55 protein-coding genes, 1 tRNA gene and 1 pseudogene (2 of these 57 running past the window's edge) are annotated in these 56225 nt (G+C 70.0%); 39 read left to right on the top strand and 18 right to left on the bottom strand.

The genetic code is table 11. The annotated features are described in order from the left end of the window. The 6 genes and pseudogenes from ABD355_RS06630 to ABD355_RS06605 form a co-directional block, all read right to left on the bottom strand. Positions 1 to 419, bottom strand: the 5' end (the start) of a protein-coding gene (locus ABD355_RS06630; protein ID WP_344399141.1) for a penicillin-binding transpeptidase domain-containing protein. The gene continues 1057 nt to the left of window position 1, outside the view; only the first 419 of its 1476 coding nucleotides appear in the window; it begins with the start codon at positions 417 to 419; its stop codon lies beyond the left edge, outside the window. Then, entirely contained in the window at positions 419 to 1798 is a 1380-nt protein-coding gene (locus ABD355_RS06625; RefSeq protein ID WP_344399140.1) for an FtsW/RodA/SpoVE family cell cycle protein, read from the bottom strand. The genes ABD355_RS06630 and ABD355_RS06625 overlap by 1 nt, the downstream gene beginning before the upstream one ends. A gap of 43 nt (positions 1799 to 1841) precedes the next feature. Beyond that, positions 1842 to 2240 (bottom strand): SH3 domain-containing protein, encoded by a 399-nt coding sequence (locus tag ABD355_RS06620; RefSeq protein ID WP_344399139.1) that lies wholly within the window; start codon positions 2238 to 2240, stop codon positions 1842 to 1844. Between the two features lie 221 nt (positions 2241 to 2461). Continuing rightward, positions 2462 to 3709, bottom strand: coding sequence for an ATP-binding protein (locus ABD355_RS06615; RefSeq protein WP_344399138.1), 1248 nt, complete (start codon positions 3707 to 3709; stop codon positions 2462 to 2464). Then, positions 3706 to 4431: a hypothetical protein gene (locus ABD355_RS06610; protein ID WP_344399137.1), complete on the bottom strand. Its 726-nt coding sequence runs from the start codon at positions 4429 to 4431 to the stop codon at positions 3706 to 3708. Before ABD355_RS06610 ends, ABD355_RS06615 begins: the two co-directional genes overlap by 4 nt. A gap of 152 nt (positions 4432 to 4583) precedes the next feature. Beyond that, positions 4584 to 5089, bottom strand: a pseudogene (locus ABD355_RS06605) (protein-tyrosine phosphatase family protein). A 110-nt stretch (positions 5090 to 5199) separates the two neighbouring features. On the opposite strand from ABD355_RS06605, the gene ABD355_RS06600 reads away from it, so the two are divergent. Further along, positions 5200 to 6003: a nuclease-related domain-containing protein gene (locus tag ABD355_RS06600; RefSeq protein ID WP_344399136.1), complete on the top strand. Its 804-nt coding sequence runs from the start codon at positions 5200 to 5202 to the stop codon at positions 6001 to 6003. A 124-nt stretch (positions 6004 to 6127) separates the two neighbouring features. On the opposite strand, the gene ligD is transcribed toward ABD355_RS06600, so the two are convergent. Further along, positions 6128 to 7009 carry a non-homologous end-joining DNA ligase gene (gene ligD, locus ABD355_RS06595; RefSeq protein WP_344399135.1) on the bottom strand — a complete coding sequence of 294 codons (882 nt, stop codon included), beginning with the start codon at positions 7007 to 7009 and terminating at the stop codon, positions 6128 to 6130. Between the two features lie 81 nt (positions 7010 to 7090). On the opposite strand from ligD, the gene ku reads away from it, so the two are divergent. After that, positions 7091 to 8101 carry a non-homologous end joining protein Ku gene (gene ku, locus ABD355_RS06590; protein ID WP_486388672.1) on the top strand — a complete coding sequence of 337 codons (1011 nt, stop codon included), beginning with the start codon at positions 7091 to 7093 and terminating at the stop codon, positions 8099 to 8101. 109 nt (positions 8102 to 8210) lie between these two features. On the opposite strand, the gene ABD355_RS06585 is transcribed toward ku, so the two are convergent. Then, a tRNA-Arg gene (locus ABD355_RS06585) sits at positions 8211 to 8282 on the bottom strand. 96 nt (positions 8283 to 8378) lie between these two features. Here ABD355_RS06585 and ABD355_RS06580 point away from each other — a divergent pair. The 26 genes from ABD355_RS06580 (at position 8379) to ABD355_RS06455 (ending at position 36377) form a co-directional block, all read left to right on the top strand. Beyond that, entirely contained in the window at positions 8379 to 8930 is a 552-nt protein-coding gene (locus tag ABD355_RS06580; protein ID WP_344399133.1) for a response regulator, read from the top strand. Positions 8931 to 9073: 143 nt separating this feature from the next. Next, positions 9074 to 10045 (top strand): ArgS-related anticodon-binding protein NrtL, encoded by a 972-nt coding sequence (gene nrtL, locus ABD355_RS06575; RefSeq protein WP_344399132.1) that lies wholly within the window; start codon positions 9074 to 9076, stop codon positions 10043 to 10045. A gap of 16 nt (positions 10046 to 10061) precedes the next feature. Next, the gene (gene lysA / locus ABD355_RS06570) at positions 10062 to 11453 is read left to right on the top strand and encodes a diaminopimelate decarboxylase (protein ID WP_344399131.1); all 1392 of its coding nucleotides are present in this window, start codon (positions 10062 to 10064) and stop codon (positions 11451 to 11453) included. Between the two features lie 161 nt (positions 11454 to 11614). Continuing rightward, complete coding sequence (locus tag ABD355_RS06565) at positions 11615 to 12913, top strand: homoserine dehydrogenase (protein WP_344399169.1); 1299 nt, start codon at positions 11615 to 11617, stop codon at positions 12911 to 12913. Between the two features lie 6 nt (positions 12914 to 12919). Next, positions 12920 to 13978, top strand: a complete 1059-nt coding sequence (gene thrC, locus ABD355_RS06560) for a threonine synthase (RefSeq protein ID WP_344399130.1) — start codon at positions 12920 to 12922, stop codon at positions 13976 to 13978. A gap of 260 nt (positions 13979 to 14238) precedes the next feature. Beyond that, positions 14239 to 15156 (top strand): homoserine kinase, encoded by a 918-nt coding sequence (gene thrB, locus ABD355_RS06555; protein ID WP_344399129.1) that lies wholly within the window; start codon positions 14239 to 14241, stop codon positions 15154 to 15156. A 407-nt stretch (positions 15157 to 15563) separates the two neighbouring features. Then, positions 15564 to 17567, top strand: a complete 2004-nt coding sequence (gene rho / locus ABD355_RS06550; RefSeq protein WP_344399128.1) for a transcription termination factor Rho — start codon at positions 15564 to 15566, stop codon at positions 17565 to 17567. Between the two features lie 124 nt (positions 17568 to 17691). After that, positions 17692 to 19539, top strand: coding sequence for a trypsin-like serine protease (locus tag ABD355_RS06545; protein ID WP_344399127.1), 1848 nt, complete (start codon positions 17692 to 17694; stop codon positions 19537 to 19539). 210 nt (positions 19540 to 19749) lie between these two features. After that, on the top strand, positions 19750 to 20889 hold the full coding sequence (locus ABD355_RS06540; protein WP_344399126.1) for an LCP family protein: 1140 nt from the start codon (positions 19750 to 19752) through the stop codon (positions 20887 to 20889). Positions 20890 to 21085: 196 nt separating this feature from the next. Beyond that, entirely contained in the window at positions 21086 to 21310 is a 225-nt protein-coding gene (gene rpmE, locus ABD355_RS06535; protein WP_019753312.1) for a 50S ribosomal protein L31, read from the top strand. A 106-nt stretch (positions 21311 to 21416) separates the two neighbouring features. Next, positions 21417 to 22493, top strand: a complete 1077-nt coding sequence (gene prfA, locus ABD355_RS06530) for a peptide chain release factor 1 (RefSeq protein WP_344399125.1) — start codon at positions 21417 to 21419, stop codon at positions 22491 to 22493. Positions 22494 to 22532: 39 nt separating this feature from the next. Next, positions 22533 to 23378, top strand: a complete 846-nt coding sequence (prmC, locus tag ABD355_RS06525; protein ID WP_030928668.1) for a peptide chain release factor N(5)-glutamine methyltransferase — start codon at positions 22533 to 22535, stop codon at positions 23376 to 23378. A gap of 52 nt (positions 23379 to 23430) precedes the next feature. Next, positions 23431 to 24078 (top strand): L-threonylcarbamoyladenylate synthase, encoded by a 648-nt coding sequence (locus ABD355_RS06520; protein ID WP_344399123.1) that lies wholly within the window; start codon positions 23431 to 23433, stop codon positions 24076 to 24078. Beyond that, positions 24075 to 24752: an arsenate reductase/protein-tyrosine-phosphatase family protein gene (locus ABD355_RS06515; protein ID WP_344399122.1), complete on the top strand. Its 678-nt coding sequence runs from the start codon at positions 24075 to 24077 to the stop codon at positions 24750 to 24752. The genes ABD355_RS06520 and ABD355_RS06515 overlap by 4 nt, the downstream gene beginning before the upstream one ends. Before the next feature lie 218 nt (positions 24753 to 24970). Beyond that, positions 24971 to 26209 (top strand): serine hydroxymethyltransferase, encoded by a 1239-nt coding sequence (locus ABD355_RS06510; protein WP_344399121.1) that lies wholly within the window; start codon positions 24971 to 24973, stop codon positions 26207 to 26209. Positions 26210 to 26359: 150 nt separating this feature from the next. Then, the gene (locus ABD355_RS06505) at positions 26360 to 27682 is read left to right on the top strand and encodes an MraY family glycosyltransferase (RefSeq protein WP_344399120.1); all 1323 of its coding nucleotides are present in this window, start codon (positions 26360 to 26362) and stop codon (positions 27680 to 27682) included. 300 nt (positions 27683 to 27982) lie between these two features. Then, a complete protein-coding gene (locus tag ABD355_RS06500) occupies positions 27983 to 28420 on the top strand; it encodes a Cg1360 family ATP-synthase-associated protein (RefSeq protein ID WP_344399119.1) in 438 nt (145 codons plus the stop codon). 225 nt (positions 28421 to 28645) lie between these two features. Beyond that, the gene (gene atpB / locus ABD355_RS06495; RefSeq protein WP_486388671.1) at positions 28646 to 29464 is read left to right on the top strand and encodes a F0F1 ATP synthase subunit A; all 819 of its coding nucleotides are present in this window, start codon (positions 28646 to 28648) and stop codon (positions 29462 to 29464) included. 81 nt (positions 29465 to 29545) lie between these two features. Continuing rightward, a complete protein-coding gene (locus ABD355_RS06490) occupies positions 29546 to 29791 on the top strand; it encodes an ATP synthase subunit c family protein (protein ID WP_115905876.1) in 246 nt (81 codons plus the stop codon). Positions 29792 to 29830: 39 nt separating this feature from the next. Next, positions 29831 to 30379, top strand: coding sequence for a F0F1 ATP synthase subunit B (locus ABD355_RS06485; protein WP_344399118.1), 549 nt, complete (start codon positions 29831 to 29833; stop codon positions 30377 to 30379). After that, a complete protein-coding gene (locus tag ABD355_RS06480; protein ID WP_344399117.1) occupies positions 30376 to 31191 on the top strand; it encodes a F0F1 ATP synthase subunit delta in 816 nt (271 codons plus the stop codon). The genes ABD355_RS06485 and ABD355_RS06480 overlap by 4 nt, the downstream gene beginning before the upstream one ends. A 146-nt stretch (positions 31192 to 31337) precedes the next feature. Beyond that, positions 31338 to 32927 carry a F0F1 ATP synthase subunit alpha gene (atpA, locus tag ABD355_RS06475; protein ID WP_344399116.1) on the top strand — a complete coding sequence of 530 codons (1590 nt, stop codon included), beginning with the start codon at positions 31338 to 31340 and terminating at the stop codon, positions 32925 to 32927. Positions 32928 to 32948: 21 nt separating this feature from the next. Beyond that, positions 32949 to 33866: a F0F1 ATP synthase subunit gamma gene (locus ABD355_RS06470; protein WP_344399115.1), complete on the top strand. Its 918-nt coding sequence runs from the start codon at positions 32949 to 32951 to the stop codon at positions 33864 to 33866. After that, positions 33866 to 35302 carry a F0F1 ATP synthase subunit beta gene (gene atpD, locus ABD355_RS06465; RefSeq protein WP_344399114.1) on the top strand — a complete coding sequence of 479 codons (1437 nt, stop codon included), beginning with the start codon at positions 33866 to 33868 and terminating at the stop codon, positions 35300 to 35302. The genes ABD355_RS06470 and atpD overlap by 1 nt, the downstream gene beginning before the upstream one ends. Positions 35303 to 35413: 111 nt before the next feature. Beyond that, positions 35414 to 35788, top strand: a complete 375-nt coding sequence (locus ABD355_RS06460) for a F0F1 ATP synthase subunit epsilon (RefSeq protein WP_115905870.1) — start codon at positions 35414 to 35416, stop codon at positions 35786 to 35788. A gap of 142 nt (positions 35789 to 35930) precedes the next feature. Continuing rightward, entirely contained in the window at positions 35931 to 36377 is a 447-nt protein-coding gene (locus ABD355_RS06455; protein WP_344399113.1) for a DUF2550 domain-containing protein, read from the top strand. 62 nt (positions 36378 to 36439) lie between these two features. Here the strand turns inward: ABD355_RS06455 and ABD355_RS06450 are convergent, their stop codons facing one another. From ABD355_RS06450 to ABD355_RS06440, 3 genes are all read right to left on the bottom strand, one after another. Beyond that, positions 36440 to 38260, bottom strand: coding sequence for a glycosyl hydrolase family 18 protein (locus tag ABD355_RS06450; RefSeq protein ID WP_344399112.1), 1821 nt, complete (start codon positions 38258 to 38260; stop codon positions 36440 to 36442). 119 nt (positions 38261 to 38379) lie between these two features. Continuing rightward, positions 38380 to 39030 (bottom strand): response regulator, encoded by a 651-nt coding sequence (locus ABD355_RS06445; RefSeq protein ID WP_344399111.1) that lies wholly within the window; start codon positions 39028 to 39030, stop codon positions 38380 to 38382. Next, entirely contained in the window at positions 39027 to 40199 is a 1173-nt protein-coding gene (locus ABD355_RS06440; RefSeq protein ID WP_344399110.1) for a sensor histidine kinase, read from the bottom strand. The genes ABD355_RS06445 and ABD355_RS06440 overlap by 4 nt, the downstream gene beginning before the upstream one ends. Positions 40200 to 40350: 151 nt before the next feature. Here ABD355_RS06440 and ABD355_RS06435 point away from each other — a divergent pair, with 151 nt between their 5' ends. The 5 genes from ABD355_RS06435 (at position 40351) to ABD355_RS06415 (ending at position 43806) form a co-directional block, all read left to right on the top strand. Further along, on the top strand, positions 40351 to 40914 hold the full coding sequence (locus tag ABD355_RS06435) for a hypothetical protein (protein WP_344399109.1): 564 nt from the start codon (positions 40351 to 40353) through the stop codon (positions 40912 to 40914). Between the two features lie 69 nt (positions 40915 to 40983). Continuing rightward, on the top strand, positions 40984 to 41679 hold the full coding sequence (locus tag ABD355_RS06430; RefSeq protein ID WP_344399108.1) for a response regulator transcription factor: 696 nt from the start codon (positions 40984 to 40986) through the stop codon (positions 41677 to 41679). Continuing rightward, positions 41676 to 43139 (top strand): sensor histidine kinase, encoded by a 1464-nt coding sequence (locus ABD355_RS06425; RefSeq protein ID WP_344399107.1) that lies wholly within the window; start codon positions 41676 to 41678, stop codon positions 43137 to 43139. Before ABD355_RS06430 ends, ABD355_RS06425 begins: the two co-directional genes overlap by 4 nt. Positions 43140 to 43192: 53 nt before the next feature. After that, entirely contained in the window at positions 43193 to 43600 is a 408-nt protein-coding gene (locus ABD355_RS06420) for a hypothetical protein (RefSeq protein ID WP_344399106.1), read from the top strand. Further along, positions 43600 to 43806 (top strand): hypothetical protein, encoded by a 207-nt coding sequence (locus ABD355_RS06415; RefSeq protein ID WP_344399105.1) that lies wholly within the window; start codon positions 43600 to 43602, stop codon positions 43804 to 43806. The genes ABD355_RS06420 and ABD355_RS06415 overlap by 1 nt, the downstream gene beginning before the upstream one ends. Before the next feature lie 31 nt (positions 43807 to 43837). Here ABD355_RS06415 and ABD355_RS06410 read toward each other — a convergent pair whose 3' ends face one another. The 3 genes from ABD355_RS06410 to ABD355_RS06400 are packed head-to-tail and all read right to left on the bottom strand — an operon-like array spanning position 43838 to position 45963. Then, positions 43838 to 44410 (bottom strand): cob(I)yrinic acid a,c-diamide adenosyltransferase, encoded by a 573-nt coding sequence (locus ABD355_RS06410; protein WP_344399104.1) that lies wholly within the window; start codon positions 44408 to 44410, stop codon positions 43838 to 43840. Positions 44411 to 44423: 13 nt separating this feature from the next. Continuing rightward, positions 44424 to 45173 (bottom strand): ABC transporter permease, encoded by a 750-nt coding sequence (locus ABD355_RS06405; protein WP_344399103.1) that lies wholly within the window; start codon positions 45171 to 45173, stop codon positions 44424 to 44426. A gap of 7 nt (positions 45174 to 45180) precedes the next feature. Further along, complete coding sequence (locus ABD355_RS06400; protein ID WP_344399102.1) at positions 45181 to 45963, bottom strand: ABC transporter ATP-binding protein; 783 nt, start codon at positions 45961 to 45963, stop codon at positions 45181 to 45183. 81 nt (positions 45964 to 46044) lie between these two features. Here ABD355_RS06400 and ABD355_RS06395 point away from each other — a divergent pair, with 81 nt between their 5' ends. The 4 genes from ABD355_RS06395 to ABD355_RS06380 all read left to right on the top strand — a co-directional run bounded on the left by ABD355_RS06395 (position 46045) and on the right by ABD355_RS06380 (position 50886). Beyond that, complete coding sequence (locus ABD355_RS06395; protein ID WP_344399101.1) at positions 46045 to 46686, top strand: TetR/AcrR family transcriptional regulator; 642 nt, start codon at positions 46045 to 46047, stop codon at positions 46684 to 46686. Between the two features lie 138 nt (positions 46687 to 46824). Continuing rightward, positions 46825 to 47673 (top strand): 3-hydroxyacyl-CoA dehydrogenase family protein, encoded by an 849-nt coding sequence (locus ABD355_RS06390; RefSeq protein WP_344399100.1) that lies wholly within the window; start codon positions 46825 to 46827, stop codon positions 47671 to 47673. Between the two features lie 169 nt (positions 47674 to 47842). Continuing rightward, complete coding sequence (locus tag ABD355_RS06385) at positions 47843 to 48166, top strand: STAS domain-containing protein (protein ID WP_016438220.1); 324 nt, start codon at positions 47843 to 47845, stop codon at positions 48164 to 48166. A gap of 206 nt (positions 48167 to 48372) precedes the next feature. Beyond that, a complete protein-coding gene (locus ABD355_RS06380; protein ID WP_344399099.1) occupies positions 48373 to 50886 on the top strand; it encodes an ATP-binding protein in 2514 nt (837 codons plus the stop codon). 238 nt (positions 50887 to 51124) lie between these two features. Here the strand turns inward: ABD355_RS06380 and nucS are convergent, their stop codons facing one another. Then, positions 51125 to 51796 (bottom strand): endonuclease NucS, encoded by a 672-nt coding sequence (nucS, locus tag ABD355_RS06375; RefSeq protein ID WP_344399098.1) that lies wholly within the window; start codon positions 51794 to 51796, stop codon positions 51125 to 51127. 311 nt (positions 51797 to 52107) lie between these two features. On the opposite strand from nucS, the gene ABD355_RS06370 reads away from it, so the two are divergent. Further along, positions 52108 to 52500, top strand: coding sequence for an SCO5389 family protein (locus tag ABD355_RS06370; RefSeq protein ID WP_030928593.1), 393 nt, complete (start codon positions 52108 to 52110; stop codon positions 52498 to 52500). A 77-nt stretch (positions 52501 to 52577) separates the two neighbouring features. Here ABD355_RS06370 and ABD355_RS06365 read toward each other — a convergent pair whose 3' ends face one another. Beyond that, positions 52578 to 53606 carry an LLM class flavin-dependent oxidoreductase gene (locus tag ABD355_RS06365; protein ID WP_344399097.1) on the bottom strand — a complete coding sequence of 343 codons (1029 nt, stop codon included), beginning with the start codon at positions 53604 to 53606 and terminating at the stop codon, positions 52578 to 52580. Positions 53607 to 53826: 220 nt separating this feature from the next. Between ABD355_RS06365 and ABD355_RS06360 the strand changes: the two genes are divergently transcribed. Further along, on the top strand, positions 53827 to 54168 hold the full coding sequence (locus tag ABD355_RS06360; RefSeq protein ID WP_115905851.1) for an ATP/GTP-binding protein: 342 nt from the start codon (positions 53827 to 53829) through the stop codon (positions 54166 to 54168). A 7-nt stretch (positions 54169 to 54175) separates the two neighbouring features. Here ABD355_RS06360 and ABD355_RS06355 read toward each other — a convergent pair whose 3' ends face one another. Both ABD355_RS06355 and ABD355_RS06350 read right to left on the bottom strand, forming a co-directional pair. Beyond that, positions 54176 to 55051 (bottom strand): ABC transporter permease, encoded by an 876-nt coding sequence (locus tag ABD355_RS06355; RefSeq protein WP_344399096.1) that lies wholly within the window; start codon positions 55049 to 55051, stop codon positions 54176 to 54178. Beyond that, a protein-coding gene (locus ABD355_RS06350) for an ABC transporter ATP-binding protein (RefSeq protein ID WP_344399095.1) crosses the window boundary here: on the bottom strand, positions 55048 to 56225 show its 3' portion. The gene runs 37 nt beyond the window's last position; only the last 1178 of its 1215 coding nucleotides appear in the window; the start codon falls outside the window, past its right edge; its stop codon occupies positions 55048 to 55050. The genes ABD355_RS06355 and ABD355_RS06350 overlap by 4 nt, the downstream gene beginning before the upstream one ends.

Genomic DNA, 56225 nt, shown 5'->3' with positions numbered 1-56225 from the left:
GGGTTGAGTGTCGTCACGACGTTGCCACCCCGGCCCAGGGCCCGCGTGAGGTCACCCACCAGGGGGAACGGCGAGAGCATCGGGTCGGTGCCGGACAGCACGGAGTCCCCGGTGTGCTCCAGCAGCGTGGTGCCGTACACCTGCGAGGCGAAGCCGGTGACAGGGGCGTACAACGGGCCGTCCGTGTACGTCCGTTCGTAGCGGAGCTGCTCGCCGGAGTCCCGGGAGCCGGTGACGCTCCGCCCGCCGACCAGGATGTTGCCGCGCGGCCGCTCGTAACGGGCGATGGTGGCACGGCGGTTGGCGGGATTGGCGTCGAAGGACTCGGCGCTGAAGACCTGGATGCGCACGGCGTTGACGAGGAGCGCGACGAGCAGGAGGGCACAGAAGAAGGCGGCGTGCCGGATGTGCCCCGCCATCAGGGCGCCACCTCCCCGTTGTACTGCCGCCGCGCCGAATGGCTCACCCGGATCAGCAGCGCCACGATCGCCCAGTTGGTGACCAGCGACGAGCCGCCCTGCGCGAGGAACGGCATCGCCATGCCGGTCAGCGGGATCAGCCCGGTCACCCCGCCCGCGATCACGAACACCTGCAGCGCCACGATCGAGGCGAGCCCCACCGCCAGCAGCCGGCCGAAGGGGTCGCGCAGGGCCAGGCCGGCCCGGTAACCGCGCTCCACGAGGAGGCCGTAGAGGAGGAAGAGCGCGGACAGGCCCGCGAGGCCCAGTTCCTCCCCGGCGGTCGCGAGGATGAAGTCGGATTTCGTGGCGAAGCCGATGAGGATCGCATGGCCGAGGCCCAGGCCGGTGCCGAGGACGCCGCCCGCCGCGAAGGCGAACAGGGACTGCGCGATCTGGTTGGGGCCCTGCCCCGCCTCGATCGTCGCGAAGGGGTGGAGCCAGTCCTGGACCCGGCTGTTCACATGCGGTTCCAGCCAGCCGACGGCCACCGCGCCCGCGGCGGCCAGCAGCAGCCCCACGGCGATCCAGCCGATGCGCCCGGTGGCCACGTACAACAGGACCACGAACAGCCCGAAGAACAGCAGCGAGGTGCCGAGATCGCGCTCCAGCACCAGCACACCCACACTCGCCAGCCAGATGGCGAGAATCGGACCGAGCACCCGGCCCGTGGGCAGCTGGACCCTCCTGAACCGCCAGACCTGACGCCCGGTGTACGCGAGCGCACTGCGGTTGGCCGCCAGATACGCGGCGAAGAACACCGCGAGCAGCACCTTCGCGAACTCGCCCGGCTGGATGGAGAATCCGGCGATCCGCACCCAGATCCGGGCGCCGTTCACGGCCGGGAAGAGGATCGGCAGCGCCAGCAGGAAGAGCGCGGCGACGACGAAGACGTACGCGTACCGCTGGAGCACCCGGTAGTCCCGGACCATCAGCACGAGCAGGATGAACAGGGTCACGCCCAGCGTGGACCACACGAGTTGGGTGGGGGCGGCCTGGTCGTGGGGAGTCTCCAGGTCGAGCCGGTGGATGAGCACCAGACCGATGCCGTTGAGCAGCACCCCGATGGGCAGCAGCAGCGGGTCGGCGTACGGCGCCCGCATCCGCACCGCCCAGTGGGCGAGCAGCGCGAGCACGCCGAGCCCGGCGCCGTAACCGGCGGCGCCGGGCGGGACGGTGCCGTTCCTGGCGAGGCCCACGGCGCAGTAGCCGTACACACACAGCAGTACGGCGACGACGATGAGGGCGAGTTCGATGCCACGCCGCCGGGGCAGGCGGGGCACGGGGGCCGGGGTGGCCGGAGTGTCCGCCTGTGCCACGGTGGGTCCGGCGTTGGTCATGTCCGGAACCTACCCAAATAGTCGGTCTTGTGATCTCAGCGTCTCAGCACCAGCGCGGTTGTTCGTGGCCGGTGACCTCGATGAAGCGGGCCGCGCCCCACGCCCAGGTGCCGTCCGGGAGCAGGTACCAGATGTTGTCGCCGTCGACGCTCTGGCCCGGGGTCTTGCAGAAGATCGACACCCGCTCACCCCGGTGGGCCACCCGGATCACCTGGCTGCCGCGGTTCGGCGCACTGCGCAGAAACAGGGTCTCCGCGGTGACGACACCCCGCGCGAGCCGGTCGTGGTCGTGGTCGTGCTCGCCCCCCTGGCCGAAGCCGGGGTCCCCGTCACCGCCGCCCCACTCGTCGTCCGCAAGGGCGGGCGAGACGGCCACGGAACTGACGAGAGCACAGGCGGCGCCGGCGGTGGCCAGGCGTATGAGGGTGGAGCGCAGGGACATGGGGGATACCTCCATGAACGGGGGCGAAGCTGACTATTCGCCACATACCCGCCACATTAGGAGGAGGGGGCGAGGGCCGCCCGTCGTGCTGGTCCATAGGAGCGGGGCCGATGGGAGCGCCCCTCAAAGGGCGCGGGCTGTATCGATTTGCGGCTCCGCCGCGTGGGCGCGATCAACCCCCACGGTCTCGCGCCCGACGAACAACCTGAAGTCCCGAGCCCTCAGTCCCCCAGACCCAGGGTCAAAATCGCAACCGCCCCACCGTCCACCGCATTGGCAAACTCAAGCCGAGCCCCCAACACTTCGGCCTGCCCGACCGCAATGGTCAACCCCAGCCCGTGCCCCTTGGCACCGCCTTCCGTGCGGAACCGCTGCGGCCCATGCTCAAGCAGATAGCCCGGGTACCCGTCCCCGTGATCCCGCACGGTCACGACCGCCCCGTCCACTGTCAGAGACACCGGCGCCCGCCCGTGCTTGTGCGCATTGGCGACCAGATTCCCCAGCACCCGTTCCAGCCGCCGCCGGTCCGTCTCCACGCGGGCGTCCCGCAGGACGACGACCTCCGTGTCGGTCCCGGACGCCCGCACCACCCGCGCCGCCAGCGCGCCCAGTTCCTCCGCGTCCAGCTCCAGCTGCTCCCGCCCGGTGTCCAGCCGGGAGATCTCCAGCAGGTCCTCGGTGAGCGTGCGCAGCGCGGCCACCCGGTCCCGCACCAGCTCTGTCGGCCGGCTCGGCGGCAGCAGTTCGGCCGCCGCGTGCAGCCCGGTCAGCGGGGTGCGCAGCTCGTGCGCCACATCCGCCGTGAACCGCTGCTCGCTCAGCAGCTTGCTCTGCAGCGAGGCCGCCATCGTGTCCAGCGCGGCGGCCACGGCGGCCACCTCGTCCTGGGGGTGCGTCGGATCCTTCGTACGGGGGTCGCCGACGCGGGCGTCCAGATCGCCGGCGCTGATCCGCCGGGCCACCTGCGCCGTGGCGTGCAGGCGCCGTGTCACCCGGGTCACAGCGAACGCGCCCACCAGCAGCGTCACCGTGATCGCCAGGCCCGAGGACCACAGGATCGACTGGTCCAGCGCGGCGATCGTATGGGACTGCTGCGAGTAGTCGACCTCGACGGCAAGCGCCCTGTTCCGGTCCGCGGGGCCCGCCGCCCACATCGTGGGATGCCCGTGGTGCTCGGAGACCATCGTGCCGCGGTCCCCGTCCGCCGCCAGCTCCCGCAGCGCGCTCGGCAGCCCCGGGGGATCGACACCGGCGCCCGGCAACAGCGAGTCCCCGGCCTCGTACGCCCTTGTCGCGTCCGTCAGGCGCGACAGCGCGAGGTTGCGGGCCTGGCCGACGGTCTGGTTCGTCACCGACACATGCACGAGCACGCCGAGCAGCGCGGCGAGCGCGCAGCACATCACCGTGATGAAGACGGCGGCCTTCAGGGCGAGCGTGCCGGTCCACCGGGGGAGCGCGAGCCTCGTCATGGGGTCGCCGAGGGGGAGGTGGAGGGCGATGCGGAGGGGTGCGACACGCGCTCGCGCTTGCCGATGTGCAGCATCTCGTCGTGGGTGAGCAGCATCACGCGCTGGTTGGGGTCCCAGGTCCACTGGAAGCGGTACTCGTAGTCGGCGAGATCGGACGGCGCGTGGATGATCACGGAACGCCCGGCCAGCTCGACACCGCTCACCGCGTCGTTGTTCGACATGACCTGGACCACCCGGCCCGCCTCGACGGTGTAGACCCGCACGGCCGTCTGGTTGCCGGGCAGCAGCCGGAAGCCCAGCGTCAGATCGGCGCGCCCGTCACCGGTGACGTCCCGGTAGTACGCCTTGAGCAGCGGACACTTCGGGTTCGCCGGCTCCTTGCCGCAGTAGGCCATACGGCGGGCCGTCTCGCGGTACGGTGCCTTGGAGCCGGAGTAGTCGGCCGGGTGCTGGGACATCTCGGCCTTGACCACGGCCACCGGGTCCACCTGGCGGATGTCGTCGTCCGGAGCCGTGATGCCCTTCATGACCTCGGCCTCACCGTTGTCGTAGTCCCAGGCGGGACTCGCCGCCGGGCTCAGGCTCGGCCACAGCTTGTCCGGGCTGGTGGCGGTCGGGGTCGACCCGGCGCCCTGCAGCCCGCCCGCGTCACCGCAGCCCGCCGCCAGCAGGGCGAGGAGGGCTGTGGCGAGGGCTGTGCATGCGGCGCGAGTGCGGAGCACGGTACTCCTGTGGCTGAGAACTATCGGTGACCCGGTACACCCTATTCGTCCGGCGAAACGATTACCTCGCTACTCGGCTACCCGGCGATACGGCTGCTCGGCGACCTGATCGCCCGGCGACTCGGGCCACCCGGCCATTCGGCATCGCCCTGTTACTCGGCGAGCTCCTCCAGCAGCCGCGCCGTGGGCAGCCCTGCCCGCAGATAGTCCACGAACAGTTCGTTGTGCAGCGCCCAGGGGGAGCGGCGGGACCGTATCAGCCGTATCGCCTCCTCGGTCACATGCCCCCGGTGGACCAGGGCGTGCGCGACGACCAGCCCCGAGCGGTTGTACCCGTGATAACAGCGGACGAGGACCTTGCGGCCCTCGTCCAGTGCCTCGCCCGCGGCCTGTGCCAGGCGCATCACGCCCGCGAGCTGGGTGCCGTCCAGCGGCCCGACCGTATCGCCCAGACATGGTGCTCCACACCGGGATCGGGCCCGTGCCCCGGCAGTCTCAGCAGGGTCTGTACGAGATCGAACTCGCCCCGCACGACAGCGAACTCCAGTTGCCCGGTGCGACCCCTGAACTCGTGCCCGCCCATCCACAGTCCGGGCACTATCTCGCTCCACGGACTGTCCGGAGCCGGTACGTCGGGCTGCTTCCTGCGGGTACGCAATCACGCCTCCCCAAGCGCCGCTTCCGTGGAGCCCAACTCCATGTCAAAGGTAGCCGGGTTCTTGCCCGGGGAGCACCCCGCCTGTTCCCATGGTCAAGGGGTGATGGTGCATGACCGGACTGCGTGTCGTACCGTCCTGGCGGCACGGCCAGGAGCGGCTCTACGTATGCCTCACGGACGGGCGCAACGTCGCCTGGTACGACAGGGAGGCCGCCAGGGTCAACCTGCTCAGCGAGGACGAGAGGGAGGGCGTGCTGCAGGCTCTGGGCCCCTTCCTCACCGGCCCGGTGACCGTCGGCCCGCCGCCGGTCCCGACCCCGGCCGAGCTGGCCCGGCTCTCCCTCCACCCGGACGACGACCTGGCGCCCAACCGCCCCGGCGAGGCCCTGCTGGTCGCCCTGGACCGGGAACCCGGGCCGCCGCACCGGCTGCGTCCGGATCCCCGCCGCCGGGCGCTGGCGGCGGAACAGGCGGTCGGCGAGGCCCTGGACCGCCTGGACGGCGCGGGCTGGCACGCCCTGCACTCGATCCCGCTGCCCGGCGGCGACCGCATCCACCACCTGGCGATCGGCCCGGGGGGCCTGTTCGCCGTCCATACGGTGTACGCCCGTAAGCAGAAGGTGACGGTCGCCGACCCGATGGTCACCGTGGGCCGACGCGAGCCCCACCCGCTGCTGCGCCGCGTCCGCGCGGACGCCGACCGGGCGTCGTACGCCCTGACGGCGGAGGTCCACCCGGTCCTGGCCCTGGCGGAGCCCGCGGACCTCGCGATCCCGGCGCCGCTCCGCGAGGTCCGCGTCCTGAAGGACACGGAGATCGAGGGCCTGGCCCGCCTCGGCGGCGTCCTCAAGCCGGCGGACGTGGAGGCGCTGCACGCGATGGCCCGGGACCGGGGGACGTGGACGCGGGTGTGAGGGCTGCCGGGCGGGGCTCGATCTTTCACCCGTCCGGCGTTTGAGGACGAGGCCGTTCAGGCCGAAGGGGGGTCTGGGGGCGCAGCCCCCAGGGACGGCCGCCCCCGGGACCCGGGCAGCGGATTCACGGCAGTGGCGCGGCACCGGCAGGATCGAGCAGCGGGGCGAGCAGATCGCCGTAGTCCTGGAGGCGGGGCGCGAGGTCCGGGGCCTGGAAGCTCAGCTGCGCGGCCGACCCGCACTCCTCGACCTCGGTCCAGGTGACGGGCGCGGAGACGGTGGGCTCGGGCCGGGCGCGCAGGGTGTAGGGCGTGGCGGTGGTCTTCCGGGCGGCGTTCTGGCTCCAGTCGACGAAGACCTTCCCGGGCCTCAGGCTCCGGGTCATCCGGTGCAGGGCGAGCCGTGGCATGGCCCGCTCGGCCTCGACGGCGAGCTGCTTGGCGTACTCGCTCACCTGCTCGGACGGGGTGGGCCGTACCGCTGCGAGCAGGTGCAGCCCCTTGGACCCGGAGGTCTTGGCGAAGGCGTCGATGCCGTCGGCCGCGAGCCGTTCCCGCAGCCAGAGGGCGACCTCGCAGCAGTCGACGACGGTCGCGGGCGCCCCCGGATCGAGATCGAAGACGATCCGGTCGGCGATGCCGGCGTCCTGGACGACCCACTGCGGCGTATGGAACTCGGTGACGAGATTCGCGGCCCACATCAGGCTCGCCAGGTCCTGTACGAGCACCATCCGCGCCGGCCCCTCCATCCGCGGCACCTCGGCGGTGGTGACCCAGTCGGGCGTACCTGGGGGCACGTTCTTGGCGAAGAACACCTGCCCGCCCGGCCCGTCGGGATACCGCAGGAAGGAGACGGGCCGGTCGCGGAGGTGGGGGAGCAGATGGTCGGCGGTGGTGGCGTAGTAGTGCAGCACCTCGCCCTTGGTGAACCCGGTCGCGGGATACAGCACCTTCTCGAGGTTGCTGAGCGCGAGCCGTCGCCCCTCCACCTCTGTGATCGGCGTCATACGATGAGAATCTCACGCAAACTGCGACGAAACTGAGTGAACGCTGCAAATCGATCAAAACCGACCGAAAGGGTGCTGCACGTGCGATCCATCTGGAACGGCGCCATCTCGTTCGGCCTGGTCAGCATCCCGATCAAGCTGGTGAACGCCACCGAGAGCCACTCGATCTCCTTCCGCCAGATCCATGTGGAGGACGGCGGCCGCATCCGCTACCGCAAGGTCTGCGAACTGGAGGACAAGGAGGTGAGCGGGGCGGAGATCGGCAAGGGCTACGAGGACGCGGACGGCACGATCATCCCGATCACGGACGAGGACCTGGCCCATCTGCCGCTCCCCACGGCGAAGACGATCGAGATCGTGGCCTTCGTTCCGGCGGACAGCATCGACCCCCTCCAGATGGACGCGGCGTACTACCTCGCGGCGGGCGGCGCCCCGGCGGCAAAGCCGTACACGCTGCTCCGTGAGGCCCTCAAACGCAGCAACAAGGTGGCGATCGCCAAGTTCGCCCTGCGCGGCCGGGAACGGCTGGGCATGCTGCGGGTGGTGGAGGACGCCATCGCCATGCACGGCCTCCTGTGGCCGGACGAGGTCCGCGCCCCCGAGGGCGTCGCCCCCGACGCGAAGGTCAGCATCAACGACAAGGAACTCGATCTGGCGGACGCCCTGATGGACACCCTGGGCGGGATCGAGCTCGACGAACTCCACGACGAGTACCGCGAGGCGCTGGAGGAGGTCGTAGCGGCAAAGGCCGCGGGCGAGGCCCCACCGGAGGCCCCGGAGCCGGCGGCGGGCGGCAAGGTCCTGGACCTCATGGCAGCACTGGAGAAGAGCGTGAAGGCCGCCAAGGAGTCGCGCGGCGAGGAGGAACCGGCGGAGGTCAGACGCCTTCCGCCCCGCAAGTCGGCCCGAACGGCCCCGAAACAGGCAGGCGGAAAGAAGTCGACGTCCACGGCCAAGAAGACCACCGCGAAGAAGACGACGGCGTCTTCCTCGGCAAAGAAGACGACGGCGAAGTCGACGCAGGGCACGAAGAAGACGGCAGCGAAAAAGACCCCGGCAAAGAAGACGACCCCCCGCAAACGCACGGCCTGACACCGCTCGACTTCCAACAACAAAGAGCGGGACCCAGCAAGCCTGGATCCCGCTCTCTCATGTCGGCACCGCCCTGGTCAGCGCTAGATTTCTGCTGTCCCTAGGCGAGTGCCCCCGGCAGGATTCGAACCTGCGCACACGGCTCCGGAGGCCGTTGCTCTATCCCCTGAGCTACGGGGGCGTGGCCGCTGCGCTGTGCGCGGCGACGGGTAGAACACTACCAGTTCATCCGGGGTGTTCATGAACGGGTTTCCGGCGTCGCCCGTTGCCGCAGGGGATGGCGGCGGGCCGTCCCCCGCAAGGGCCGGAAGTGGGGAAAACCCGGACGCGGTGGCCGGTCCGGACCTACTCTCGAGTTGTGCCAGGCGCGTCGGGCCGGGTGCTTGTTGTGGACGACAACAAGGTCATCCGGCAGCTGATCAGGGTCAATCTCGAGCTGGAGGGTTTCGAGGTGGTGACCGCGGCTGACGGTGCCGAGTGTCTGGATGTCGTTCATCAGGTGCGGCCCGATGTGGTGACTCTCGACGTCGTGATGCCCCGGCTGGACGGTCTGCGGACCGCCTCCCGGCTGCGCTCCGATCCGCTGACCCGTGACCTTCCCCTCGTCATCGTCAGTGCCTGCACCTCGTACGAGGTCGAGACCGGGCTGGACATGGGGGTCGACGCCTTTCTCGCCAAGCCCTTCGAGCCTGCCGAACTCGTGCGCCTCGTGCAGCAGTTGATGGAGCGGAGGAGGAGTGCGAGGGGCAGGGGAAACGGCGGTGAGTCCGGGCTCGGGAGTGTTCTCGGGTTCGGGGAGACCGAGCGGGCCGGGCGGGCCGGCGGCTGACCCGGGCGGAGGTCCTCCCGTTCCACACGGAGGTCCTCCCGTCCCCCGGGCGGACGTCCTCCCGTCCACCCGCCCCGTCCACATCCCGGACCTCTCCCAAACCGGCTCGCCTACCCACCCCCCTCCTCCCATACGCTTGTGCCGTGACCCCCGTCGAGCTCTCCCGCACCGTGCTGCGCGCGGTGCGTCGTGCTGTGGACGAGGGGGAGCTGAGCGTGGCCGTGCCGCAACGGGCCGTTGTCGTGCCGCCCGGGCCGGGTGGCTGCGGCGACTACGCCACCAACATCGCCCTGCAGCTCGCCGGGGCCGCCGGGCAGCCGCCCCGGCGTGTCGCCGAGATCCTGCAGCAGCACCTCGCCCGCACGGACGGCGTCGCCGACGTCGTCGTCACCGGGCCGGGGTTCATCAACATCAGCCTGCAGGGGGCGAACGCCGCGGCCCTGACGCGCGAGATCCTCCGGGACGGCACCGCGTACGGTCACAGTGACGCCCTCACCGGAGAAGTCGTCGAACTGCGCATCCCGTACGACGTAAGGGCCGAGGTCGTCGCCGACGCCCTCGTGCGCATCGTCGGTTCCCAGGGCGGCCGCGTCGAGGTCGACCATCGCGAACCGGTGAACCTCCGGCCCGTCCCGGCCCCCGACGACCCCGCCCTGCTGGGCCCCGACGCCGCCCGCTGGGCGCTGCTGCACCCCGCCGCCCACGACCGGCCCCGTATCACCGCCGATCATCTGGTCCAGCGCGAGAGCAACCCTCTCTTCCGTGTCCGTTACGCCCACGCCCGCACCCGGGCCCTCAGCCGTAACGCCGCCGACCTGGGCTTCACCCCCGAGCCCGGAGATGTACAAGAGGACATGGCCGCCCTGCTCGCCGTCCTCGCCGACCATCCCCGCGTTCTCGCACGTGCGGCTGCACAGCGCACGCCCGACAGTCTCGCCCGGCACCTCGTCACCGTCGCCGACGCCGTTCTCGCCGTCCTTCCCGTGGTGCTGCCGCGCGGCGACGAGAAACCCTCGGCCGCCCACCGTGCCCGGCTCGCGCTCGCCGAAGCCGCCGGGGCGGTGCTGGCCGGCGGCCTGTCCCTGCTCGGCATCGACGCACCCCAACACCTCTAGAGAGCCAGCAAAGAAGATGAGCCGTTCCGCACACCCCGCCGGGCCCCGGCACGCCGACGTCCTCCCCGAGGGCCACTACTCCGCCCCGCCCACCGACCTCAACGTCCTCGACCCCAAGGTCTGGTCCCAGACGGTCACCCGCGACGAGGACGGCGTGACCACCGTCGGCGGTATCGACGTGAAGACCATCGCCGAGCAGTACGGCACCCCCGCCTACGTCCTCGACGAGGCCGACTTCCGGGCCCGGGCGCGGGCCTGGCGCAGCGCCTTCGGAGCCGACGCCGACGTCTTCTACGCCGGAAAGGCGTTCCTGTCACGTGCCGTCGTGCGCTGGCTGCACGAGGAAGGGCTCAATCTGGATGTGTGCTCCGGAGGTGAGCTGGCCACCGCTCTCTCCGCCGGCATGCCCCCCGAGCGCATCGCCTTCCACGGCAACAACAAGTCCGTCGACGAGATCACCAGGGCCGTCGAGGCCGGTGTCGGGCGGATCGTCCTCGACTCCTTCCAGGAGATCGTCCGCGTCGCCCACATCGCGCAGGAACTGGGCAAGCGGCAGCGCGTGCAGATTCGTATCACCGTGGGTGTGGAAGCACACACCCACGAGTTCATCGCCACCGCCCACGAGGACCAGAAGTTCGGGATCCCGCTGGCCGGCGGGCAGGCCGCCGAGGCCGTGCGGCGGGCGCTGCAGCTCGACGGCCTGGAGCTCATCGGGATCCACAGCCACATCGGGTCGCAGATCTTCGACATGTCCGGGTTCGAGGTCGCCGCCCACCGGGTCGTCGGGCTGCTCAAGGACATCCGCGACGAGCACGGCGTCGAGCTGCCCGAGATCGACCTCGGCGGCGGGCTCGGGATCGCGTACACCAGCGACGACGATCCCCGCGAGCCGCACGAGATCGCCAAGGCGCTCACCGAGATCGTCACGCGTGAGTGCGAGTCCGCCAGGCTGCGTACCCCCCGCATCTCCGTCGAGCCGGGACGGGCCATCGTCGGTCCGACGGCCTTCACGCTCTACGAGGTCGGCACCATCAAGCCCCTCGACAACCTCCGTACCTACGTCTCCGTCGACGGCGGTATGTCGGACAACATCCGCACCGCGCTCTACGACGCCGAGTACAGCGTCGCGCTGGTTTCGCGCACCTCCGACGCGGAACCCATGCTCGCCCGTGTCGTCGGCAAGCACTGCGAGAGCGGGGACATCGTGGTGAAGGACGCGTTCCTGCCCTCGGACCTGGCACCGGGTGACCTCGTCGCCGTGCCCGCCACGGGTGCGTACTGCCGTTCCATGGCCAGCAACTACAACCACGTGCTCCGCCCGCCCGTCGTCGCCGTGAACGACGGCGAGGCGCGCGTCATCGTCCGCCGCGAGACGGAGGAGGACCTCCTGCGTCTCGACGTCGGATGAGCCGGACAACCGGAAAAACCCCCGGCGGGTGGAAGATCTCCTGTCTTCCACCCCCGTACAAATGAAATAGATGTCTCACGATCCGGACATTGGATAGAAACTCCCGTCCGGTGAGTGAGACTGGTCCAACCGTAGACGGTATGAGGAAACGAGGTCGGATGATGCGTACGCGTCCGCTGAAGGTGGCGCTGCTGGGCTGTGGGGTTGTCGGCTCAGAGGTGGCGCGCATCATGACGACGCACGCCGACGACCTCGCCGCCAGGATCGGTGCGCCCGTCGAACTGGCGGGCGTGGCCGTGCGCCGGCCCGACCGGGTCCGTGAGGGCATCGACCCGGGCCTCGTCACCACCGACGCCACCGCGCTCGTCAAACGCGGCGACATCGACGTCGTGGTCGAGGTCATCGGCGGCATCGAGCCGGCCCGCTCCCTCATCACCACCGCCTTCGAACACGGCGCGTCCGTCGTCTCCGCCAACAAGGCGCTGCTCGCCCAGGACGGCGCCGCTCTGCACGCCGCCGCCGAGGAGCACGACAAGGACCTCTACTACGAGGCCGCCGTCGCCGGCGCCATCCCGCTGATCCGCCCGCTGCGCGAGTCCCTCGCCGGCGACAAGGTCAACCGGGTGCTGGGCATCGTGAACGGCACGACCAACTTCATCCTCGACAAGATGGACAGCACCGGGGCGGGGTACCAGGAGGCGCTCGACGAGGCCACGGCGCTCGGGTACGCCGAGGCCGACCCCACCGCCGACGTCGAGGGCTTCGACGCCGCCGCCAAGGCCGCCATCCTCGCCGGTATCGCCTTCCACTCGCGGGTGCGTCTGGACGACGTCTACCGCGAGGGCATGACCGAGGTCACCGCGGCCGACTTCGCCTCGGCGAAGAACATGGGCTGCACCATCAAGCTGCTCGCCATCTGTGAGCGGGCGCAGGACGGCGAGTCGGTCACCGCGCGCGTGCACCCCGCCATGATTCCGCTGAGCCACCCCCTCGCCTCCGTGCGCGGCGCGTACAACGCCGTGTTCGTCGAGTCCGACGCGAGCGGGCAGCTCATGTTCTACGGGCCCGGTGCCGGCGGCTCGCCCACCGCGTCCGCCGTGCTCGGCGACCTCGTCGCCGTCTGCCGCAACCGGCTCAGCGGGGCAACGGGGCCCGGCGAGTCGGCGTATGCCGCGCTGCCCGTGTCGGGCATGGGTGACGTCGTCACCCGCTACCACATCAGCCTCGACGTTGCGGACAAACCGGGTGTTCTTGCCCAGGTGGCGACCGTCTTCGCGGAGCACGGTGTGTCCATCGATACGGTTCGGCAGCAAGGTCGACCAGAAGGGGACGGCGAGGCCTCTCTCGTCGTCGTCACCCACCGCGCGTCCGACGCCTCCCTCTCCGGGACCGTCGAGGCGCTGCGCAAGCTCGACACCGTGCGGGGTGTCGCCAGCATCATGCGGGTTGAAGGAGAGTAACCAGCAATGACCCACCAGTGGCGCGGAATCATCGAGGAGTACCGGGACAGACTGCCGGTATCCGACACCACGCCGGTCGTGACGCTCCGCGAGGGCGGCACGCCCCTCGTGCCCGCGCAGGTGCTCTCCGAGCGCACGGGCTGCGAGGTCCACCTGAAGGTGGAGGGCGCGAACCCCACCGGGTCCTTCAAGGACCGCGGCATGACCATGGCCATCACCCGGGCCAAGGAGGAGGGCGCGAAGGCTGTGATCTGCGCCTCCACCGGCAACACGTCCGCCTCCGCCGCCGCGTACGCCGTCCGGGCCGGGATGGTTTCGGCCGTTCTCGTCCCGCAGGGCAAGATCGCCCTCGGCAAGATGGGGCAGGCGCTGGTGCACGGCGCCAAGATCCTCCAGGTCGACGGCAACTTCGACGACTGCCTCACCCTGGCCCGTTCGCTGAGCGACAACTACCCCGTGGCGCTGGTGAATTCGGTCAACCCCGTCCGCATCGAGGGCCAGAAGACGGCCTCCTTCGAGATCGTCGACATGCTCGGCGACGCCCCGGACATCCATGTCCTCCCGGTCGGCAACGCGGGCAACATCACCGCCTACTGGAAGGGCTACAAGGAGTACGCCGCCGACGGCGTCGCCACGCACACCCCCCGCATGTGGGGCTTCCAGGCCTCCGGCTCGGCCCCGATCGTGCGCGGCGAGATCGTCAAGGACCCCTCGACCATCGCCACCGCCATCCGCATCGGCAACCCCGCCTCCTGGCAGTACGCCCTGGCCGCGCGGGACGAGTCCGGCGGCTTCATCGACGAGGTGACGGACCGTGAGATCCTGCGCGCCTACCGGCTGTTGGCCGCGCAGGAGGGCGTCTTCGTGGAGCCGGCGTCCGCCGCGTCCGTCGCCGGACTGCTGAAGGCGGCCGAGCAGGGCAAGGTCGACCCGGGCCAGACGATCGTGTGCACCGTCACCGGAAACGGCCTGAAGGACCCCGACTGGGCAGTCGCCGGCGCCCCGCAGCCGGTCACCGTCCCGGTCGACGCGGTGACGGCGGCCGAGCGCCTCGGCCTGGCCTGACGTCCTGCCCGACGGGGAGATCCCTCCGAGGGGTGCACAGGGGGCTTACGGCACGCATCGTGCGCCTCCTGTGCGCCCTATGTCGCCACAGAAGCATCCTTCGATAGGCTGTACCGAACCCGCCCGCCGCATATGCCTCCGCCCATGGAGCGTCTGGACGGTGCCGCGCCGTCTCCGCGGCCTGAGGGTCTCCCCGTACGTAGCCGATGTCGTATCGAATGTTTTCGACCATCACGCAGCTCAAGGAGAGTCATCGAGAGATGGCCGGTCCCGCCTTCCGCGCCGCCGCCGTAAGGGTGCGCGTCCCCGCCACCAGCGCCAACCTCGGCCCGGGCTTCGACGCCCTCGGCCTCTCGCTGGGGCTCTACGACGACGTCGTCGTCAGGGTGGCCGACTCCGGGCTGCACATCGACATCGCGGGTGAGGGCAGCGAGACGCTGCCGCGTGACGAGAAACACCTTCTCGTACGTTCCCTGCGTACCGCCTTCGACCTGCTGGGCGGGCAGCCGCGCGGCCTGGAGATCGTCTGCGCCAACCGCATCCCGCACGGCCGCGGCCTGGGATCTTCTTCGGCAGCCATCTGCGCCGGCATCGTCGCCGCCCGCGCCGTGACCATAGGCGGGGAGTCGAAGCTCGACGACACGGCCCTGCTCGAGCTCGCGACCGAGATCGAGGGCCACCCCGACAACGTGGCGGCCTGTCTGCTCGGCGGTTTCACGCTCTCCTGGATGGAGGCGGGCGCCGCCCGCGCGATCAGGATGGACGCCGCCGATTCCATCGTTCCGGTGGTTTTCGTGCCCGGAAAGCCGGTCCTCACCGAGACCGCGCGCGGCCTGCTCCCGCGCACCGTGCCGCACGTCGACGCCGCCACCAACGCGGGCCGTGCGGCCCTGCTCGTCGAGGCCCTCACCAGGCGCCCCGAGCTGCTGCTGCCGGCCACCGAGGACCGCCTCCACCAGGAGTACCGCGCGCCGGCCATGCCGGAGAGCGCCGCGCTGGTGGAGCGGCTGCGGGCCGACGCGGTCCCGGCGGTCATCTCGGGTGCCGGACCCACCGTGCTGGCGCTGGCCGACGCCGACAGCGCCGACAAGGTCGCCCATCTGGCAGGCGAAGGGTGGGCCGCGAACCGGCTCGAACTCGACGCCCAGGGAGCGAGCGTGCTGCCGCTTGCGTCCTGACACACGGTTGCCGGATTTCGAGAGGGGGAATGTTTGTTGGATCCGGTAGTGTTAATCTCAAGTCTGCACCCGACCCCACCATGGCGAGGTGCTTCGTGTCCCCGTCCGGGACAGACATTCTTCCGGGAGCCTCCCAAGCCGCACTGTGTTCCGTACGACGTACGCGGGCAGTACCTCGTACGCGGGCACTGAGCGACTTGCCGGGCACGCTCCGGAATCGGTGCGACCAAGCCACGTGACACCGACACTCGGTGCCACGGCTTTGGGAAGCGCCATCCCAGATATTGCCTCCGCCACCTTTGGCGGACCACCGCCCCGGCACGGTCCACACAGCAAGGACCGCAGCCGGAAGCACAACCGGTCGCCGAGCCAGACAGGCCGACGTCCGCTCCAGGGAAGGACCCTTCGTGAGCGACACCACCGATCTGATGGGCGCACGTGTCGAGGAGACCGCTGCCGCGCCCGCCACGGACGCCTCCGCGCCTGCCACCGGTGCAGGCTCCCGGCGGCGCCGCGGTACCGGCCTCGAGGGCATGGTGCTGGCCGAGCTGCAGCAGGTCGCATCCGGCCTCGGCATCAGGGGCACCGCGCGCATGCGCAAGAGCCAGCTGATCGAGGTCATCAAGGAGGCGCAGGCGGGAGGCGGTGCCGCCCCTGCCAAGGCCGAGGCGGTCGTCGAGACCAAGCCCAAGCGCCGCGCCACCTCCAAGGCCCGTACGGGCGAGGACGCCGCTCCCGCCGCGGAGAAGAAGGCGGCCGCCCCGGCCGAGAAGGCCGTGGCCCAGCAGCAGATCGAGATCCCCGGCCAGCCGGCCAGCGACGACGCTCCGGTCGAGCGGCGCCGTCGCCGCGCCACCGCCGAGGCGGGCAGCCCCGAGACGGTCGCCGCCGAGGCGAAGAGCGAGCCGAAGGCCGAGACGCCCGCCCCGCAGGCGCAGGGCGACGCCGGTGACGGTGAGGGCCGCCAGGGCCGCCGTGACCGCCGTGACCGCGACCGCGGTGGCCGGGACCGCGGTGGCCGCGGCAACAAGGGCGACGAGCAGCAGGGCGGCCAGGGCGGCGGCCAGCAGCGCCAGGACCGTCAGGACCGCCAGGACCGGGGGGACCGCCAGCAGGGCGGCGCCCGCCAGGACCGCCAGCAGCGCGACAACGGCCCCCAGGACGACGACGACTTCGAGGGCGGCCGCCGCGGCCGTCGGGGCCGTTACCGGGACCGCCGTGGCCGCCGTGGCCGTGACGAGATGGGCAGCGAGCCGCAGATCGGCGAGGACGACGTCCTGATCCCGGTCGCGGGCATCCTGGATATCCTGGACAACTACGCCTTCATCCGTACGTCGGGCTACCTGCCGGGTCCCAATGACGTGTACGTCTCCCTCGCCCAGGTCCGCAAGAACGGCCTGCGCAAGGGCGACCACGTCACCGGCGCGGTCCGTCAGCCCAAGGAAGGCGAGCGGCGCGAGAAGTTCAACGCGCTGGTGCGCCTGGACTCCGTCAACGGCATGGCGCCCGAACACGGCCGCGGCCGCCCGGAGTTCAACAAGCTCACCCCGCTGTACCCGCAGGACCGCCTCCGCCTGGAGACGGACCCGGGCGTGCTGACCACCCGCATCATCGACCTGGTCTCGCCGATCGGTAAGGGCCAGCGCGGTCTGATCGTGGCCCCGCCGAAGACCGGTAAGACCATGATCATGCAGGCGATCGCCAACGCGATCACGCACAACAACCCCGAGTGCCACCTGATGGTCGTCCTGGTCGACGAGCGTCCGGAAGAGGTCACCGACATGCAGCGGTCGGTCAAGGGCGAGGTCATCTCCTCGACCTTCGACCGCCCGGCCGAGGACCACACCACGGTCGCCGAGCTCGCCATCGAGCGCGCCAAGCGCCTGGTGGAGCTGGGCCACGACGTGGTCGTGCTGCTCGACTCGATCACGCGTCTGGGCCGTGCCTACAACCTGGCCGCGCCGGCTTCCGGCCGCATCCTGTCCGGTGGTGTCGACTCGACCGCGCTGTACCCGCCGAAGCGCTTCTTCGGTGCGGCGCGCAACATCGAGGACGGTGGCTCGCTCACCATCCTGGCGACCGCTCTCGTCGACACCGGGTCCCGCATGGACGAGGTGATCTTCGAGGAGTTCAAGGGCACCGGCAACATGGAGCTCAAGCTCGACCGCAAGCTCGCCGACAAGCGCATCTTCCCGGCGGTGGACGTCGACGCGTCCGGTACCCGTAAGGAAGAGATCCTGCTCGGCAACGAGGAGCTGGCGGTCGTCTGGAAGCTGCGTCGCGTGCTGCACGCGCTCGACCAGCAGCAGGCGATCGAGCTGCTGCTCGACAAGATGAAGCAGACGAAGTCCAACGTCGAGTTCCTGATGCAGATTCAGAAGACGACGCCCACGCCCGGCAACGGCGACTGAGACACCGCCTTCCGGCGCAAAAGGCCGTTCATCGTCACATCAGTGACGATGAACGGCCTTTTGACGCTGAGTGGAATGGGCGCACCAGGCGCCCCATCCATCACTTGTCTCACTGGGGGACTTCTTGTCCACATCCCTGTCCGGCGGCCGTCACAGACGCCGGATACGCCTTGCCCTGCCGGTCGCCGCGACCGGTCTCGTCGCGGCCGTCGCCGCCGCGCTGCTGACGTCGTCCGCGAACGCCGCGCCGTCCGCGACACCTCATGTGAAGCCGGCCATGACCTCGCCGTCGCTCTCCGAGCTGGAGCAGCGCGTCTCCGGGGCCCTCGCCACCGACCCCGCCATGGGCAAGAAGACGACGAAGTCGTCGAAGACCACCGGCGGCGCCACCAGCGGCAGCACGAGCACCAGCACCAGTGGCTCCACCATCAGCCCGATGGTCATCGGCGGCACGGACACCGCCATCACCTCGGCGCCGTTCATGGCCCAGCTCTGGTACTACGACGACAAGGGCACCACCGACACGAGCGACGACGTCAGCTTCTTCTGCGGCGGTACCGTCGTCTCGCCGACGAAGATCCTCACCGCCTCGCACTGCGTCAAGGGCTTCAACTGGCACGCGTACGGCGCGGTCATCACCGGGACGGACCAGCTGCCGACCACCAACAGCGACGGCAGCACCGACCTGCACGGCGGTACGGTCTCCGGCGTCTGGCGGCAGTGGAACCACCCGTCGTACACCACGACGACCCACGGCGCCCCCGACAACGACATCGCCGTGCTCACGCTGCCGAACGCCGTCAAGGCGACGCCGGTCCGCATGACGACGTCGAACGACACCGCCTCGTACGCGGGCGGCACCGTCGCCACGCTCTACGGCTGGGGCCGTACCAGCTCCACCAGCAACGACATCTCGCAGACCCTGCAGTCGGCCCAGCTGACCATCCACGCCGACAGCACCTGCACCACCGCCTACGGCTCGGACTACGTCACGGGCCACATGGTGTGCGCCGGCACGCAGAGCGGCAGCGACACCGGCACCAAGGCGTCCTGCAACGGTGACTCCGGTGGCCCCCTGATCGTCAACAACCGGATCGTGGGCGTCGTCTCCTGGGGTGTCGACAACTGCGTGGCGAAGGGCGACTACAGCGTCTTCACCAAGGTCCGCAGCTACGTCGGCGCCGCCTACCCGCGCATCGACGACACGAACCTGAGCGGCGACTCCAAGGCCGACCTGTTCCTGCGCAACTCCTCCACCAAGACCGGCTACGAGCTGGACTCCAAGGGCACCTCGCTGGCCTCCCGGGTCTCCTGGGGCTCCTTCAGCGGCTACAACGTGATCCTGCAGACCGACCTCAACCGGGACGGCTACCAGGACTTCGTCCTGCGCTCCAGCTCCACCGGCGCGGTCTACTGGGAGCACTACGTGCCCGCCAGCAGCTCCTGGACCAAGACGCAGATCTTCAGCAACTGGTCCACCCGCACCCGCATCGTCGCTCCCGGTGACGTCACCGGCGACTACAAGCCCGACCTGCTCTCGGTCGACTCCGGCGGCACTCTGTGGATCTACCCGGGCAAGGGTGACGGGACCTTCGGCACGCCGGTGAGCGTGGGCACCGGCTGGAACCAGTACAACGCCCTGCTCGGCCACGGCGACTTCAACGGCGACGGCAAGGCCGACCTGATCGCGCGTCAGAAGAGCACCGGTTACATCTACCTGTACCGCGGCACGGGTACGGCCGGCTCCGGTGCGTTCTCCAGCCGGGTCCAGGTCCGCACCTGGAGCACCACCACGTACAACACGCTCGACGCCGTGGGAGATGTCACCGGGGACGGCAAGGCCGACCTCCTGGCCCGCACGCCCGGCGGCACGCTCTACCTCTACCCGGGCACCGGCCAGGCGTCGAGTGGGATCTTTGCCACAAGAATCTCGCTTGGTACCGGTTTCCAGCAGTACGACATCCTCGGCTGAAACCGCAGGTGAGCGGTTTACATCCGGACATTTCCGTGACGCTCTGTGCCCGGCCTTCCACGGGTCGGGCACAGAGCGTTGTGCAACCCTTTCTCGAGTTCCTCCGTCTGACCCGACGGAGTGACGATGGTGCGGTACGACACGTATCCGTGACCGACAGGCCTGTCCCTGAAAGCAGGGGGTAACCGACCGGACGAGAACGAGGAGCACATGTCCGCCGAGAGCACGCCGGAACCCGGCATACCGGGAGAGTCCGGCACCAACGGCACGCGCGGCCGAGCCAAGGGCCGTCGTCGCAAGCCCCGCAGCACGCGCCGCAGAGGCCTGCTGATCACGGCGTGGACCGCCGCGGGCATCGTCGTGCTGGGCGGCACCGGAGCCGGTTACCTGTACTTCAAGCTCAACGGCAACATCAAGAGCGTGGACATCGACTCGGCGCTGGGCACGGACCGGCCGACGAAGGTCGACAACGGCTCCGAGAACATCCTGGTCCTCGGCTCGGACAGCCGCTCGGGCAACAACAAGAAGCTCGGCGGCGGCACCGACGACGGCAGCGCCCGCTCCGACACGGCGATGATCGTGCACGTCTACAAGGGCCACAAGAAGGCCAGTGTGGTCTCCATGCCCCGCGACACCCTCATCGACCGCCCCGAGTGCACCGACACCCACGGCAACACCCATCCCGCCGCGACCGGAGTCATGTTCAACACCGCGTACTCCACCGGCGGCGCCGCCTGCGCCGTGAAGACCGTGGAGTCGATCACCGGCCTGCGCATGGACCACTACCTCGAGGTCGACTTCAGCGGCTTCGAGAAGCTCATCGACGAGCTCGGCGGCGTCCCGGTCACCACGACCAAGGACATCAAGGACTCCCAGAGCCATCTCAACCTCAGGGCCGGCACGCACACGCTCGACGGCGAGCAGGCGCTCGGCCTGGTCCGCACCCGGCACGGCGTCGGCGACGGCTCCGACCTCGGCCGCATCCAGCTCCAGCAGGCCTTCATCAAGGCCCTGGTCGAGCAGGTCAAGCACGTCGGCATCTTCACGAGCCCGAAGAAGCTCTACGACCTCGCCGACACCGCCACCAAGGCCGTGACGACCGACTCCGACCTGGGCTCGGTCAACTCCCTGATGTCCTTCGCCAACGGCCTGAAGAGCATCAGCTCGACCAACATGCACATGATCACGATGCCGGTCCAGTACGACCCGTCGAACCCGAACCGCGTGATCGTGGAGAAGACGAAGGCCCAGCAGGTCTGGGACGCTCTCAAGAACGACCGCACGATCCCGAAGTCGGCGACTGAAGGAACGGCGAGCGGCGAAGCAAAGGGTGTGGTGAGCGCCCCTTGAGGGGCGCGGGGCCGTGTCGATGTGCGGCTCCGCCGGGTGGGCGCGACAAGCCCCCGCCGGCCCGCGGGGAATAGACGACCGCAACCCCCGGTTTTGGGGGATGGCCCCAGTCCTGGCAGACTGGTACGTCGGCCCCGGTTCACGCGCCCGCACCCCGCGGAAGCGACCCGGCGCCCTCCCGAAACTAGGAGACACCTTGAAGCGCGACATCCACCCCGAGTACGTCGAGACGCAGGTCAGCTGCACCTGTGGCGCGTCGTTCACCACCCGCAGCACGATCTCCAGCGGCACCATCCGCGCCGAGGTCTGCTCCGAGTGCCACCCGTTCTACACGGGCAAGCAGAAGATCCTCGACACCGGTGGCCGTGTGGCCCGCTTCGAGGCCCGCTTCGGCAAGGCTGCGGCCGGCTCCAAGAAGTAGCTGGCTCCCATTCGCCGGTCCACGGTCGCGCCCTTCACAGGCGTGCCGGGACCGGCGTTTTTGGTCGCCCGCCTTCCCCCTTTTCCACGCAGTACAGGAGCCCAAGATGTTCGAGGCCGTCGAGGAACTCGTCGGTGAGCACGCCGACCTGGAGAAGAAGCTCGCCGACCCGTCGGTCCACGCCGACCAGGCCAACGCGCGCAAGCTGAACAAGCGCTACGCCGAGCTCACCCCGATCGTCGCCACGTACCGCTCCTGGAAGCAGACCGGCGACGACATCGAGACGGCGAAGGAATTCGCCGCCGACGACCCCGACTTCGCGGCCGAGGTCAAGGAGTTGGAGAAGCAGCGCGAGGAACTCACCGAGAAGCTGCGCCTGCTGCTTGTGCCCCGGGACCCGTCCGACGACAAGGACGTGATCCTCGAGATCAAGGCCGGCGCCGGCGGCGACGAGTCCGCCCTCTTCGCCGGTGACCTGCTGCGTATGTACCTGCGGTACGCCGAGCGCGTCGGCTGGAAGACCGAGATCATCGACGCCACCGAGTCCGAGCTGGGCGGCTACAAGGACGTCCAGGTCGCCGTGAAGACCAAGGGCGGCCAGGGCGCCACCGAGCCCGGCCAGGGCGTCTGGGCCCGGCTGAAGTACGAGGGTGGCGTGCACCGTGTGCAGCGCGTGCCGGCCACCGAGTCCCAGGGCCGTATCCACACTTCCGCGGCCGGTGTCCTCGTCACGCCCGAGGCCGAAGAGGTCGACGTCGAGATCAACCCGAACGACCTCCGCATCGACGTCTACCGCTCCTCCGGACCCGGCGGCCAGTCCGTGAACACCACCGACTCCGCGGTGCGCATCACGCACATTCCCACCGGAGTCGTCGCCTCCTGCCAGAACGAGAAGAGCCAGCTGCAGAACAAGGAGCAGGCGATGCGTATCCTGCGCTCCAGGCTGCTCGCAGCGGCGCAGGAGGAGGCGGAGCGGGAAGCCGCCGACGCCCGCCGCAGCCAGGTCCGTACCGTCGACCGCTCCGAGAAGATCCGCACGTACAACTTCCCGGAGAATCGCATCTCGGACCACCGCGTCGGCTTCAAGGCCTACAACCTGGACCAGGTCCTGGACGGCGACCTCGACGCGGTGATCCAGGCCTGCGTCGACGCGGACTCGGCGGCCAAGCTGGCGGCTGCCTAAACGCACCTGCGCACGACCCAGTACGACACGGAGGAATGCGTGAACCTGCTGCTCGCAGAGGTGGCACAGGCCACCCAGCGGCTGGCCGACGCCGGCGTGCCCTCGCCGCGCACCGACGCGGAGGAGCTCGCCGCGTTCGTGCACGGCGTGAAGCGCAGCCAACTGCACTCCGTGAAGGACTCGGACTTCGACGCCCGCTACTGGGAGGTCATCGCCCGGCGCGAACAGCGCGAGCCGCTGCAGCACATCACCGGGCGTGCCTACTTCCGCTACCTCGAACTCCAGGTGGGGCCGGGCGTGTTCGTGCCGCGGCCCGAGACCGAGTCCGTGGTCGGGTGGGCCATAGACGCCGTACGCGCGATGGACGTCGTAGAGCCCTGCATCGTCGACCTGTGCACCGGCTCCGGTGCCATCGCGCTCGCGCTCGCCCAGGAGGTCCCGCGCTCGCGCGTGCACGCCGTGGAGCTGTCCGAGGAAGCCCTCCAGTGGACCCGCAAGAACGTCGAGGGTTCACGCGTCGACCTGCGCCAGGGCAACGCCCTCGACGCCTTCCCGGACCTCGACGGCCAGGTCGACCTGGTCATCTCCAACCCGCCGTACATCCCGCTGACCGAATGGGAGTACGTCGCTCCCGAGGCGCGGGACTACGATCCCGAACTCGCCCTGTTCTCGGGGGAGGACGGCCTCGATCTCATCCGCGGTCTGGAACGGACCGCACACCGGCTCCTGCGCCCGGGCGGTGTCGTCGTCATCGAGCACGCCGACACCCAGGGCGGCCAGGTGCCGTGGATCTTCACGGAGGAGCGGGGCTGGGCCGACGCGGCCGACCACCCGGACCTCAACAACCGCCCCCGGTTCGCGACGGCCCGCAAGGCACTGCCGTGACCGTCCCGACGACCCACTTCCCGATGTACGTGTACGAGGAGGCCCGCTAGACATGGCTCGGCGATACGACACCAACGACGCGACGGACCGCACGACCGGTCTGCGCGAAGCCGCGTCCGCCGTCCGCCGTGGCGAGCTCGTGGTCCTCCCGACCGACACGGTGTACGGCATCGGCGCCGACGCGTTCTCCTCGGAGGCGGTCGCCGACCTGCTGGAGGCCAAGGGCCGGGGCCGCAACATGCCCACCCCCGTGCTGATCGGGTCCCCGAACACGCTCCACGGTCTCGTCACCGACTTCTCCGAGCTGGCCTGGGAGCTCGTCGACGCCTTCTGGCCGGGCGCGCTCACGCTCGTCGCCAAGCACCAGCCGTCCCTGCAGTGGGACCTGGGGGACACCCGGGGCACGGTCGCCATCCGGATGCCGCTGCACCCGGTCGCCATCGAGCTGCTGACCGAGGTCGGCCCCATGGCCGTGTCCTCGGCGAACCTGACCGGGCACCCCGCCCCCGAGGACTGCGACGCCGCGCAGGAGATGCTCGGCGACTCGGTCTCCGTGTACCTCGACGGCGGCCCGACCCCCGCCAACGTCCCGTCCTCCATCGTCGACGTCACCCGCCCGGTCCCGGTGCTGCTGCGCGAGGGCGCGATCTCGCCGGACGAGCTGCGGAAGGTCGTACCCGACCTCGAGGTGGCGAATTGACGGCCCCTGACGCGGGGCGTGGCATAGGCAACGGGGTAGAGACGGGGAACCTGTTCGAACAGGGCGTCCCCATGACCAACTTCCGCATCCTCCACGTCAGCACCGGCAATGTGTGCCGCTCGCCGATCACCGAGCGGCTGACCCGCCATGCCCTGGCGGACCGGCTCGGCGACCCCCTGTGGGGCGGGCTGATCGTGGAGAGCGCCGGCACCTGGGGCCACGAGGGTGCGCCCATGGAGGCCAACGCCGAGGCGGTCCTCGCCGACTTCGGCGCGGACGCCTCCGGCTTCACGGGCCGCGAACTCCTCGACGAGCACGTCATCATGGCCGACCTCGTCCTGACGGCGACCCGCGACCACCGCGCCCAGGTCATCTCCATGGGCCACTCGGCGGGCCTGCGCACCTTCACCCTGAAGGAGTTCACCCGCCTGGTCCGGGCGATAGACCCGGCGACCCTGCCGCCCCTGGAGGACGGCGTGGTGGCACGGGCGCGTGCGCTGGTGCGGGCTGCGGCGGCTCTACGCGGGTGGCTCCTGGCCCCGACGGCCGAGGCGGACGAGGTGTACGACCCGTACGGCGCCCCGCTGACCTTCTTCCGGTCCATCGGGGAGGAGATACACCAGGCGCTGGATCCGGTGGTGACGGCCCTGACGGGGGTGCCCGCGCGGGCTTGACGCCGGACGCCCCGTCGCGGAGCGACTCATGGCACGTCGGCGCAGCGGCTCACAGTGACACTGTGCGGCTCCGCCGGGCCGAGCTAAGACGCGTCGGGGAGGGGCCCCGGTCGTCACAGCGCCCACCGGGGTACCTGCGAAGGCGTAACAACCGAGCACCTCACCGGTACCGGGCCTACATTGGTCGTACGTCACCGTCGACGCCCCCGGAGCCCATCATGCCGGTCACTCACACCCTCGAGGCCGACGTCCTGCGCCGGCAGGACCCCGAGCTGGCCGAGATCCTGCTCGGTGAGCGCGACCGGCAGTCGACGACACTGCAGCTCATCGCCGCCGAGAACTTCTCCTCGCCCGCGGTGCTGGCCGCGCTCGGCTCGCCGCTGGCCAATAAGTACGCCGAGGGCTACCCGGGCGCGCGCCACCACGGCGGCTGCGAGATCGTCGACGTCGCCGAGCGCCTCGCAGTGGACCGCGCGAAGGCCCTGTTCGGCGCCGAGCACGCCAACGTGCAGTCGCACTCCGGTTCTTCGGCCGTCCTCGCCGCGTACGCGGCGCTCCTGCGGCCCGGCGACACCGTCCTCGCCCTCGGCCTCCCGTACGGCGGCCACCTCACCCACGGCTCGCCCGCCAACTTCTCCGGCCGCTGGTTCGACTTCGTCGGCTACGGCGTCGACGCCGAGACCGGGCTCATCGACTACGACCAGGTGCGCACCCTCGCCCGTACCCACCGCCCCAAGGCGATCGTGTGCGGTTCCATCGCCTATCCCCGGCACATCGACTACGCCGCCTTCCGCCAGGTCGCCGACGAGGTCGGGGCGTATCTCATCGCCGACGCCGCCCATCCCATCGGGCTCGTGGCCGGGGGAGCGGCGCCCAGCCCGGTGCCGTACGCCGATGTGGTCTGCGCGACCACGCACAAGGTGCTGCGCGGGCCGCGCGGCGGGATGCTCCTGTGCGGCTCCGAACTCGCCGAGCGGGTCGACCGTGCCGTCTTCCCCTTCACCCAGGGCGGCGCGCAGATGCACACCATCGCCGCCAAGGCCGTCGCGTTCGGCGAGGCGGCAACCCCGGCGTTCAGGTTGTACGCCCATCAGGTGGTCGCCAACGCCCGGGCGCTGGCGGCTCGGCTGACCGCCGAGGGCCTGGTGGTCACCACCGGCGGCACGGACACCCATCTGATCACCGCCGACCCGGCGCCCCTCGGCGTCGACGGACGCACCGCGCGCGGCCGCCTCGCCGCGGCCGGAATGGTGCTGGACTGCTGTGCGCTGCCGCACGGGGACGCCCGAGGTCTGCGGCTCGGCACGGCGGCCGTGACCACGCAGGGGATGGGAGAGGAGGAAATGGCATCGATCGCCGCCCTGCTGGCGGATGTGCTGCGGGGCGGGACCGAGAGCCAGAAGGCGCGTGATCAGGTGCGCGAGCTCACCGGTAGATTTCAGCCGTACACCGGTTGAGCGGGGGTAGACGCACCTGCGTACCACTGGGTGCAGCCTGCGTGCACAGGCACGCGTGCAACCATCGTCGCTACCCGGCAGTCCCCATTCATATGCGTGCGTCGCTAGGGTGTGAGGCTGAGATGGCCAGCGAGACCTGTGGGGAAGCCCGTGCGTGAATACCTGCTGACGCTCTGCATCACGGCCGCGGTGACGTATCTGCTGACAGGGCCGGTACGGAAGTTCGCGATCGTGGCCGGAGCCATGCCGGAGATCAGGGCCCGTGACGTGCACCGGGAGCCCACTCCGCGCCTCGGCGGGATCGCCATGTTCTTCGGGCTGTGCGCGGGCCTGCTGGTCGCAGACCATCTCACCAACCTCAACGAGGTCTTCGAGAAGTCCAACGAACCGCGGGCGCTGCTCTCCGGAGCGGCGCTCATCTGGCTCATCGGCGTCCTGGACGACAAGTTCGAGATCGACGCCCTGATCAAGCTCGGCGGCCAGATGATCGCCGCCGGCGTCATGGTCATGCAGGGCCTGACGATCCTGTGGCTGCCGATCCCGAGTGTGGGCACCGTCGCGCTGACCCAGTGGCAGGGCACCCTGCTGACGGTGGCGCTGGTCGTCATCACCATCAACGCGGTCAACTTCGTGGACGGCCTGGACGGCCTCGCCTCCGGCATGGTGTGCATCGCCGCCGCCGCGTTCTTCATGTACGCCTACCGCATCTGGTACTCGTACGGCATCGAGGCCGCCGCCCCCGCGACGCTGTTCGCGGCCATCCTGATGGGCATGTGCCTGGGCTTCCTGCCGCACAACATGCATCCGGCGCGCATCTTCATGGGCGACTCGGGCTCGATGCTGATCGGGCTGGTGCTGGCCGCGGGTGCGATCTCCATCACGGGACAGGTCGACCCGGACAGCCTGTTCGGCGGTTCCCAGCGCCAGACGGTGCACCAGATGGTGCCGGTCTACATCCCCCTGCTGCTGCCGCTGACGATCATCGCGATCCCCGCCGCGGACCTGGTGCTGGCCATCGTGCGCCGCACCTGGCGCGGCCAGTCGCCGTTCGCCGCGGACCGCGGCCATCTGCACCACCGGCTGCTGGAGATCGGGCACTCGCACAGCAGGGCCGTCCTGATCATGTACTTCTGGTCGGCGCTGATCGCTTTCGGCGCCCTCGCCTACTCGGTCAACTCGGCCTCCATGTGGATCGTGCTGGGCATCGTGTTCCTCTGCGCCATCGGCCTGATGCTCCTGCTGCTGCCGCGCTTCACACCGCGCGCCCCGCGCTGGGCCGAGCACTTCGTGCCGCCGCGCTACCGCCGTCGCAGGGCCGTCGCCGAAACCGCGTCGACCCCCGCGCACCCGGCCGCAGTCGAAGAGGAACAGCGCCCTCCGGTCGTGGCCGGTGTGGCAGGAGTGAACGGTGCGACCGCTCTGGGTGCCCGTCCGCGCTTCCTGGACCGCCGCAAGGCCGGTACTTCGCGCTGACTGTTGCAAGGTAAGAATCTGACTAGAGCATTGCCAACTCGTGGGGGAGCAAAGCCCCCCAATATCAGACAAGCCGGTTCGGTTTCTGCACAGACGCGCACTGTCACTCTCATGTGTGACAGCAAGCACACCCACTAGGTAAAGACCGCATCAAATAGTTTGTGATACGGTTCACGAGAACCCCGGAGAGAGCTGAAGGACCGTAGTGCGACGGTCCATTGGCCGTGAGTTCCCCTCTCGATCCGGGACTACGCTCGTCCATGACGACACCTGCCCCCCTGTGAAAGCGGAGTTGCCGCCATGCCGTCCAATGACGCCCGGAACCTCTTGCAGACCGCTGTGCCCACAGCGGCTGTCGGCGCGATCGCCGTCGCCGTCAGCGCTGCGGTCGCCGGCGGCAAGGGTGCGCTCGGCGCGGCGGTCGGCACACTGCTCGCCATCCTGTTCATGGGAATCGGTCTGTACGTCCTGCAGTGGACGGCAAAAACGCTCCCGCAGTTGTTCCAGGCCATGGGGCTGATGCTGTACGTCGCTCAGCTCCTGCTGCTCCTGATCTTCGTGGCCGTCTTCAAGGACACCACCCTCTTCAATGCGAAGACGTTCGCCGTCTCGCTCGTCGTCGCGACTGTCGTGTGGATGGCTGCGCAGGCTCGTGCGCATATGAAAGCCAAGCTTTTCTACATCGACCCCGACTCCGAGAAGAGTGGAAAGTCCGAGAAGACAGGGTCGTCGTCGTGAGGGATAGGGGCGGGATAAAGGCTTGTGAGATCTCCTGCTATCGTCCGGTGCCAACTGCGGCATCGCGGGCGCGGGCATCTGAGCTGACGCCTGTTCGATCGCGAGGCTTGATGCCCCCCAGCCGCCCTCACATCCGTAACACCAGTCCAGTGCCGATCCGCGGCTGCGCGCCGCGCCGACACAACGAGGTTGCCGTACCCATGCGTCACGCCGAAGGAGCCCGCGGTGAGTGCTGACCAGACCCAGCTCGCCTTTGACTGGAGTTGTCGGATCATGTCCGACAACGGGTGTGGCTTCCCGGCCCCGGGCCTGCAGTCGTTTCTCTTCAAGCCGATCGTCACGGTCGGTGGGTTCGAGTTCAACAAGGTGATGCTGCTCGCCCTCATCACCACGCTGCTCGTCATCACCTTCTTCACCCTGGCCTTCGGTAAGGCCAAGGTGGTCCCGGGCAAGCTGCAGATGGTCGGCGAGGCCGGATACGACTTCGTGCGCCGCGGCATCGTCTACGAGACGCTCGGCAAGCGCGAGGGCGAGAAGTACGTCCCGCTCATGGTCTCGCTGTTCTTCTTCATCTGGATCATGAACATCTGGTCGGTGATCCCGCTGGCCCAGTTCCCGGTGTCGTCGTTGATCGCCTTCCCGGCGGTGCTGGCTGCGGTCGTCTACATCACTTGGGTCTCGCTGACCTTCAAGAAGCACGGCTTCGTCGGCTTCTTCAAGAACGTCACCGGGTACGACAAGTCGCTCGGTGCCGTGCTGCCGCTCGTCATGGTCATCGAGTTCTTCTCGAACCTGCTGGTCCGCCCGTTCACGCACGCGGTGCGACTCTTCGCCAACATGTTCGCCGGCCACCTGATGCTGGTGATGTTCACCGTCGCCTCCTGGTACCTGATGAACAGTTGGATGGTCCCGGCGGCCGGCGTCTCCTTCGTCATGACCATGGTCATGATCCTCTTCGAGCTTTTCGTGCAGGCCGTCCAGGCGTACGTGTTCGTGCTCCTTGCCTGCTCCTACATTCAGGGCGCTCTCGCCGAGCACCACTGAGCCGAGCAACACCCGCCCGCAACCCCCGAGACGTCCGGTGGCCAACCCCCACCGGTCCATGAAAGAGAAGGAAGAACCGGCATGTCCGCTCTTGAGACCCTCGCTGCCACCACCGGTGTCCACGGCTCCGTCGGCTCCATCGGCTACGGCCTCGCGGCCATCGGCCCCGGCGTCGGCGTCGGCATCATCTTCGGTAACGGCACCCAGGCTCTCGCCCGTCAGCCCGAGGCTGCCGGCCTGATCCGCGCCAACCAGATCCTCGGCTTCGCTTTCTGTGAGGCGCTCGCCCTCATCGGCATCGTTATGCCGTTCGTGTTCGGTAAGTAATCACCCCTTACCTGACACGCATCGACGAAAGGCACTGATGTGATCGCCAACCTGGTACAGCTGGCGGCTGAGGAAGAGCAGAACCCGCTCGTCCCGGCTGGTCCCGAGCTGCTCGTCGGCGCCATCGCCTTCGCCATCGTGTTCTTCTTCTTCTGGAAGAAGCTGCTCCCGAACATCAACAAGGTTCTGGAGGAGCGCCGCGAGGCGATCGAAGGTGGCATCGAGAAGGCCGAGGCCGCTCAGGTCGAGGCGCAGAGCGTTCTCGAGCAGTACAAGGCCCAGCTCGCCGAGGCCCGGCACGAGGCCGCGCGTCTGCGCCAGGAGGCGCAGGAGCAGGGTGCCGCGCTGATCGCCGAGATGCGCGCCGAGGGCCAGCGGCAGCGCGAGGAGATCGTCGCCGCCGGTCACGCGCAGATCGAGGCCGACCGCAAGGCCGCCGCGTCCGCGCTGCGGCAGGACGTCGGTCACCTCGCAACCGAGCTGGCCGGCAAGCTCGTCGGCGAGTCCCTCGAGGACCACGCCCGGCAGAGCCGCGTCATCGACCGCTTCCTCGACGAGCTCGAGGAGAAGGCCGAGGCCACCCGATGAACGGAGCGAGCCGCGAGGCCCTGGCAGCCGCACGCGAGCGCCTCGACGCACTGACGGACTCCACGTCCGCCGACGCGACGAAGCTCGCCGACGAACTGGCCGCCGTCACCGCGCTGCTCGACCGCGAGGTGTCGCTGCGTCGGGTCCTCACCGACCCGGCGCAGGCCGGTGAGGCGAAGGCCGGGCTGGCCCAGCGCCTGCTCGGCTCGCAGGTCGGCGGGTCCACTGCCGACCTGGTGTCCGGCATGGTGCGCTCCCGCTGGTCGCAGTCCCGTGACCTGGTGGACGCGCTGGAGGAGCTGGCGGACACCGCCGAGCTCACCGCCGCCCAGAAGAGGGGCGCGCTCGACGACGTGGAGGACGAGCTGTTCCGCTTCGGGCGGATCGTCTCCTCGAACACCGAGCTGCGTGCCGCGCTCACCGACCGTGCCGCCACCACCGCGGCCAAGGTCGAGCTGCTGCACCGGCTGCTCGGCGGCCGGGCCGTCCCGTCGACCGAGCGTCTGGTGACGCGCCTGGTGACCGCGCCGCGGGGACGTAGCCTGGAGGCGGGACTGGAGTCCCTGTCCAAGCTCGCCGCCGAGCGCCGGGACCGGCTGGTCGCCGTCGTCACCTCGGCGGTGCCGTTGAGCGACACGCAGAAGCAGCGCCTGGGCGCCGCTCTCGCGAAGCTCTACGGCCACACGATGCACCTCAACATCGACGTGGACCCCGAGGTCCTCGGCGGAATCCGGGTGCAGGTCGGCGACGAGGTCATCAACGGCTCGATCGCGGACCGCATCGAGGACGCCGGCCGCCGTCTGGCGAGCTGAGCAGCAACTTCATAAGCAGAACAGCAGTACAGCAGTACGTACCTACGGCCCGGTTGGGTCGTGCAGAGGATTCACCTTCTTTGAGGGGGAGTCCCCATCCCCCCAAGTTGAAACTTCGGGCCCAACAAGGAGAGCAGGGAACCCAGATGGCGGAGCTCACGATCCGGCCGGAGGAGATCCGGGACGCGCTGGAGAACTTCGTCCAGTCGTACAAGCCGGACGCGGCCTCGCGCGAGGAGGTCGGTACGGTCACCCTTGCCGGCGACGGCATCGCGAAGGTCGAGGGTCTGCCCTCGGCCATGGCCAACGAACTGCTGAAGTTCGAGGACGGCACCCTCGGCCTCGCCCTCAACCTCGAGGAGCGCGAGATCGGTGCCATCGTCCTCGGTGAGTTCAGCGGCATCGAGGAGGGTCAGCCGGTGCAGCGCACCGGTGAGGTGCTCTCCGTGGCAGTCGGCGAGGGCTACCTCGGCCGCGTCGTCGACCCGCTCGGCAACCCGATCGACGGCCTCGGCGAGATCGAGACGTCCGGTCGCCGCGCCCTCGAGCTGCAGGCCCCCACGGTCATGCAGCGCAAGTCGGTGCACGAGCCGATGGAGACCGGCTACAAGGCCGTCGACGCGATGACCCCCGTCGGCCGCGGTCAGCGTCAGCTGATCATCGGTGACCGCCAGACCGGCAAGACCGCCCTGGCTGTCGACACGATCATCAACCAGCGCGACAACTGGCGCTCGGGCGACCCGAAGAAGCAGGTCCGCTGCATCTACGTCGCCATCGGCCAGAAGGGCTCCACCATCGCGTCGGTCCGCCGCGCGCTGGAGGAGAACGGCGCGCTGGAGTACACGACCATCGTCGCCGCCCCGGCGTCCGACCCGGCCGGCTTCAAGTACCTTGCGCCGTACACCGGTTCGGCCATCGGCCAGCAGTGGATGTACGAGGGCAAGCACGTCCTGATCATCTTCGACGACCTGTCGAAGCAGGCCGACGCCTACCGCGCCGTGTCGCTGCTGCTGCGCCGCCCGCCGGGCCGTGAGGCCTACCCGGGTGACGTCTTCTACCTGCACTCCCGTCTGCTGGAGCGCTGCGCGAAGCTCTCCGACGACATGGGCGCCGGCTCGATGACGGGTCTGCCGATCGTCGAGACCAAGGCCAACGACGTCTCGGCGTTCATCCCGACCAACGTCATCTCCATCACCGACGGCCAGTGCTTCCTGGAGTCGGACCTGTTCAACGCCGGTCAGCGCCCCGCGCTGAACGTCGGTATCTCCGTCTCCCGAGTCGGTGGCAGCGCGCAGCACAAGGCGATGAAGCAGGTCTCCGGTCGTCTCCGCGTGGACCTCGCCCAGTTCCGTGAGCTGGAGGCGTTCGCCGCCTTCGGTTCCGACCTGGACGCCGCGTCGAAGGCGCAGCTGGAGCGCGGTCAGCGCATGGTCGAGCTGCTGAAGCAGGCCCAGTACCAGCCGATGTCGACCGAGGACCAGGTCGTCTCGGTGTGGGCCGGCACCACCGGCAAGATGGACGACGTCCCGGTCAACGACATCCGCCGCTTCGAGAAGGAGCTGCTGGAGTACCTGCACCGCAAGGAGCAGGGCCTGCTCACCTCCATCAAGGAGGGCGGCAAGATGTCGGACGACACCCTCACCGCTGTTGCCGACGCGATCGCCGAGTTCAAGAAGCAGTTCGAGACCTCGGACGGCAAGCTTCTCGGCGAGGACGCCCCGGCCGCCGCCAAGTGACGTAAGGAAGGGACCTGACTCATGGGAGCCCAGCTCCGGGTCTACAAGCGTCGCATCCGATCCGTCACCGCGACCAAGAAGATCACCAAGGCGATGGAGATGATCGCCGCCTCGCGCGTCGTCAAGGCGCAGCGCAAGGTGGCGGCCTCCACGCCGTACGCGCAGGAACTGACGCGTGCGGTCACGGCGGTCGGTACCGGCTCGAACACCAAGCACCCGCTGACCACGCAGGCCGAGACGGTCACGCGGTCCGCGGTGCTGCTCCTCACGAGCGACCGTGGTCTGGCCGGTGCCTTCAACTCCAACGCCATCAAGGCGGCGGAGCAGCTCACCGAGCGGCTGGAGCGCGAGGGCCAGGAGGTCGACATCTACATCGTCGGCCGCCGTGGCCTCGCCCACTACAACTTCCGTGAGCGCAAGGTCGCGGAGTCGTGGACCGGCTTCACCGACGAGCCCACGTACGCGGACGCCAAGAAGGTCGCGGCGCCGCTGATCGAGGCCATCGAGACCGAGACGGCCGAGGGCGGCGTGGACGAACTCCACATCGTCTTCACCGAGTTCGTCTCGATGATGACGCAGACGGCCCTCGACGACCGTCTGCTGCCGCTCAGCCTCGAAGAGGTCGCGAAGGAGGCCGCCCCGCAGGGCGAGATCCTCCCGCTGTACGACTTCGAGCCCTCGGCGGAGGACGTCCTCGACGCCCTGCTGCCGCGCTATGTGGAGAGCCGTATCTACAACGCGCTGCTCCAGTCGGCCGCTTCGAAGCACGCCGCCACGCGGCGCGCGATGAAGTCGGCGACCGACAACGCGGGCGAGCTCATCGAGACGCTCTCCCGTCTTGCCAACGCGGCCCGCCAGGCCGAAATCACCCAGGAAATCAGCGAGATCGTCGGTGGCGCGAGCGCCCTGGCCGACGCGACCGCGGGGAGTGACCGCTAATGACCACCACTGTTGAGACCGCGACGGCTACGGGCCGCGTCGCCCGGGTCATCGGCCCGGTCGTCGACGTGGAGTTCCCCGTCGACGCGATGCCGGACATCTACAACGCGCTGCACGTCGAGGTGGCCGACCCGGCCAACGCCGGCGAGAAGAAGACGCTGACCCTGGAGGTCGCCCAGCACCTGGGTGACGGCCTGGTCCGCACCATCTCCATGCAGCCCACCGACGGTCTGGTCCGCCAGGCCGCGGTGACCGACACGGGCGCCTCCATCTCCGTGCCGGTCGGCGACTTCACCAAGGGCAAGGTGTTCAACACCCTCGGTGAGGTGCTCAACGTCGACGAGACCTACGACGGCGAGCGCTGGCCGATCCACCGCAAGGCCCCGAACTTCGACGAGCTCGAGTCGAAGACCGAGATGTTCGAGACCGGCGTCAAGGTCATCGACCTGCTGACCCCGTACGTCAAGGGCGGCAAGATCGGTCTGTTCGGCGGTGCCGGCGTCGGCAAGACGGTGCTCATCCAGGAGATGATCTACCGCGTCGCCAACAACCACGACGGTGTCTCCGTGTTCGCCGGTGTCGGCGAGCGCACCCGTGAGGGCAACGACCTCATCGAGGAGATGTCCGACTCGGGCGTCATCGACAAGACCGCGCTGGTCTTCGGTCAGATGGACGAGCCCCCGGGCACCCGTCTGCGCGTGGCCCTCGCGGGTCTGACCATGGCGGAGTACTTCCGCGATGTGCAGAAGCAGGACGTGCTGTTCTTCATCGACAACATCTTCCGCTTCACGCAGGCCGGTTCCGAGGTCTCCACGCTGCTCGGCCGTATGCCCTCCGCGGTGGGCTACCAGCCGAACCTGGCCGACGAGATGGGTCTCCTCCAGGAGCGCATCACCTCGACCCGTGGTCACTCGATCACCTCGATGCAGGCGATCTACGTCCCCGCGGACGACCTGACCGACCCGGCCCCGGCCACCACCTTCGCCCACCTCGACGCGACGACGGTTCTGTCCCGTCCGATCTCCGAGAAGGGCATCTACCCGGCCGTGGACCCGCTGGACTCCACGTCCCGCATCCTGGACCCGCGCTACATCGCGCAGGACCACTACGACGCCGCCATGCGCGTCAAGACGATCCTGCAGAAGTACAAGGACCTCCAGGACATCATCGCGATCCTCGGTATCGACGAGCTCGGCGAGGAGGACAAGCTCGTCGTCCACCGTGCCCGTCGCGTGGAGCGCTTCCTGTCCCAGAACACCCACGTCGCCAAGCAGTTCACCGGCGTCGACGGGTCGGACGTCCCGCTGGACGAGTCGATCGCGGCCTTCAACGCGATCTGCGACGGCGAGTACGACCACTTCCCGGAGCAGGCGTTCTTCATGTGCGGTGGCATCGAGGACCTGAAGGCCAACGCCAAGGAGCTGGGCGTCTCCTGAACTCCCTGAGTTCGTAAGAGGGGGCGGGTACGTCCCGCCCCCTCTTTCACGCCCATTAGACTTGTAACCAACACCCGGCCGAACCGCCGGGTGGTGACCCGAGGAGCCACCTTGGCTGCTGAGCTGCACGTCGCGCTGGTCGCGGCCGACCGAGAGGTCTGGTCCGGCGAGGCCACCCTGGTCGTCGCGCGCACCACGTCCGGCGACATCGGCGTCATGCCCGGTCACCAGCCGCTGCTCGGTGTGCTGGAGTCGGGCCCGGTGACCATCCGTACGAGTGATGGTGGAACGGTCGTCGCCGCGGTGCACGGCGGTTTCATCTCGTTCGCGGACAACAAGCTGTCGCTGCTGGCCGAGATCGCCGAGCTGTCGGACGAGATCGATGTCCAGCGCGTGGAGCGCGAGCTGGAGCGCGCGAAGGCGGAGGGCGACGCCGCCGCCGAGCGTCGCGCCGATGTACGACTGCGCGCGGCGGCGACGAGCTGAGCCCGCGCGGAGCTGTATGAATTCACTCAGCCGCGGTCGGCACCGGAGCAATCCGGAGCCGACCGCGGCTGAGGCAGATATAGGTGTTTTTTCCGTTCCGTTACCTATTTTCGGTACCTAGGAGACGAGGAGGTCGGTGTCGATGGTCCTCGCTCTGACTGTGTGCGGAGTCGTGGTCGCCCTGGTGGTGCTGGGGCTGTTCGTCTTCGGACTGCGCCGCAGACTGATCCAGCGCTCCGGGGGCACCTTCGACTGTTCGCTGCGCTGGGACGTCCCCGAGAAGACGGACACGAGCGGAAAAGGCTGGAGCTACGGAGTCGCCCGCTACAACGGCGACCGCATCGAGTGGTACCGCGTCTTCTCCTATGCCTACCGCCCGCGCCGCATCCTGGAACGCGCCGCGATCGAGGTCGCCGGCCGCCGCCTCCCCGAGGGCGAGGAGGAGCTGGCGCTGCTCTCCGACGCGGTGATCCTCACCTGTCTGCACCGGGGCACGCGTCTCGAACTCGCGATGAGCGAAGACGCGCTGACCGGTTTCCTCGCGTGGCTGGAGGCAGCCCCGCCCGGACAGCGAGTGAATGTGGCGTAGCCACATTCACTCTCCCCCAGACGAAGTGAAGTCCGGAGGAGAGTGAACGTGGCTTGACGGTCTTACAGGTTGTTGCTGATGGCGCTCACCAGCTCGCCGTTGCTCGTGTCGCCGCTGAACTCCCAGAAGAAGGCGCCGCCGAGACCCTGGGACTTGGCCCAGTTCATCTTTCCGGCGATGGTCGACGGGGTGTCGTACGACCACCAGTTGCTGCCGCAGTGGGCATACGCCGTGCCGGCGACGGTGCCGGTGGTCGGGCAGGACGTCTTGAGCACCTTGTAGTCCTCGATGCCCTGCTCGTAGGTGCCCGCGGCCGGGCCCGTCGCGGTGCCGCCGGGCGCGTCCTGTGTCACGCCGGTCCAGCCGCGGCCGTAGAAGCCGATGCCGATCAGCAGCTTGCTCGCGGGGACCCCGATCGCCTTGTACTTGGCGATCGCGTCGGCGGTGGTGAAGCCCGCCTTCGGGATGCCGGAGTACGAGGTGAGCGGGGAGTGCGGGGCGGTCGGGCCCTGGGCGTCCCAGGCGCCGAAGAAGTCGTACGTCATCACGTTGTACCAGTTGACGTACTGGGCGGCGCCCGCGTAGTCGGCGGCCTCGATCTTGCCGCCGGACGAGCCGTCCGCGGTGACCGCGGCCGTGACCAGCGCACCGGCGCCGAACTTCGCACGCAGCGCCGACATCACGTTCTTGAAGGCCGCCGCGCCGCTGGTGTCGCAGGACAGGCCGCAGGCGTTCGGGTACTCCCAGTCGATGTCGATGCCGTCGAACACGTCCGCCCAGCGCGGGTCCTTGACCAGGTTGTAGCAGGAGTTCGCGAAGGCCGTCGGGTTGGCCGCCGCCTGCCCGAAGCCGCCGGACCAGGTCCAGCCGCCGAAGGACCACAGCACCTTGATGTTCGGGTACTTGGCCTTCAGCTCGCGCAGCTGGTTGAAGTTGCCGCGCAGCGGCTGGTCCCAGGTGTCGGCCACACCGCTCACCGACTGGTCGGCGGTGAACGCCTTGTCGTAGTCGGCATAGGAGTCACCGATCGCGCACTGGCCGCCGGTCACATTGCCGAAGGCGTAGTTGATGTGCGTGATCTTCGACGCGGAGCCCGACGTCACCAGGTTCTTGACGTTGTAGTTGCGGCCGTAGATGCCCCACTCGGTGAAGTAGCCGAGCTTGACCGTGGAGCCGGAGGTCGGGGGAGTGGTCGTGCCGCCCGTGGTGTGCACGGCGACCGAGCCGCTGACCGGGCCGGTCTGGTCGGCGGTGTCACGGGCCTGGACCGTGTACGAGTAGTCGCTGCCCGCGGTCAGACCGGTGTCCGTGTACGAGGTGGTGGTGACCGTGGAGACGACCTTGCCGTCGCGCAGGACGTCGTAGTTCTTGATGCCCTTGTCGTCGGTGGCCGCGCTCCAGGACAGCTTCACCGAGGTGTCGGTGACGGAGGAGGCGGTGGGGGTGCCCGGTGCGGAGGGGGCCGCGTCGCCGGGGACCGTGGTGCCGTCGCAACTGTCGCCGTTCAGCTTGCAGTTGGAGGGCGAGCCGGAGCCCGCCCCGTTGAAGCCGAAGGAGACGGAGGCGCCCGGGGCTATGGAGCCGTTGTAGGACTTGTTCTTGGCGGTCCAGTGGGTGCCGGAGGACGTGACGTCCGCGTCCCAGGCCGAGGTGACGGACGTACCGGAGGGGAAGTCCCACTCGACCGTCCAGGAGCTGATGGCCGTGGTGCCGGTGTTCTTCACCGTCCACTTGCCCTCGAAGCCGGTGCCCCAGTCCTGGGTCTTGGCGTAGGTCGCCGTCGCGGTGGTCGCGGCCTGGGCGGGGCTCGCGAGGCCGACGAGACCGGCCAGCGGCAGCAACAGGGTCGCGAAGCCTGCCGCGGCTCTGTGTCCGAAGCGCATGGTGCGCCTCCTATGGGGAGTTGGGGGGCGTGACTGAGCCTTCACGCCCACAGTGCCGCGAGAATAGAAAGGTCTGGACCATCGGTCAATAGGTCTGGACCACTCTGGCGCCGCACGTGCTAGATCCCCAACTCCTGTGCCAGTACGGCGGCTTGGACGCGGCTGCGCAGTTCCAGCTTCGCGAGGAGGCGGCTGACGTGCGTCTTCGCCGTCGCCTCCGCCATGTCGAGGCGGGCCGCGACAGCGGCGTTGGACAGGCCCTCGCCGAGGCAGGACAGCACCTCGCGCTCACGGCGGGTGAGGCTGTCGAGCACGGCGGGGTCGGCGGTGGGTTCGCGTACGGAGGTCGTGGCGAACTCGGCGATCAGACGGCGCGTGACGGCCGGCGCGATCAGGCCCTCCCCGCGCGCCACGGTCCGCACCGCCTCCAGCAGGTCCTTTGCCTCGGTGTTCTTGAGCAGGAAGCCGGCGGCGCCGGCGCGCAGCGCCCCGAAGACGTACTCGTCGAGGTCGAAGGTGGTGAGGACGAGGACGTCGGCCAGCCCCTCCCCGACGACCCGCCGGGTCGCCGACACTCCGTCCAGGCGCGGCATCTGGACGTCCATCAGTACGAGATCCGGCCGCAAGTCCCGTGCCAGGGACACCGCCTGCTCGCCGTCCGCGGCCTCCCCCACCACCTCGATGTCTGGCGCGCTGCCCAGGATGAGGACGAGTCCGGCGCGGACGGCGGACTGGTCCTCGGCGACGAGGACCCTGATGGACCGGCTCATTGGGAACCTCCTTCGGTCAGGGGGAGCGTGGCGCGTACGGCCCAGACGTCGCCGTCGGGTCCGGCCTCGAAGGTGCCGCCCAGCAGCGCCGCCCGCTCCCGCATACCGACCAGACCGGCGCCGGAGCCGGGTGCGCGCGGGCCGTCCCGGTGGCCGTACGGGCTGGTCACGCGGATGTCGAGCACGCTGTCCCGCTGGACGAGGGCGACGGTGACGCGCCCCGGGCAGGCGTGCTTGAGGGCGTTGGTCAGGGACTCCTGAACGATGCGGTAGGCGGCGAGTTCGACCGGTGCGGGGACCGTGCCGTGGTCGGTGTCGAGGGTGATGTCGAGGCCGTTGGCGCGGGCGCCGTCGGTGAGGGCGGTGATGCCGCCCAGGGTGGGGGCGGCGGCCGGCTCCGTTCCGGCGCCGGCGTCGCGCAGGATGCCGATGAGCCGGCGCATCTCGGCGAGGCCGGCCACGCTGTTCTCCCGGATGACGGTCAGGGCCTCCTTCGAGGTGCCCGGGTCGTCGATCGACAGCGCGGCCGTGGAGTGGATCGCGATCGCCGACAGGTGGTTGGCGACCATGTCGTGCAGTTCCCGCGCCATCCGGGCGCGTTCGGCGGAGATCGCCTGGGTGCGGTCCATCTCGGCCAGCAGCGCGGTCTGTTCGGCGCGCAGCCGGGCGCCCTCGGCAGCGTCGCGGTGGTCGCGGACGATCCAGCCGGTGGCCGCGGGGCCGAACGCCACGATGCCGGTGACCACGCCGATCAGCAGGGCCTGGGGCACCCGCCACACCGCGAACGGCACCAGCGTCCCGGCCACGCTGAGCAGTCCGGTGATCCACAGGATGCGGCGGGCCGAGGCGGCCGTGCCGTACAGGACGGCGGCATAGACGAGGTCGGTGAACATCAGGATCGTGGCCAGGTTGCCCTGGGTCACGAGGTCCCCGCAGATCGCCGCGGTGCCGACGAGCAGAGCCGTGCGCGGGGCGGTCCGGCGCAGCAACTCGCAGCAGGCCGTCACGACCAGCGGCGGCAGGACCGGCCAGGGGCCGTCGAAGAGCGTGATCGGATCGGCGGACTGCCGGGTGCTCAGACCGATGCCGACCAGCAGCAGCCCGCCGAGCAGCCCGCCGATCGCCACGTACACGTCGAAGCGGTGGGGACGGGGGAGTCGTACGGGCATGAGCCCATCCAACATGGCCCGCGTGCCGCGCGCGTGATTCCCGGGGAGGGTCCGGAACTGCATCTTTCGATGTACGGCGACTTCGTCACGGCCGACGACGAAAGCGGCGGATCCCGCCGGAAGCCTGGAAGGACGAGGGAAGGGGCGTGTCGTGGTCGTCGGGTTGATCATTGCGTGCGAGGTCGGATTCTGGGTGCTCCTGGCCGCCGGACTGGCCGTCCGCTACCTGCTGAAACGGCGTCGCACGAGCGTGGCGCTGCTGCTGTGCGAGCCGCTGCTGGAGGTCGTGCTGTTCGTGGTGACGGCCGTCGACCTGAAGAACGGTGCGAAACCGAGCTGGGAACACGGCCTGGCCGCCCTCTACATCGGCTACACGGTCGCCTACGGCCACTACACGATCCGCTGGCTCGACGGCCACGCCGCCCACCGCCTGGCCGGCGGCCCCCGCCCGCCGAAGCCGCCCCGCTACGGCCTCGCCCGGGCCCGCCACGAGGGCCGCCTCTGGCTGCGCACCCTCCTCGCGGCGGCCGTCGCCTGCGCCCTGCTCCAGGGGGCGGTCTGGTACGTCGGCGACGGCGACACCTCGTCGCTGAGGGCCTTCCAGTGGGCGGCGCTGCGGACCCTCGGCATCCACGGGATCGTCGCGTTGACGTATCTGCTCTGGCCCAAGAAGCAACCGGCGACCGCAGTCGTCCGCCGGGACGAGAGTGCATGAGCCTGTGCTCCACCGACCGCAGTCCCCGGGCAGGGTCGTACCCTGGCCGAACGCTGAGGGGAGGTGCGCATGAGCGAGGCGGAACGCCCTGGTGCCGTGCTGGTCGTGGACGACGATCCTGCCATCCGGCGGTCGCTGGAGCGCGGGCTGCGGCTGAGCGGGTTCCGGGTGCGGACGGCGGACGGTGGTCGTGAGGCGCTCGCGGTGATCGAGGAGACGCCGCCGGACGTCCTCGTCCTCGATGTGTCGATGCCCGGCATGAGCGGCATCGAGGTGTGCGAGCGGCTCCGCCACGACGGCCAGGACCTCCCGGTGCTCATGCTGTCGGCGCTCGACGAGACCGCCGACCGTATCGCCGGGCTCCAGGCGGGCGGCGACGACTACCTCGTCAAGCCGTTCGCGCTGCAGGAACTCGTGCTGCGGCTGCGCGCGTTGCTGCGCCGCCGCCCGCCCGTGGGGGAGGTGCTGCGGGTCGCGGGACTGGTGATCGACCCGGCGGCCCGCACCGCGGAGCGGGACGGCAGGCCGCTGGAGCTGACCCGGCGCGAGTTCGAGCTCCTGGAGGTGCTCGCCCGCAACGCCGGGCTCGTCCTCACCCGCGACCAGCTCCTGGAACGGGTGTGGGGTTACGACTTCGACGTGCGGACGGACGCCGTCGACACCTTCGTCAGTTATCTGCGGCGCAAGCTGGAGGCCGACGGGAGGCCGAGGCTCGTCCACACCGTGCGCGGGGTGGGCTTCGTGTTGAGGGACGAGTCGTCGTGAGGCTCTCCACCCGTATCGGGCTCGCCGTCGGGCTCACCGTGCCGCTCCTCGTGCTCGCCTCCGGCTGGCTGCTGCTGCAGCTGGTCAAGCACGATCTGCACAGCGCCGAGGACAGACATCTGCGGGCGCGCGCCACGGTCGTGGCCCCGGATGCCCGCGCCCTGCTGCGGGCCAGCGCGGGCGGCCGGCCCAAGGCCGCCGACAACAAGGAGCGGCTCCTGTACAGCGCGGCCCTCGACGTCGGCGTACGCGTCATCGGACCGGACGCCACCTTCAGCGGCGGACCGCAGCCGGACCCCTCGGTGCCGCTGCCCAAGGCGATCCGGGGACCCGTCACCGTCCGGGACGGCGGTACCAGCTGGCGCGCGCTGTCCCGGCCGATCACCACCGCGCGCGGCACGGGCACCCTCTGGGTCTTCTCGCCCAACGCCGCCGACCAGGCCCAACTCCGGCTGGTACGGCGCCGGGTGCTGGTGGCGACCCTGCTCGCCGCGCCGCTGTCCGGCCTGCTCGCCTGGGGCATCGCCACCGGTGCGACCGGCCCGCTGCGGCGCCTCGGCCGCCGTACCGCCGGACTCGACCCGCGCACCAGCGCCGCCCGGCTGCCCGACGAGCCCACCGGGGTGACCGAGGTCGACGAACTGGCCGCCACCCTGCGCACCGTCCTCGCCCGCTACGACGAGCAGGCCGCCCGCACCGCGGAGGCGCTGGACACGGCCCGCTCCTTCTCCGCGGCCGCCTCCCACGAACTGCGCACCCCGCTGATGAGCATGGGCACCAACCTCGACATCCTCGCCGGCCATCCGGACCTCCCGGAGCCGGACCGCACGGAGGTCCTGGCCGATCTGCGCAGCGAACACGCCCGTCTGCTGAACCTGCTGGTGATGCTGCGCGAGCTCGGCCGCGGCGACCTCGTCGAGGCGGAGGCCTTCCGGACCGTGGACGTGACGGAGACCGCGGACGCGGCGGTGGCGGAGGCCCGGCGCCGCGCCCCGGACGCCCGCATCACGCTGGAGGCGGCACCCGGGCCCACGGTCCACGGCTGGGAACCCGGCATCCGCCTCCTGCTCGACAACCTGCTGGCCAACGCCCTGGCCCACGGGCGGGACGCGGCCGGGCAGGCCACCGTGGCGGTCGGGGTACGGCAGGCGGACGGACAGGTGGTGATCACGGTCGACGACCGGGGCCCGGGCGTGCCCGAGGCGACGCGCACCCGGATCTTCGAGCGCTTCGCCCGCGGCCCCGGCAGCTCGGGCTCCGGACTCGGCCTGACCCTGGTGGCCCAGCAGACGGCCCTGCACCGGGGAAGCGTCACGGTGACGGACGGGCCGCACGGCGTGGGTGCCCGCTTCGAGGTACGGCTGCCGTCCACGGGCGCTGCCCCGCCCGCCCGCCGGGACTGGCTGATCGGCACAGCCGGGGCAAACCGGTCACAGAGTTTCCCCAAAGAGCCTTCCTAGCCTCCACGGCAGGCGGACGGACGAAGGGGGCCGTCCGCGGAACGGAGGCTGAGATGTATGTACGACGACACCGGCGCACGCTGCTCGTGGGAGCGGCCGTAGCGGCGATGGTGGCCGGCGGCACGGGAGCTGCCGTGGCCGAGAGCACACCCTCGCCCGCGTCCACGGCCGCCCCGGCCGGGGACGGGGCCAAGGCCCTGTGCAAGCGGGCACCGAAGATCGACCGCCGCATCGAACGCGCCCTGAACCGACTGAACGCCGGCGCCGACAAGCGCGGTTCGATCGCTCGGCTGCAGCAGCGGGTGGACAAGGCGAAGGCAGCCGGTCACAGCGAGATCGCCACGTATCTCCAGGACCGGCTGACCTTCCGCAAGTCCCTGGTACCGACGCTCCAGCAGCGGCAGAAGGACCTGAACGACGTCCTGACCTGGTGCAAGGACAACCACCAGGGCGCGAGCTGATGCGCCTGAAGGCCGCGGCCGCCGCGGCGGCCCTCCTCGCGGGGCTCACCGCGGGCTGCGCGCCGCACGGCGGCACGGCGGACAAGGCACCTGCCACGCCCGCCGCCCCCTCCGGCTACTCGGAGATGCAGCAGAAGGTGGCCGCCGCCGAATCCGCCGTCGCCCGCGCGGACCAGGACGCGACCCAGGACGACACGGCCCACTGAGAAGAGGGGGCAGGGCGGGGAGCGCTGTGGCTCAGCGCTCCCCGCCCGGCACCCACAGCACGTCCCCGACGTCCTTGTTGGCCGTACGGGCGAGAATGAACAGCAGGTCGGAGAGGCGGTTGAGGTAGGTCGCGGTCAGCGGGTTCATCACCTCTGCATGCACCTCCAGCGCCGCCCACGTCGAGCGCTCCGCCCGTCGTACGACCGTGCAGGCCTGGTGCAGCAGGGCCGCGCCCGGGGTGCCGCCCGGGAGGATGAAGGACCGCAGCTTCTCCAGCCGCTCGTTGAAGCGGTCGCAGTCCGCCTCCAGCTTGTCGACATAGAACTGTTCGACACGCAGGGGCGGGAACTCGGGGTTCTCGACGACCGGCGTGGACAGGTCCGCACCCACGTCGAACAGGTCGTTCTGGACACGGGTGAGGACCTTGACGACCTCCTCCTCCAGACCGCCCAGCGCGATCGCCGTACCGATCACCGCGTTCGCCTCGTTGGCGTCCGCGTACGCGGAGATCCGCAGATCGGTCTTGGCGACCCGGCTCATGTCGCCGAGGGCGGTGCTGCCCTGGTCGCCGGTCCTGGTGTAGATGCGCGTCAGATTGACCATGTGACCAGCGTAGTTACGCTCCGGCCGTCCGGAACACGCGTGTGCCCACTGTCACGGCGAGCGCCGCGAAGCCGAGGGCGACCAGGACGCCGTACAGCATGTGATCCGTCGCGTACGCGCCGACGTATGCGTCCCGCACGGCATCCACCAGATAGCGGAACGGCATGAAGTGCGAGAGCACGTTCAGCCAGACCGGGGCCAGGGACATGGGCAGCATCAGACCGGACAGCAGCATCGACGGCATGGTCATGGCGTTGATCAGCGGCCCGAACTCCTGCGGGGTGCGGACCTTCATCGCCAGCGCGTACGACAGCGAGCCGAGCGAGACCGTGAGCAGGGCGACGAACCCGAAGCCGATCAGGATCCCGGCGAGCGGCGCCCGCAGCCCCATCGCCACGGCCGCGCCCACCAGCAGCACCGCCTGGAAGACGAACACCGTGGCGTCGCGCAGCACCCGGCCCAGGAGCAGGGCGAGACGGCTCACGGGGGTCACGCGCATTCGCTCGACCACCCCCTGGCCCTGCTCGATGATGATCGAGAAGCCCGCGAACGACGCCCCGAACAGACCGAGTTGAAGCAGCAGCCCCGGCACGAGCAGCTGCCAGGAACTGCCCCGCCCGCCGAGCGGCAGCCCCGTCAGCAGCGGCCCGAAGAAGAGGAGATACAGCAGCGGCATCAGCACACCGAAGAGCAGCGCGAAGCGGGAGCGCAGGGACTGGCGGAGGTAGCGGCCGTAGATCAGCGCGGTGTCGTGAAGCAGCATCGGATTCCTATACGGCTACGGGGGCGGCGTCGGCCGGGGAGGGACCGCGGCCGGTGATGGCGAGGAACGTGTCCTGGAGGCTCGCGTCGATCGAGCCGCCGTAGCGGAGCTTGAGCGCGGTGGGCGTGCCCTCCGCCACGACCACGCCCTTGTCGACGATCACCAGGCGGTCGGAGAGGGCGTCGGCCTCGTCCAGGTAATGGGTGGTGAGGAAGACCGTGGTGCCGTGCTCGTCGCGCAGGCGGCGGATCAGGTCCCACAGGTCGGCGCGGCTGCCGGGGTCGAGGCCGGTGGTCGGCTCGTCGAGGAAGAGGACCTTGGGGCGGTGGGTGAGGGCCATCGCGATGTCCAGGCGGCGCCGCTGGCCGCCGGAGAGCGCGGACGTCTTGCGGTCGAGGAGTTCGGTGAGTCCCAGGTCGCGGGCCAACTCGTCGGTGCGCGCCATCGCCTGGGGCTTCGTCAGGCGGTAGAGGCGGCCCTGGGTGACGAGTTCCTCCCGCACGCCGATCTGCGCGTCGACCCCGCCCGACTGGGCGACGTAACCGCAGGCCTGCCGTACGCCCGCGGGATCGGCGGCGAGGTCGTGGCCGGCGACGGTGGCCGCGCCACCGGTCGGCGCGAGCAGCGTCGTGAGCATGCGCAGGGTGGTGGTCTTGCCGGCCCCGTTCGGACCGAGGAAGCCGAGGATCTCGCCCTCGCGGACGGTGAGGTCGATACCGCGGACGGCCTGAACGGGGCCGCGTTTGGTCTGGAAGGTGCGGGCCAGTCCGGCCGCGCTGATGACTGCCATGCTCCACAGAAAAACAGAGACTCCCCAATTTTACAATGACTCCAAGTTTTCAGTGGACCCAGTGAAAGCTAGGATTCGGACATGGCAGAGGGGCTCAGGGAGCGGAAGAAGCGGCAGACCCGGCAGTACATCTCGGACGTCGCCACGGGCCTGTTCGTCGAGCGCGGCTTCGACGCGGTGACGGTGGCGGAGATCGCCGAGGCCGCCGACGTGTCCGTCAACACCGTCTACAACTACTTCCCGGCGAAGGAGGACCTCTTCTTCGACCGCTCCGCCGGCATGGTCGACCGGATGGCCCGCTGGGTCCGCGGCCGCAACAAGGGGGAGTCCGCCGCTGCCGCCGTGCTGCGGGAGCTGCGCGAGGAAGTGGAGGCGGTCTCGCCGAGGGTCGGACTGATCCCGGGGTACGCCGCCTTCATGCGTGTCATCGAGAACGCTCCCGCCCTGCGCTCCCGGCTGTGGGCGATCGGGCAGGAGGTTCAGGCCAATCTCGAACAGGCCCTGCGCGAGGACACCGGCGCTGCCGACGACGACCCGATGCCGCATCTGATCGCGGGTCAGCTCGGCTGGGTGCACAGCTGTGTGATGGGGGTCGTCGGTCGTGAGATGGTCAAGGGGCGCAACCCGGGCGAAGTGTCACGAGAGGTACTGGTCCTCCTGGACGACATCGAGGAGCTGTTGGGCGAGAAGGTGCTCAACTACGCCGTCCGAGGCACGGAATGACCCGCCCCGGTGTGATGTCCGTCAGATGAGACGTGACGCGCATTACTTACCGGTCACACAGCACCTCACGAGCGCTAAGGTCCGCCGAAGAAGCAGACATAAACAGTGTGTAAGGCGTTTCAAAGGGGAGTCGTAAACGTGGCACGGAAGCTTGCCGTCATCGGCGCCGGCTTGATGGGTTCCGGCATCGCCCAGGTCTCCGCGCAGGCGGGCTGGGACGTGGTCCTTCGCGACGTCACCGACGAAGCGCTGAAGCGTGGCACCGACGGCATCAAGGCCTCGTACGACAAGTTCGTCAGCAAGGGCAAGCTGGAGGCGCACGACGCCGACGCCGCCCTCGGCCGCATCACCGCGACCACCGACCTGGACGCCACCGCCGACGCGGACGTCGTCGTCGAGGCCGTCTTCGAGAAGCTGGAAGTCAAGCACGAGATCTTCCGGGCGCTCGACAAGATCGTCCGTCCGGACACCGTGCTCGCCTCCAACACCTCCGCGATCCCGATCACCAAGATCGCGGCGGCCACCGAGCACCCCGAGCGGGTCGTCGGCGTCCACTTCTTCTCGCCGGTGCCGATGATGCAGCTCGTCGAACTCGTCCGCGGTTACAAGACGAGCGACGAAGCCCTCGCCACCGCGCGGGAGTTCGCCGAGTCCGTCGGCAAGACCTGCATCGTCGTCAACCGGGACGTCGCCGGCTTCGTGACGACCCGTCTCATCTCCGCCCTCGTCGTCGAGGCGACCAAGCTCTACGAGTCGGGCGTGGCGAGCGCCGAGGACATCGACCTCGCCTGCAAGCTGGGCTTCGGCCACGCGATGGGACCGCTCGCCACGGCGGACCTGACCGGGGTCGACATCCTGCTGCACGCCACCAGCAACATCTACACCGAGTCGCAGGACGAGAAGTTCGCACCGCCGGAGCTGATGCGCCGGATGGTTGACGCCGGTGACATCGGGCGCAAGAGCGGGCAGGGCTTCTACACGTACTGACACATCAGTACGTACAGCCACTGAAACCGCACAGGCCCCGCGGGTATCACCCGCGGGGGTGAATTCGGTATCGGTTCGCTTACAGACGGCAACCTCGTCGCCGCTGAAGCAGTCAGACGTTGCACAGCCACCGTCACGGAGTACGCCACCGCACTCTCGGGGAGCGCATATGTACATCAGGGGCGACCACGCCGAGCTGGTCGTCGGGGGCCGCCTCGACGTCCGCAGCGCGGCGGACGCCCGTACGGTCCTGCACTCGGCCGTCGACGACGGAGCCGGCGACCTGGTGCTCGACCTGTCCGAACTGGACTCCTGGGACGCCACCGGACTCGGGGTGATCATGGGTGTCCACCGGCGGGCCGGCCGCTGCGGCCGACGCCTGGTGCTGCGCGACGTTCCGCCGCAGATGCAGCGCCTGCTGGTGGCCACCCGGCTGCACCGGATCCTGGCGATCGAGGGCGGCATCGGGGTGGAGTCACTGCCCCGCGTGTGACCCTTCAGAGTGATCCGCATGAGACTGTGACGTCTCGCACGGCGCGGTACTCCGGACTGTCGTAGATACTGAGCGAAGGTTTAGGGTTCGGTCGCCCGCTGCCTGACATCCCTGCAAGCGGGTCCGGACCAGAAGCGACAGCGCGGTGTGCAGCAAGGCCGGGAGGGGCTCGAGGCACACACGACGCTTTTGGGGGGCTTGAACCTATGGACCCGAACACGCGGGGACCCGAGGACTACGGCCATGACGGCGACGGCAGCGCGCCGCGCCAGCGCCCGCCCAGGGACCCCCTCACACCCGACTTCGGCCAGCACTCGCCCGCGCTCGCGCGCACGGTACAGCTTGTCACGGGCGACTACCTGCTCACCGTCAATCCCGTCGACGGCAGCGAGATAGAGGCCTGCCCGCCGGGCGAGCGCCCGGGGCGGCCCGAGAAGTTCACGGCCGCCGAGCGTGCCGAGGTGAACCGCGCGGCCAAGCCGCCCGTCCCGCCGGGACCGGGCCGGCCCTCGCTGCACCTCCTGGAGCGCCAGGAGGATCGCGAGCGCCTGGTCCGGCTGCTGGCCCGCGGTCGTTCCGTGCGCCTCACCGGCCCCGCGGGCTCCGGCCGCACCGCCCTCCTCGACCTGGTCGCCGAGGACTGCGCGGACCTCGCCCCCGACGGCGTGGTCCGCCTCAGCGGCTTCCACCGCACGCCGAGCGATCTCCTGTACGACCTCTTCTACGCCGTCTACAACGCGCCCCTGCACCGCCCGGAACGGGACGAACTGCTCGAACTGGTCCGGGAGATCGGCGCGGTCGTCGTCCTCGACGACGTCGAGTTCGGCGGCGCGGGTCTCGACGAGCTGCTCGACGCGACGCCCGAGTGCGCCTTCGTGATCGGCGCGACGCCCGAGGTGCCCGCGCCGTCCGCCGCCTCCACCCTCGAAGAGGTCTTCCTCGGCGGTCTGGACCGCGCGGGCGGCGTCGAGCTCATCGAGCGCGCCGTCGGCCGGGTGCTGACGGAGGAGGAGGCCAACTGGGCCGGCGACCTCTGGTTCGAGTCCGAGGGCCTGCCACTGCGCTTCGTCCAGGCCGGCGCCCTGCTGCGCCAGCGCGATCAGCAGCGCGCGGGGACCAGCGCCGTCGAGGCGTTCGGCGTGTTCGAGGACGCGATCCCCGCGGACGCCCCGTTCGACGCCTCGCTCGACGCCGAGGACGGCGACGCCGTACCCCTGCCGTCGCTCGGCGAGGCCGCCGCGCCCGCGCCGCTGCTGGCCTCGCGGCTCAGCGCGTCGGCGCGCGCCACGCTGCGGTTCGCCGTCGCGCTCGGCGGCGAGGTGCCGCATCAGGCGCATCTGCCGGCGCTGGTCGGCGACACCCATGCGGACGCCGCCCTCGGCGAACTGGCCTCCTGCGGACTGGTCTCCGCGGTCGGCTCCCGCTACCGGCTCGCCGCCGGGGTCCTCGCCCAGCTGGAGGCTGCCGGATACGGCGACGACATCGAGGCGCAGGCCCTGACCGCCGCCCAGCACTACGCCTGGTGGGCGGGGCACCCCTCGGTCACCCCGGAGCGGGTGTGCGCCGAGGCCGACGCCCTGCTCGCCGCGCTCGGCGTCCTGGTGCCGGGCACGACCGCGCCCGCCGAGGGCGAGGAGAGCGTCACCGTCCAGCTGGCCCGCACGGCGGCGCCCGCGTTCGCCGCCGGCCTGCACTGGAGCGCCTGGGAGCGGGCGCTGCGGTCCGGTTCCGAGGCCGCCCGCCTGGCCGGTGAGGTGTCCGAACAGGCCTACTTCCACCACGAGTTGGGCATCCTCGCGCTCTGCGGCGGCCAGTTCGACCGGGCCCGCGCCGAGCTGGAGTCCTCCATCGGGCTGCGCGGCGCGCTCGCCGACAAGCGCGGCACGGTCGCGGGCCGCCGCGCCCTCGCTCTGGTCTCCGACCGCTCCGGCACCACGCCGGGCCTCGGCTCGACGGCGGGCGAGGAGGTCCCGGACGCACGCTACGAAGAGTCCCAGTCGCCGCCCGGCGGAGTGCCGGCCGCCTTCCCGGCGAGCCCGCCGCCCTCGTCCGGCGACACCTCCACCATCGTCGTCAACCGGGCCGTGTCCGGCCCGCCGCCCAAGAACCACCGCGGCGGCATCCGCGGCCTCGCCCGGCGCAACCTCGTCGCGGCCGGCGCGGGCGCACTGCTCGCCGCCGTGCTCGGTACGGTCGTGACGCTCGGCGCCACGTCAAACAACGACGCCAACCACCCGTCCGACAAGGTCGGCGTCAACCCGTCCGCAAGCCAGGGCACCGACGACGGCAGCCTCGGTGCGGACAAACCGAAGAGCGACACCGGCACCGCGACCAGCCGCCCGACCAAACCGGGCGCCAGCGGCACACCCCGCACCTCGGGCGCCCCGACGCCGTCATCGGGCACGGGGCAGCCGTCGGACAACCCGAGCGGTACGAAGGGGTCGGGGGGTTCGTCGAGCTCGCCCACCAAGCCACCGTCGACGCCGACGAGCAAGCCGCCCACGACGCCTCCCACGAGCAAGCCGCCGACGACGCCTCCGGCGTCCACACCGCCGCCATCCACGTCCCCGCCGCCGACATCGCAGCCGCCGTCGTCCCCGACCACGTCCACCTCAGCCAGCGGCCCGGCGTCCAGCGCCCCCGCCACCTCCAGCGCCCCGGCCTCGACGACCAGTTCCGCGAGCACACCGCAGAGCAGCAGCTCCAGCCCGGTCATGTGAGGTCTGGTACGCACAAGAGGGCCGGATCCGTCTCGACGGACCCGGCCCTCTTCGTCGTAGCAATGGACACTGAGCGCTCCGCCGGGAGCGCCGCGATGGCCGCCGACGGTCCGCGGCCCGCCGCGCGGCGGCGATCTGCTGTCGGTCGTCTGCGGCGTCGTAGCGGCGGGTCGCGCTCCCGCGGCGGAGCCGCATGTCAGATACCGCCCCGCGCCCCGTCAGGGCGCGCCCGAGCCGCTCAGAACAACCGGAGCTTGTCGTCCTCGATGCCACGCAGCGCGTCATAGTCCAGCACCGCGCAGCCGATTCCGCGGTCCGTGGCGAGGACCCGGGCCTGGGGCTTGATCTCCTGGGCCGCGAAGATGCCGCGGACCGGGGCGAGATGGGGGTCGCGGTTCAGCAGTTCGAGGTAGCGGGTGAGCTGCTCCACGCCGTCGATCTCGCCGCGCCGCTTGATCTCGACCGCGACGGTCTGACCGTCGGCGTCCCGGCACAGGATGTCGACCGGGCCGATGGCCGTCATGTACTCGCGGCGGATGAGCGTGTAGCCGTCACCGAGCGTCTCGATGCGGTCGGCGAGCAGCTCCTGAAGGTGTGCTTCCACGCCGTCCTTGATCAGGCCGGGATCCACGCCCAGTTCGTGCGAGGAGTCGTGGAGGATCTCCTCCATCGTGATGATGAGCTTCTCGCCCGCCTTGTTGATGACGGTCCAGACGCCCTCGTCGTCGCCCGCGCCCTCCTTCAGGGTGCAGGGCGGGGACATCCAGTTCAGGGGCTTGTAGGCGCGGTCGTCCGCGTGGATGGAGACGCTGCCGTCGGCCTTCACCAGGATCAGGCGGGGCGCCGAAGGGAGATGGGCGGTGAGCCGGCCCGCGTAGTCCACGGAGCATCGGGCAATGACGAGACGCATGGTCGGCAACGCTACTCGAAGGGCGTGGGTCCACGCGATTCGCCCTCCCGTCTCCCACCACCACCCTCAAACGAGGCCCTGCGGGCCGCCCTTGTTGTCCTGGAAGACCCGAGACAACCCGTGTTCATTCATGGCTGATTGTGTGCCTAAAGAGGGCTCTCCATGTACGCATTTTCCTGGTGCCGTCACCGCCCGTTGCTTACCGTAGTAAACGGGAGGTCGCGAGACGAGTACTCAGCGTGTTCGGTATCGCGAACTCCCTTATCTGTCCGGCAACCCCTGTCGACCACGGGGGTGCGAGAGGAGAACCCATGTCGCTCGACGTCTCACCGGCCCTACTCGAGAAGGCCGAGCGAGGCGAGGTCGACGAAGCAGAATTCGTCGACTGCGTCCGGACCTCCCTGCCTTACGCATGGGAGATGATCAGCTCCCTGGTGGCTCAGCTGAAGGTGGACGGCGGCAACTTCGCCGACAACCAGACGCCCCCGCCGGACGAGCAGGCACGCGGACAGCTGCTGCGTGCGCTCGCGAGTGACGCGATACGCGGCGCGCTGCAGAGGCATTTCGGTGTCCGGCTGGCCTTCCAGAACTGCCACCGGGTGGCGGTGTTCCCGTTGGACGCCTCGGTCGACGAGACGCTGGCCCGCTTCACCTCGGTCCGCAGTCAGGTACTCAACCAGTCCCCGGAGTTCCGGGACTGCTGAGGAGCATGCCGCTTGCTTGCCGCTCCGTACGCGGGAGGTGCATTCAGTACTGGGGCGGCAAGCTCCTGCAGGCCCGTTCAACCGAGGTGCGGGAGCACCTCGGCACCCAGCCGCCGTACGTTCTCCTCGGTGGCCGCCAGGTCTCCCGAGCCCTCCACGAGCAGGGCGAAGCGGGAGATGCCGGTCCGCTCGCTGGTCGCCGCGAGCCGGTCGGCGCACAGGCGCGGGGTGCCCACCGGGTGCAGTCCGCAGAGCAGTTCGGTGTACGCCAGCGGGTCGCGCATCTGCCGGGTGCGGCCGTCCACCGTGACATGGGCCTCCAGCCCCTGCTTCAGCCAGCCCGGCATCGCCTTCGTCAGCGCCTCCACGGCGTCCGTACGCCGGTCCGCGATCTGGCAGACGCCGGCCGAGACATGGGGCGCGCCCAGGACCGTCTCCGCGGAGTGTCCCGCGGCGCGCGCGAGCTGCCGCCACAGGGCGACCATCTCGGCCTTCTCCTCGTCACCCACATGCATGCCCAGCAGCATCGGCAGTCCGCGTTCGGCGGCCTGCCGCACACTCGACGGCGAGGTGCACGCGACGACGACCTCGGGGCCCTCGACCTCCGACAGGGACTCCGACGGCCTGGGGACGACGGGCACTTCACGGAAACCGAAGCGCTCGCCCTCGGCCCCGACCGACGGCTCGCGCAGCCAGCGCAGCAGCAGATCGAGTGATTCGGGGAAGCCCTCCTCGTACGCCTTGATGCCGGAGCCGAACACCTCCAGGTCGACCCACGGTCCGCCGCGCCCCACGCCCAGCGAGAAACGCCCGCCGGAGGTGAGGTGCAGCAGCGCGGCCTGCTCGCCGACCGCCACCGGGTGGGCGGTGGGCAGTACGGTGACCGCCGTGCCGACCCGGAGCCTGCGGGTCCGGCCGAGGAGTAAGGCCGCCAGCGTGATCGCCGACGGACAGGTCCCGTACGGCACGAAGTGGTGCTCGGCCAGCCAGACCGAGTCGAGACCCGCTTCCTCGGCGACCTCGGCCGAGCGGACCGCGCGGTGCAGCGCCTCCCCCTGGCCCTGCCCCGGGAACTGGGCCGCCAACACGAAACTTCCAACGCGCATTGCTTTTCCTGCTTCCTTGGCTCCGACGCGGAGCTCCCCCACCCGCATAACCGTCTGACACGTGCCGAGGACACGGCCTGGCGAAGAGATTTGCGGATTGTCTGCAGAATGGGGGGTCGCGGCGGGGGCGGGGGCCGGCCGGTGCTCTACGCGTACCCCCGTCCACGCCCCGTAGGCTGGACACGGCCCGTGCTTCCTGTATAGCCCCGTGAGGTGTCCCGTGTCTCCGCGTCGCAACCGACCCAAGGGTGCCGACCCGTCGGGCTCGTCCGGCCGGAGCGGCGAGGACGACCGGCCGGGCCGTTACGGCGGCTGGCAGTCCACCGAGAGCTGGCAGGGGGAGGAGTGGAGCGTGCGGCACGTGGCGGGCGCGAGCGCGCAGGGCAAGACGTACCGCTGCCCCGGCTGCGACCAGATGATCCCCTCCGGCGTCCCGCACGTGGTGGCCTGGCCCGAGCACTCGGGCGTCGACGAGCGCCGCCACTGGCACAAGGCGTGCTGGAACGCGAAGGACCGCCGCACCACCCGGGTGCAGCGGTCCCGTAACGCGCCGAAGTTCTGAATCCCCGTTACACGTCGCGCTTCTGCAGCAGCGCGACCGCGCCGGCGAACGCGACGGCCGTCACGCCCAGGGCGATCCACACCGGGTCCCAGCCGGTCGGGCCGGTGTCGCTGAGGCGGTTGGTGTAGAAGGCACTGAGCTGGTTCGGGATCGAGTAGTCGAACAGGGCCTGGCGCACCTTCTCCAGGGCCTGCGAGAACATGAACAGCGCGATCACCAGCGGTGCCAGCACCAGGGCGATCATGATGGTGATGGCGCCCGCCGAGTGCCGGATGATCGAGCCGACGAGGAGCGAGAGCAGCCCGAGCAGCGCGATGTAGAGCGAGATGCCGAAGGTGCCCTTCAGCCACTCGCCGCCGGACGGGACCTTGGCACCCTTCAGCATGGCGACGTCCACGACGGCGACGAGGAGCACCGAGGTGAACGTGACCGTGAACGCCACCGCGAAGAACACGATCGCCTTCGCCGCCAGCACGCGCGCGCGTGACGGGCACGCGGTCATCGTGGTGCGGATCATGCCGGTGCCGTACTCCGAGGCCGTGGTCAGCACGCCGAGCGTGATGATGCACATGCTGCCGAGGAGCAGCCCGAACACACCGAAGGACAACGGGTTCTGGTCCTCCAGGCTCCGCTCCGACGCCTGGCCGGCGACCACCGCGGCGACCAGCAGCCCGATGCCGACGACGAGCAGCAGGAACACGCCGAGCGTCCACATCGTGGAGCGCACCGATCTGATCTTCGTCCACTCCGAGGAGATCGCGTGCCCGAGATGGGTGCGCACCACGGGGATCGGCGAGGTGTAGCCGGGATACGGCGAACCGGGCGCCGCCGCCTGCCAGTCGGGTGCGGCGGCCTGCGGCATCGGGGGCTGCGGGGTGCTCATCGGGCGTCCTCGGGCTTGGTCAGGTCGGCGGGGGCGGCGGAGGCGGGGCGCTGGGGCGGCGTGGCCGGCGCCTGGGGCGCCCCAGGCGCCGGCTGGGCGTACGGGTTGGGCTGCCCTGCGCCGGGAGTGCCGGGAGCGCCGTACGGGCCCGGCTGTCCCTGTGGCATCGCGAACGGCTGCCCGCCCTCCTGGGGCGACGGCGGGGCGTACCAGTCGGGCTGGCCCTGCCCCGGCACCGGCAGCGGCGGCTGCACACCGGGCGGCAGCGGCTGCTGCAGCCCCGCCTTCTGGTCGATGGTCGAGCGGTAGTCCACGGCCCCCTGCGTCATCCGCATGTACGCCTCCTCCAGGGAGGCCTGGTGCGGCGACAGCTCCCACAGGCGTACGTCGGCGTCGTGCGCGATGTCACTGATGCGGGGGAGCGCCAGCCCCGTGATCCTCAGGGCGCCGTCCTGCTCGGGCAGCACGTGGCCGCCCGCCTCGGTGAGCGCGGACGTCAGCTTCTCGCGCAGCTGCGGCTCGGTGTCCGGCGTACGCACGCGCGCGAAGTCGGCCGAGTTCGCCGAGATGAAGTCCTTGACGCTCATGTCGGCCAGCAGCTGGCCCCGTCCGATCACGATGAGGTGGTCGGCGGTCAGCGCCATCTCGCTCATCAGATGGGAGGAGACAAAGACCGTACGGCCCTCCGCGGCGAGCGCCTTCATGAGGTTGCGCACCCAGAGGATGCCCTCGGGGTCGAGGCCGTTGACCGGCTCGTCGAACAGCAGCACCTGGGGGTCGCCGAGGAGCGCGGCGGCGATGCCGAGCCGCTGCCCCATGCCGAGGGAGAAGCCCTTGGAGCGCTTCCTGGCCACCTCCTGGAGGCCGACCACGCCCAGCACCTCGTCGACCCGGCGGGCCGGGATCCCGGACAGCTGGGCCAGGCAGAGCAGATGGTTGCGGGCCGACCGGCCGCCGTGCACGGCCTTGGCGTCGAGCAGGGCGCCCACCTGGCGGGGGGCGTTGGGCAGCTTTGGGTACGGGTAGCCGCCGATCGTCACCTGCCCCGCGGTGGGGTTGTCCAGGCCGAGGATCATGCGCATCGTCGTCGACTTGCCGGAGCCGTTCGGGCCCAGGAAGCCGGTGACGGCACCCGGCCGTACCTGGAAGGAAAGGTTGTACACGGCGGTCTTGT

It is taken from the genome of Streptomyces longisporus (assembly GCF_039532765.1).
Classification (GTDB): domain Bacteria; phylum Actinomycetota; class Actinomycetes; order Streptomycetales; family Streptomycetaceae; genus Streptomyces; species Streptomyces longisporus.
The sequence above is the reverse complement of the archived record's forward strand: the minus strand, read 5'-3'. Positions and strand labels throughout refer to the sequence as shown.

Excerpts from the sequence above, each read along its gene's own strand:
- ligD (WP_344399135.1), bottom strand. The coding sequence starts at position 7,009 with ATGACGCCGATCACAGAGGTGGAGGGGCGACGGCTCGCGCTCAGCAAC.
- ABD355_RS06510 (WP_344399121.1), top strand. The coding sequence starts at position 24,971 with ATGCCGGTCACTCACACCCTCGAGGCCGACGTCCTGCGCCGGCAGGAC.
- thrC (WP_344399130.1), top strand. The coding sequence starts at position 12,920 with ATGACCCACCAGTGGCGCGGAATCATCGAGGAGTACCGGGACAGACTG.
- ABD355_RS06400 (WP_344399102.1), bottom strand. The coding sequence starts at position 45,963 with ATGGCAGTCATCAGCGCGGCCGGACTGGCCCGCACCTTCCAGACCAAA.
- ABD355_RS06380 (WP_344399099.1), top strand. The coding sequence starts at position 48,373 with ATGGACCCGAACACGCGGGGACCCGAGGACTACGGCCATGACGGCGAC.
- nucS (WP_344399098.1), bottom strand. The coding sequence starts at position 51,796 with ATGCGTCTCGTCATTGCCCGATGCTCCGTGGACTACGCGGGCCGGCTC.
- ABD355_RS06410 (WP_344399104.1), bottom strand. The coding sequence starts at position 44,410 with ATGGTCAATCTGACGCGCATCTACACCAGGACCGGCGACCAGGGCAGC.
- ABD355_RS06565 (WP_344399169.1), top strand. The coding sequence starts at position 11,615 with ATGCGTACGCGTCCGCTGAAGGTGGCGCTGCTGGGCTGTGGGGTTGTC.
- ABD355_RS06470 (WP_344399115.1), top strand. The coding sequence starts at position 32,949 with ATGGGAGCCCAGCTCCGGGTCTACAAGCGTCGCATCCGATCCGTCACC.
- ABD355_RS06385 (WP_016438220.1), top strand. The coding sequence starts at position 47,843 with ATGTACATCAGGGGCGACCACGCCGAGCTGGTCGTCGGGGGCCGCCTC.
- ABD355_RS06365 (WP_344399097.1), bottom strand. The coding sequence starts at position 53,606 with ATGCGCGTTGGAAGTTTCGTGTTGGCGGCCCAGTTCCCGGGGCAGGGC.
- atpD (WP_344399114.1), top strand. The coding sequence starts at position 33,866 with ATGACCACCACTGTTGAGACCGCGACGGCTACGGGCCGCGTCGCCCGG.
- ABD355_RS06420 (WP_344399106.1), top strand. The coding sequence starts at position 43,193 with ATGTATGTACGACGACACCGGCGCACGCTGCTCGTGGGAGCGGCCGTA.
- ABD355_RS06500 (WP_344399119.1), top strand. The coding sequence starts at position 27,983 with ATGCCGTCCAATGACGCCCGGAACCTCTTGCAGACCGCTGTGCCCACA.
- ABD355_RS06490 (WP_115905876.1), top strand. The coding sequence starts at position 29,546 with ATGTCCGCTCTTGAGACCCTCGCTGCCACCACCGGTGTCCACGGCTCC.
- ABD355_RS06395 (WP_344399101.1), top strand. The coding sequence starts at position 46,045 with ATGGCAGAGGGGCTCAGGGAGCGGAAGAAGCGGCAGACCCGGCAGTAC.
- ABD355_RS06415 (WP_344399105.1), top strand. The coding sequence starts at position 43,600 with ATGCGCCTGAAGGCCGCGGCCGCCGCGGCGGCCCTCCTCGCGGGGCTC.
- ABD355_RS06540 (WP_344399126.1), top strand. The coding sequence starts at position 19,750 with ATGTCCGCCGAGAGCACGCCGGAACCCGGCATACCGGGAGAGTCCGGC.
- ABD355_RS06355 (WP_344399096.1), bottom strand. The coding sequence starts at position 55,051 with ATGAGCACCCCGCAGCCCCCGATGCCGCAGGCCGCCGCACCCGACTGG.
- ABD355_RS06405 (WP_344399103.1), bottom strand. The coding sequence starts at position 45,173 with ATGCTGCTTCACGACACCGCGCTGATCTACGGCCGCTACCTCCGCCAG.
- ABD355_RS06455 (WP_344399113.1), top strand. The coding sequence starts at position 35,931 with ATGGTCCTCGCTCTGACTGTGTGCGGAGTCGTGGTCGCCCTGGTGGTG.
- thrB (WP_344399129.1), top strand. The coding sequence starts at position 14,239 with ATGGCCGGTCCCGCCTTCCGCGCCGCCGCCGTAAGGGTGCGCGTCCCC.
- ABD355_RS06600 (WP_344399136.1), top strand. The coding sequence starts at position 5,200 with ATGACCGGACTGCGTGTCGTACCGTCCTGGCGGCACGGCCAGGAGCGG.
- ABD355_RS06445 (WP_344399111.1), bottom strand. The coding sequence starts at position 39,030 with ATGAGCCGGTCCATCAGGGTCCTCGTCGCCGAGGACCAGTCCGCCGTC.
- ABD355_RS06450 (WP_344399112.1), bottom strand. The coding sequence starts at position 38,260 with ATGCGCTTCGGACACAGAGCCGCGGCAGGCTTCGCGACCCTGTTGCTG.
- ABD355_RS06615 (WP_344399138.1), bottom strand. The coding sequence starts at position 3,709 with ATGACGAGGCTCGCGCTCCCCCGGTGGACCGGCACGCTCGCCCTGAAG.
- ABD355_RS06480 (WP_344399117.1), top strand. The coding sequence starts at position 30,376 with ATGAACGGAGCGAGCCGCGAGGCCCTGGCAGCCGCACGCGAGCGCCTC.
- ABD355_RS06620 (WP_344399139.1), bottom strand. The coding sequence starts at position 2,240 with ATGTCCCTGCGCTCCACCCTCATACGCCTGGCCACCGCCGGCGCCGCC.
- ABD355_RS06580 (WP_344399133.1), top strand. The coding sequence starts at position 8,379 with ATGGCGGCGGGCCGTCCCCCGCAAGGGCCGGAAGTGGGGAAAACCCGG.
- ABD355_RS06370 (WP_030928593.1), top strand. The coding sequence starts at position 52,108 with ATGTCGCTCGACGTCTCACCGGCCCTACTCGAGAAGGCCGAGCGAGGC.
- prfA (WP_344399125.1), top strand. The coding sequence starts at position 21,417 with ATGTTCGAGGCCGTCGAGGAACTCGTCGGTGAGCACGCCGACCTGGAG.
- atpA (WP_344399116.1), top strand. The coding sequence starts at position 31,338 with ATGGCGGAGCTCACGATCCGGCCGGAGGAGATCCGGGACGCGCTGGAG.
- ABD355_RS06430 (WP_344399108.1), top strand. The coding sequence starts at position 40,984 with ATGAGCGAGGCGGAACGCCCTGGTGCCGTGCTGGTCGTGGACGACGAT.
- ABD355_RS06520 (WP_344399123.1), top strand. The coding sequence starts at position 23,431 with ATGGCTCGGCGATACGACACCAACGACGCGACGGACCGCACGACCGGT.
- ABD355_RS06440 (WP_344399110.1), bottom strand. The coding sequence starts at position 40,199 with ATGCCCGTACGACTCCCCCGTCCCCACCGCTTCGACGTGTACGTGGCG.
- ABD355_RS06625 (WP_344399140.1), bottom strand. The coding sequence starts at position 1,798 with ATGACCAACGCCGGACCCACCGTGGCACAGGCGGACACTCCGGCCACC.
- lysA (WP_344399131.1), top strand. The coding sequence starts at position 10,062 with ATGAGCCGTTCCGCACACCCCGCCGGGCCCCGGCACGCCGACGTCCTC.